At 70.7% G+C, this 57,671-nt stretch carries 48 protein-coding genes and 1 tRNA gene (1 of these 49 only partly in view); 6 read left to right on the plus strand and 43 right to left on the minus strand.

What is annotated here, in order from left to right:
- From AC067N_RS27020 to AC067N_RS27095, 16 genes are all read right to left on the minus strand, one after another.
- Window positions 1-197 carry the start of an aminopeptidase P family protein gene (locus tag AC067N_RS27020; protein WP_478681477.1) on the minus strand. It extends 910 nt beyond the left edge of the window, so the window shows 197 of its 1,107 coding nt (coding positions 1-197); its start codon is at window positions 195-197; the stop codon falls past the left edge of the window.
- Between the two features lie 388 nt (window positions 198-585).
- Complete coding sequence (locus AC067N_RS27025; protein ID WP_478681478.1) at window positions 586-1,560, minus strand: Pro-rich N-terminal domain-containing protein; 975 nt, start codon at window positions 1,558-1,560, stop codon at window positions 586-588.
- Between the two features lie 178 nt (window positions 1,561-1,738).
- Complete coding sequence (gene aroB / locus AC067N_RS27030) at window positions 1,739-2,830, minus strand: 3-dehydroquinate synthase (RefSeq protein ID WP_478681479.1); 1,092 nt, start codon at window positions 2,828-2,830, stop codon at window positions 1,739-1,741.
- Entirely contained in the window at window positions 2,827-3,309 is a 483-nt protein-coding gene (locus AC067N_RS27035) for a shikimate kinase (RefSeq protein ID WP_478681544.1), read from the minus strand. Before AC067N_RS27035 ends, aroB begins: the two co-directional genes overlap by 4 nt.
- A 32-nt stretch (window positions 3,310-3,341) precedes the next feature.
- Window positions 3,342-4,526, minus strand: coding sequence for a chorismate synthase (gene aroC / locus AC067N_RS27040; RefSeq protein WP_478681480.1), 1,185 nt, complete (start codon window positions 4,524-4,526; stop codon window positions 3,342-3,344).
- Between the two features lie 419 nt (window positions 4,527-4,945).
- A complete protein-coding gene (locus tag AC067N_RS27045; RefSeq protein WP_478681481.1) occupies window positions 4,946-5,788 on the minus strand; it encodes a shikimate dehydrogenase in 843 nt (280 codons plus the stop codon).
- Window positions 5,769-7,520 carry an endolytic transglycosylase MltG gene (gene mltG, locus AC067N_RS27050; protein WP_478681482.1) on the minus strand — a complete coding sequence of 584 codons (1,752 nt, stop codon included), beginning with the start codon at window positions 7,518-7,520 and terminating at the stop codon, window positions 5,769-5,771. The genes AC067N_RS27045 and mltG overlap by 20 nt, the downstream gene beginning before the upstream one ends.
- Before the next feature lie 124 nt (window positions 7,521-7,644).
- Complete coding sequence (gene ruvX / locus AC067N_RS27055; RefSeq protein WP_478681545.1) at window positions 7,645-8,109, minus strand: Holliday junction resolvase RuvX; 465 nt, start codon at window positions 8,107-8,109, stop codon at window positions 7,645-7,647.
- A gap of 73 nt (window positions 8,110-8,182) precedes the next feature.
- Window positions 8,183-10,855, minus strand: coding sequence for an alanine--tRNA ligase (alaS, locus tag AC067N_RS27060; RefSeq protein WP_478681483.1), 2,673 nt, complete (start codon window positions 10,853-10,855; stop codon window positions 8,183-8,185).
- A complete protein-coding gene (locus AC067N_RS27065) occupies window positions 10,855-11,229 on the minus strand; it encodes a hypothetical protein (protein ID WP_478681484.1) in 375 nt (124 codons plus the stop codon). The genes alaS and AC067N_RS27065 overlap by 1 nt, the downstream gene beginning before the upstream one ends.
- A gap of 7 nt (window positions 11,230-11,236) precedes the next feature.
- On the minus strand, window positions 11,237-11,683 hold the full coding sequence (locus AC067N_RS27070; protein ID WP_478681485.1) for a DUF948 domain-containing protein: 447 nt from the start codon (window positions 11,681-11,683) through the stop codon (window positions 11,237-11,239).
- Between the two features lie 189 nt (window positions 11,684-11,872).
- Entirely contained in the window at window positions 11,873-12,487 is a 615-nt protein-coding gene (gene rpsD, locus AC067N_RS27075; protein WP_055537226.1) for a 30S ribosomal protein S4, read from the minus strand.
- A 304-nt stretch (window positions 12,488-12,791) separates the two neighbouring features.
- Complete coding sequence (locus AC067N_RS27080; RefSeq protein ID WP_478681486.1) at window positions 12,792-14,147, minus strand: replication-associated recombination protein A; 1,356 nt, start codon at window positions 14,145-14,147, stop codon at window positions 12,792-12,794.
- A 48-nt stretch (window positions 14,148-14,195) separates the two neighbouring features.
- Complete coding sequence (locus tag AC067N_RS27085) at window positions 14,196-14,843, minus strand: vitamin K epoxide reductase family protein (protein ID WP_478681487.1); 648 nt, start codon at window positions 14,841-14,843, stop codon at window positions 14,196-14,198.
- 137 nt (window positions 14,844-14,980) lie between these two features.
- Window positions 14,981-16,243, minus strand: a complete 1,263-nt coding sequence (gene hisS / locus AC067N_RS27090) for a histidine--tRNA ligase (RefSeq protein ID WP_478681488.1) — start codon at window positions 16,241-16,243, stop codon at window positions 14,981-14,983.
- A gap of 11 nt (window positions 16,244-16,254) precedes the next feature.
- On the minus strand, window positions 16,255-16,980 hold the full coding sequence (locus tag AC067N_RS27095; RefSeq protein WP_478681489.1) for an MBL fold metallo-hydrolase: 726 nt from the start codon (window positions 16,978-16,980) through the stop codon (window positions 16,255-16,257).
- Window positions 16,981-17,148: 168 nt separating this feature from the next.
- Here AC067N_RS27095 and AC067N_RS27100 point away from each other — a divergent pair, with 168 nt between their 5' ends.
- On the plus strand, window positions 17,149-17,985 hold the full coding sequence (locus tag AC067N_RS27100; protein WP_478681490.1) for a peptidylprolyl isomerase: 837 nt from the start codon (window positions 17,149-17,151) through the stop codon (window positions 17,983-17,985).
- Between the two features lie 135 nt (window positions 17,986-18,120).
- A complete protein-coding gene (locus AC067N_RS27105) occupies window positions 18,121-19,350 on the plus strand; it encodes a DUF349 domain-containing protein (RefSeq protein WP_478681491.1) in 1,230 nt (409 codons plus the stop codon).
- A gap of 82 nt (window positions 19,351-19,432) precedes the next feature.
- Here the strand turns inward: AC067N_RS27105 and AC067N_RS27110 are convergent, their stop codons facing one another.
- The 16 genes from AC067N_RS27110 to pgsA form a co-directional block, all read right to left on the minus strand.
- Window positions 19,433-22,012, minus strand: coding sequence for a RelA/SpoT family protein (locus tag AC067N_RS27110; RefSeq protein WP_478681492.1), 2,580 nt, complete (start codon window positions 22,010-22,012; stop codon window positions 19,433-19,435).
- A 190-nt stretch (window positions 22,013-22,202) separates the two neighbouring features.
- Window positions 22,203-22,634: a hypothetical protein gene (locus AC067N_RS27115; RefSeq protein WP_478681493.1), complete on the minus strand. Its 432-nt coding sequence runs from the start codon at window positions 22,632-22,634 to the stop codon at window positions 22,203-22,205.
- A gap of 266 nt (window positions 22,635-22,900) precedes the next feature.
- Window positions 22,901-23,440, minus strand: coding sequence for an adenine phosphoribosyltransferase (locus tag AC067N_RS27120; protein ID WP_478681494.1), 540 nt, complete (start codon window positions 23,438-23,440; stop codon window positions 22,901-22,903).
- A complete protein-coding gene (gene secF, locus AC067N_RS27125; protein ID WP_478681495.1) occupies window positions 23,437-24,531 on the minus strand; it encodes a protein translocase subunit SecF in 1,095 nt (364 codons plus the stop codon). The genes AC067N_RS27120 and secF overlap by 4 nt, the downstream gene beginning before the upstream one ends.
- A 1-nt stretch (window position 24,532) precedes the next feature.
- On the minus strand, window positions 24,533-26,317 hold the full coding sequence (gene secD, locus AC067N_RS27130) for a protein translocase subunit SecD (protein WP_478681496.1): 1,785 nt from the start codon (window positions 26,315-26,317) through the stop codon (window positions 24,533-24,535).
- Between the two features lie 134 nt (window positions 26,318-26,451).
- Entirely contained in the window at window positions 26,452-26,946 is a 495-nt protein-coding gene (yajC, locus tag AC067N_RS27135; RefSeq protein ID WP_478681497.1) for a preprotein translocase subunit YajC, read from the minus strand.
- A gap of 174 nt (window positions 26,947-27,120) precedes the next feature.
- Window positions 27,121-28,191 (minus strand): Holliday junction branch migration DNA helicase RuvB, encoded by a 1,071-nt coding sequence (ruvB, locus tag AC067N_RS27140; RefSeq protein ID WP_478681498.1) that lies wholly within the window; start codon window positions 28,189-28,191, stop codon window positions 27,121-27,123.
- 95 nt (window positions 28,192-28,286) lie between these two features.
- Window positions 28,287-28,892 carry a Holliday junction branch migration protein RuvA gene (gene ruvA, locus AC067N_RS27145; RefSeq protein ID WP_478681499.1) on the minus strand — a complete coding sequence of 202 codons (606 nt, stop codon included), beginning with the start codon at window positions 28,890-28,892 and terminating at the stop codon, window positions 28,287-28,289.
- Window positions 28,889-29,437 (minus strand): crossover junction endodeoxyribonuclease RuvC, encoded by a 549-nt coding sequence (gene ruvC / locus AC067N_RS27150; RefSeq protein ID WP_478681500.1) that lies wholly within the window; start codon window positions 29,435-29,437, stop codon window positions 28,889-28,891. The genes ruvA and ruvC overlap by 4 nt, the downstream gene beginning before the upstream one ends.
- 138 nt (window positions 29,438-29,575) lie before the next feature.
- Window positions 29,576-30,328 (minus strand): YebC/PmpR family DNA-binding transcriptional regulator, encoded by a 753-nt coding sequence (locus tag AC067N_RS27155; protein WP_478681501.1) that lies wholly within the window; start codon window positions 30,326-30,328, stop codon window positions 29,576-29,578.
- Between the two features lie 78 nt (window positions 30,329-30,406).
- Window positions 30,407-31,012, minus strand: a complete 606-nt coding sequence (pdxT, locus tag AC067N_RS27160; protein ID WP_478681502.1) for a pyridoxal 5'-phosphate synthase glutaminase subunit PdxT — start codon at window positions 31,010-31,012, stop codon at window positions 30,407-30,409.
- 58 nt (window positions 31,013-31,070) lie between these two features.
- Entirely contained in the window at window positions 31,071-31,988 is a 918-nt protein-coding gene (gene pdxS, locus AC067N_RS27165) for a pyridoxal 5'-phosphate synthase lyase subunit PdxS (protein ID WP_478681503.1), read from the minus strand.
- 182 nt (window positions 31,989-32,170) lie between these two features.
- Window positions 32,171-32,716, minus strand: coding sequence for a LemA family protein (locus tag AC067N_RS27170; RefSeq protein WP_478681504.1), 546 nt, complete (start codon window positions 32,714-32,716; stop codon window positions 32,171-32,173).
- Window positions 32,717-33,474: 758 nt separating this feature from the next.
- Window positions 33,475-34,635, minus strand: a complete 1,161-nt coding sequence (locus AC067N_RS27175) for a glycosyltransferase family 4 protein (protein ID WP_478681505.1) — start codon at window positions 34,633-34,635, stop codon at window positions 33,475-33,477.
- The gene (locus tag AC067N_RS27180; RefSeq protein WP_478681506.1) at window positions 34,632-35,588 is read right to left on the minus strand and encodes a phosphatidylinositol mannoside acyltransferase; all 957 of its coding nucleotides are present in this window, start codon (window positions 35,586-35,588) and stop codon (window positions 34,632-34,634) included. Before AC067N_RS27180 ends, AC067N_RS27175 begins: the two co-directional genes overlap by 4 nt.
- Window positions 35,585-36,373, minus strand: coding sequence for a phosphatidylinositol phosphate synthase (gene pgsA, locus AC067N_RS27185; RefSeq protein ID WP_478681507.1), 789 nt, complete (start codon window positions 36,371-36,373; stop codon window positions 35,585-35,587). Before pgsA ends, AC067N_RS27180 begins: the two co-directional genes overlap by 4 nt.
- Before the next feature lie 273 nt (window positions 36,374-36,646).
- Here pgsA and AC067N_RS27190 point away from each other — a divergent pair, with 273 nt between their 5' ends.
- Together AC067N_RS27190 and AC067N_RS27195 are read left to right on the plus strand one after the other, a co-directional pair.
- The gene (locus tag AC067N_RS27190) at window positions 36,647-38,845 is read left to right on the plus strand and encodes an elongation factor G-like protein EF-G2 (RefSeq protein ID WP_478681508.1); all 2,199 of its coding nucleotides are present in this window, start codon (window positions 36,647-36,649) and stop codon (window positions 38,843-38,845) included.
- Between the two features lie 276 nt (window positions 38,846-39,121).
- Window positions 39,122-40,792, plus strand: coding sequence for a hypothetical protein (locus AC067N_RS27195; protein ID WP_478681509.1), 1,671 nt, complete (start codon window positions 39,122-39,124; stop codon window positions 40,790-40,792).
- 250 nt (window positions 40,793-41,042) lie between these two features.
- On the opposite strand, the gene AC067N_RS27200 is transcribed toward AC067N_RS27195, so the two are convergent.
- From AC067N_RS27200 to AC067N_RS27215, 4 genes are all read right to left on the minus strand, one after another.
- On the minus strand, window positions 41,043-41,603 hold the full coding sequence (locus AC067N_RS27200; protein WP_478681510.1) for an HIT family protein: 561 nt from the start codon (window positions 41,601-41,603) through the stop codon (window positions 41,043-41,045).
- Between the two features lie 102 nt (window positions 41,604-41,705).
- Window positions 41,706-43,682 (minus strand): threonine--tRNA ligase, encoded by a 1,977-nt coding sequence (thrS, locus tag AC067N_RS27205; RefSeq protein ID WP_478681511.1) that lies wholly within the window; start codon window positions 43,680-43,682, stop codon window positions 41,706-41,708.
- A gap of 198 nt (window positions 43,683-43,880) precedes the next feature.
- Window positions 43,881-45,080 (minus strand): hypothetical protein, encoded by a 1,200-nt coding sequence (locus AC067N_RS27210; RefSeq protein ID WP_478681546.1) that lies wholly within the window; start codon window positions 45,078-45,080, stop codon window positions 43,881-43,883.
- Between the two features lie 23 nt (window positions 45,081-45,103).
- Window positions 45,104-45,670: a DUF4365 domain-containing protein gene (locus AC067N_RS27215; RefSeq protein WP_478681512.1), complete on the minus strand. Its 567-nt coding sequence runs from the start codon at window positions 45,668-45,670 to the stop codon at window positions 45,104-45,106.
- 168 nt (window positions 45,671-45,838) lie between these two features.
- Between AC067N_RS27215 and AC067N_RS27220 the strand changes: the two genes are divergently transcribed.
- On the plus strand, window positions 45,839-46,564 hold the full coding sequence (locus tag AC067N_RS27220; protein WP_478681513.1) for an exonuclease domain-containing protein: 726 nt from the start codon (window positions 45,839-45,841) through the stop codon (window positions 46,562-46,564).
- A gap of 76 nt (window positions 46,565-46,640) precedes the next feature.
- Here the strand turns inward: AC067N_RS27220 and AC067N_RS27225 are convergent.
- Together AC067N_RS27225 and AC067N_RS27230 are read right to left on the minus strand one after the other, a co-directional pair.
- Window positions 46,641-46,712: transfer RNA gene (locus AC067N_RS27225), tRNA-Val, on the minus strand.
- 39 nt (window positions 46,713-46,751) lie between these two features.
- Window positions 46,752-47,210 carry an SRPBCC family protein gene (locus tag AC067N_RS27230; RefSeq protein ID WP_478681514.1) on the minus strand — a complete coding sequence of 153 codons (459 nt, stop codon included), beginning with the start codon at window positions 47,208-47,210 and terminating at the stop codon, window positions 46,752-46,754.
- 102 nt (window positions 47,211-47,312) lie between these two features.
- Here AC067N_RS27230 and AC067N_RS27235 point away from each other — a divergent pair, with 102 nt between their 5' ends.
- Window positions 47,313-49,814: an SCO7613 C-terminal domain-containing membrane protein gene (locus tag AC067N_RS27235; protein ID WP_478681515.1), complete on the plus strand. Its 2,502-nt coding sequence runs from the start codon at window positions 47,313-47,315 to the stop codon at window positions 49,812-49,814.
- Window positions 49,815-49,938: 124 nt separating this feature from the next.
- On the opposite strand, the gene AC067N_RS27240 is transcribed toward AC067N_RS27235, so the two are convergent.
- The 5 genes from AC067N_RS27240 to AC067N_RS27260 form a co-directional block, all read right to left on the minus strand.
- Entirely contained in the window at window positions 49,939-52,686 is a 2,748-nt protein-coding gene (locus AC067N_RS27240) for an exo-rhamnogalacturonan lyase family protein (protein WP_478681516.1), read from the minus strand.
- Between the two features lie 107 nt (window positions 52,687-52,793).
- Complete coding sequence (locus AC067N_RS27245; protein WP_478681517.1) at window positions 52,794-53,396, minus strand: hypothetical protein; 603 nt, start codon at window positions 53,394-53,396, stop codon at window positions 52,794-52,796.
- A 12-nt stretch (window positions 53,397-53,408) separates the two neighbouring features.
- Entirely contained in the window at window positions 53,409-54,302 is an 894-nt protein-coding gene (locus tag AC067N_RS27250) for a carbohydrate ABC transporter permease (RefSeq protein WP_478681518.1), read from the minus strand.
- Entirely contained in the window at window positions 54,302-55,300 is a 999-nt protein-coding gene (locus AC067N_RS27255; RefSeq protein WP_478681519.1) for a carbohydrate ABC transporter permease, read from the minus strand. The genes AC067N_RS27250 and AC067N_RS27255 overlap by 1 nt, the downstream gene beginning before the upstream one ends.
- The gene (locus AC067N_RS27260) at window positions 55,300-56,589 is read right to left on the minus strand and encodes an ABC transporter substrate-binding protein (protein ID WP_478681520.1); all 1,290 of its coding nucleotides are present in this window, start codon (window positions 56,587-56,589) and stop codon (window positions 55,300-55,302) included. Before AC067N_RS27260 ends, AC067N_RS27255 begins: the two co-directional genes overlap by 1 nt.
- Between the last annotated feature and the right edge of the window lie 1,082 nt (window positions 56,590-57,671).

Here is a 57,671-nt window from a genome sequence, read left to right on the forward strand (position 1 = left end):
TCGGAGGTGTCACCCCTCGGGGATGCGGCGCAGAGGAGGACGTCCTCGGCTGCGCCGAGCAGGAGGGCCGCGCCGCGGGGGGCCGCGCCCGTGAGGTACCGCACGTTGGCCGGGCGGGTCACGAGCGCGGTGGCGCAGCCGATCGCCTGGCAGCGTTCTCTCAGCCGGGTTCGGCGGGCGGCGTGGGCGTCTGACATGACCCGAGCGTAAGAGCTCCGCTGGTTGGGCGCCGGTTGAGTGCGGCTGAGTGGGGGTGCGGGTGGCTGCGGTGAGGAGGGGTGGGAGAAGGGTTGGGTGGCGAGTGCGGGTGCTTGGGAGTGCGGTGTCGGGGGTGGTGGAGAAGCTTGTGTGCCGGGTGCGGGTGAGGCGGGGCTTGTCGCGCAGTTCCCCGCGCCCCTGGGTTCGCCGGGGCTGGGCGGGGGCCGTGAGTGGCCCTGTGCTCGTGGGTCCGCCGGGGCTGGGCGGGGGCCGTGAGTGGCCCCGTGCTCCTGGGGGCGCCGGGCTGTGCGAGGGGAGTGAGTGCCCCGTGCTCCTGGGTGGGTGCCACCCGTCCTTGGCCTTGGCGTCGGCCTGCCGTCGGCTACGTCACCACTTCGGTGGGCTCGCTATGGACCGGGCCAGGACCTCGTCCAGGACCCGGGCGGTGGCGGGGACGTCGAGTTGGGAGTTGTCGATGATGGGGAGGCCGGAGCCGTACCAGCCGGCCATGCGGCCGTGGATGCGGGCGACCTCTTCGTCGGTGAGGCGGCGGTTTCCCGTGCGCTCCGCGTTGCGTTCGAGGACGATCTCCAGGCCCGGGAGGAGGACGACGGGGAGGAGGCCGGGGCCCACGTGACGCTTCCAGCCGCCGAGACCGACGACGGGACGGTCGGGGAACACCGCGTCGTCGAGGATGCAGGAGATGCCGTTGGCCAGGAAGTTTCGGGCCGCGAAGCCGCAGGTGCGGCGGGCGAGACGGTACTGCGCCTCGGAGTTGTCGTTCCACCCGGACTGCGGGTCGGCGAAGCCGGAGCGGACCCATTCGCGTACGTCGTCGAGGCTGATGTGCGCGGTGGGCACCCGGCGGTGGTCCGCCCAGTACTTGGCGACGCTGGTCTTGCCGGCACCGGCGGGGCCGATGAGGAGGACGGCGAGCGTGGTGGTCGTGACGTCCGGCGCGTCGGTGGCGGGCGGCGGGCTCGGCATGGTGACGGGGCCGCCCGGCGGCAGTTGCACGTGTCCGGTCGCGTCCCTGGGGACGCCGGTGTGCTGCGGGGGCGAGGCGGGCGGGTGCCCGGGGCCTCCCGCGAAGCCCGGTGCCGGCGGGGGCACGGATCCGGGCGGGGCCGACGGCGCGGGGGGCGCCATGGGCGCGGGCGGGCTCACCGGCGCGTGGCCGGGCTGTGGGGCCGGGGGCACGGGGTGGCTCGCGCCGGGGTGTCCCGCAGGGTTGGCGCCCGGCGCTCCCGGGGGCGGTGCGGCAGGGTGTCCCTGGTGGTTCGCGGCGGGCGACCAGGGGGTCGCCGGGTCCTGCCCCGGCCGGTGGGGCGGCGGCAGCGGAGCTCCCACTGCGTGCTGCATCCGGTGCCACTCCGTCTCGTACAGTCACATCGACACTGGCAGGCGAGGGTCTCGGACCCCCGCCCTCACCGAACGGTACCGCCCCCGGCCGCCGTTTGGTGAACGGCCGGGGGCGTCCCGGAGTGCCCAAGTGGCCATGCCCACAAGGCGAATCGGGCAAGAGCTGCCCGAACAGGCGTTACTGGCCCACTTCGCCGTACGCCGCGAGGAGCACCGCGGGGTCGGGCCCTTCCAGGACGGTGGGCTTGGCCAGGCCGTCCAGGACGATGAAGCGCAGCAGGTCGCCGCGGGACTTCTTGTCCACCTTCATGGTTTCCAGCAGCTTGGGCCACTGGTCGTAGCGGTAGTGCAGCGGCAGTCCGACGGACTCCAGCACCGTGCGGTGGCGGTCGGCCGTCGCGTCGTCCAACCGGCCCGCCAGACGGCCCAGTTCGGCGGCGAAGTACATGCCGACCGACACGGCCGCCCCGTGGCGCCACTTGTAGCGCTCGTTCTTCTCGATGGCGTGGGCGAGAGTGTGCCCGTAGTTGAGGATCTCGCGGCGGCCGGACTCCTTGAGGTCGCCGGAGACGACCTCGGCCTTGACCCGGATGGACCGTTCGATCAGCTCCGCGGTGTGCGGCCCGGCGGGCGTGCGGGCGGCCTGCGGGTCGGCCTCGATGAGGTCGAGGATCACCGGGTCGGCGATGAAGCCGGCCTTGATGATCTCGGCGAGCCCGGACACGTAGTCGTTGACCGGCAGCGAGTCCAGCGCGGCGAGGTCGCACAGCACCCCGGCGGGCGGGTGGAAGGAACCGACGAGGTTCTTGCCCTCGGCGGTGTTGATGCCGGTCTTGCCGCCGACCGCCGCGTCCACCATGGCGAGGACGGTGGTGGGGATGGCGATCCAGCGGACACCGCGCAGCCAGGTCGCCGCGACGAACCCGGCGAGGTCCGTGGTCGCGCCGCCGCCGACGCCGACGATGACATCGGTGCGGGTGAACCCGGACTGGCCGAGCGCCTTCCAGCAGTACGCGGCGACCTCGGCGGTCTTCGCCTCCTCCGCGTTGGGCACCTGGATGGCGACGGCCTCGTAGCCCTGCTCGGCCAGATCGGCGCGCAGGGCCTCGGCCGTCTCGTCCAGCGCCTCGGGGTGGATCACCGCGACCCGCCTGGCCCTGCCGCCGACCAACCCGCCCAGTTCACCGAGGAGTTGGCGGCCCACCAGGACCTCGTACGGCTCGGTGCCCGCCGTGCCGCCGACCTGGACGCGGGTCACTGTCTCGCTCATGCTTCCTTCAACTCCAGGGCGTTCAGGGCTGCTTGGGTGACTTCCTCGGGCGTGCGGCCGTCCGTGGGCACGACGGCCGTGGCGATCTCCTCGTACAGGTGGCGGCGGGCCTCCATCAGCTCCCGCCACTGTTTGCGGGGGTTGACGGCCAACAGCGGCCGGGCGGTGTTGAGGCCGGTGCGCTTGACGGCCTCCTCGACGTCCATCGAGAGGTAGACGACCCGCTGTCCGGCGAGCAGGGCTCGGGTGTCCGGGTCGAGGATCGCGCCGCCGCCGAGGGCGAGGACCCCGTCGTGCGAGGTGAGCGCCGAGTGCACGGCCTGCTTCTCGATGGCGCGGAAGGCGGACTCGCCCTCGTCGACGAAGATCTCCGCGATCGTGCGGCCCTGCTCGGCCACGATGTCGTCGTCGGTGTCGCGGTAGGCGACGCCGAGTCGCTCGGCGATCAGCTGTCCGACGGTGGACTTGCCGACCCCCATGGGGCCGACGAGGACGACCAGAGGCACCGGGCTCACCGGATCGCGAGGTTGTCGAGGTACGAGCGGACGTTGCGGCGGGTCTCGGTGACGCTGTCGCCGCCGAACTTCTCGGCGACCGCGTCGGCCAGGACCAGCGCGACCATGGCCTCGGCGACGATGCCGGCGGCCGGCACCGCGCACACGTCGGAGCGCTGGTGGTGGGCCTGGGCGGCCTCACCGGTGGTGACGTCCACGGTCTGCAGGGCGCGCGGGACGGTCGCGATGGGCTTCATGGCGGCGCGCACCCGCAGCAGCTCACCCGTCGAGAGCCCGCCCTCGGTGCCGCCGGAGCGGCCCGTGGCCCGCTTGATGCCCTGGTCGGTGGCGAGGATCTCGTCGTGCGCCTTCGAGCCCGGCACGCGGGCCAGGTCGAAGCCGTCGCCGACCTCGACGCCCTTGATCGCCTGGATGCCCATCAGCGCGGCGGCGAGCCGGGCGTCGAGGCGGCGGTCCCAGTGCACATGCGAGCCGAGGCCCACCGGCACGTCGTAGGCGAGCACCTCGACGACGCCGCCGAGCGTGTCGCCGTCCTTGTGGGCCTGGTCGATCTCGGCGACCATCGCCTTCGAGGCGTCCGCGTCGAGGCAGCGCACCGGGTCGGCGTCCAGCTTCTCGACGTCGGCGGGCGTCGGGTACACGCCGTAGGGGGCCTTCGCTGCGGCCAGCTCGACGACGTGGCTGACGATCTCGATCCCGGCCGTCTCCTTCAGGTACGACCGGGCCACCGCGCCGAGGGCTACGCGGGCGGCGGTCTCCCGGGCGGAGGCGCGCTCCAGGACCGGCCGGGCCTCGTCGAAGCCGTACTTCTGCATGCCGGCCAGGTCGGCGTGGCCGGGGCGGGGGCGGGTCAGCGGGGCATTGCGGGCGAGGCCGGCGAGGACCTCGGGGTCGACCGGGTCGGCCGACATGACCTGCTCCCACTTCGGCCACTCGGTGTTGCCGACCATGATCGCCACCGGCGAGCCCATGGTCAGTCCGTGCCGCACACCGCCGAGGAACGTGATCTCGTCGCGCTCGAACTTCATCCGGGCACCGCGTCCATAACCGAGGCGCCGGCGGGCCAGGTGGTCCGCCACCATCTCCGTGGTGATCGGCACGCCGGCGGGAAGGCCCTCCAGCGTCGCGACAAGTGCGGGACCGTGGGACTCCCCCGCGGTCAGCCAGCGCAACCTGCTCAACGGTGCTCCTCAGTGCTCGCGCCCTGGTACTGCGTCCTGCCTGCGTGTACGCGCGTCCTCGCGTACGGCGACGGCGACCGGGTGCGCGGCCCCGGCCCGCCACCTCCGATCCTCCCACGTCCGGGCCCGTCACCCGGTCGCAGGTCCATCAGGCGGACGCGCCGGGACGGAACGCGGGCGTCCGCCCGTCGCCCACCGCTCCGGACGCGGGGGCTCGCCACGGCGGCGGCGAGGATCAGCAGGTCACCGCGGTCCACAAGATCCACCGGCACGGGCGGCCTCGGAATCGACGCATCGCGCTGCGGGGCCGCCACGCCATGATCGTCCCGGGTTGCCCCCGGCCCAGGGCTCTTCGCAGGATCACCGCTCGCCGGTGAGCGGACCCCCACATCGCCCGCGCCGAGCGGCCGGCGAGGCCGCTATCCCCGCTCGGCCAGGGCCCGCTCGCCCGCCTGCCGCATCGCGCTCACGGGGGCCGGCGTGCAGCCGGTCATCTGCTCGACCTGCAGAACGGCCTGGTGGACCAGCAGATCGAGGCCGCTGACGACGGCGCCGCCGTACGCGGACCAGCGCGCCGCCAGCTCCGTGGGCCAGGGGTGGTACAGCACGTCGAACAGCGTCGCCGGCCGCTCCGGTACGGCCCCGGACAGTGCGTCCGTGGCCCCGGCCGGCGTCGTGGCGATCACCAGCGGAGAGCTCAGCGCATGCTCGGCGTCTGCCCAGTCCGCCGTACGCACCTCGACGTCCAGCCGCTCGCCCCACTGCCGCATCTCGGCGGCTCGGGCGTCGCTGCGCACGTACGCCACGACCTCACCGGTGCAGATCCGCGCGAGCGCGGCCAGCGCGGACGACGCGGTGGCCCCGGCGCCGAGGATCGCGGCGGACTCGACCTGCTCGATACCGCGCTCCCGCAGGGCCGCGACCATGCCGGGGATGTCGGTGTTGTCACCGATCCGCCGTCCGTCCTCGGCGAACACCAGCGTGTTGACCGCCTCCACCGACATCGCCGTCTCGCTGATCTCGTCCAGCAGCGGCATGACGGCCCGCTTCAGCGGCATGGTCAGCGACAGCCCCGCCCACTCCGGCCCGAGCTTCTCCACGAACCCGGGGAGCGCCTCCTCGTCCACCTCGAAACGGTCGTACGTCCAGCCGGTGAGCCCGAGTTCGGCGTAGGCGGCGCGGTGCAGCACGGGAGAGAGCGAGTGAGCGATCGGCGAACCGAGCACGGCGGCGCGGCGGGCGTCAGTTACCCGAGCTTGCATTGAACTTTTCCTTGAGCCGCAGGAATTCCTTGTGCGTCTTGGCGAACTCGGTCTTGTTGACTCCGTCGGTCGCCACGAAGTAGATCCAACCGTCATCGGTCGGCTTCAGGGCCGCGTTCAGCGCCTCGGCCCCGGGGTTGTCGATCGGTCCGGGCGGCAACCCCTTCTGCGTGTAGGTGTTGTACGGGTCCTGATTGCTGTTGATCTCGGACTCGCTGATGTCGATGTTGCTCTCGCCCTTCAGGTAGTTGAAGGTCGAGTCGAACTGCAGCAGCTGATAGGTCTCCGTGTTCGTGGGCTCGAGACGGTTGTAGACCACTTCGGCCATCTTGCGGAAGTCGTCGTTCGTCTTGCCCTCGGCCTGAACAAGGCTGGCCACGGTGAGCAACTGGAGCGGAGTTTCGAGGTCCATGTCCTCGGCCTTGTCCTCCAGGTCCAGCTCCTCGTACTTCGCCTTGGCGAGAGAGACCATCTCCTTCAGGACGTCCCTGGGCTTCATGCCCTCGGAGACCGGATAGGTGGACGGGTAAAGGAAACCTTCCAGCGGATCCTTGATGTCCTTGTCGTCGTTCGCCCAGTCGGGAAGGCCGAGCTTCGACCACTCCTTCTCCGCGACCTGCGCGGTGGTGCCCTTCTTGACCCCGAGTTTCTTGTCGATCAGATCGTAGACCTCGGCGTTCCTGACGCCTTCCCGGATGGTCATGTTGCTCTGACTCTTCGGGTCGAGCATCAAGGCGATGGCGCTCTTGGCGGACATCTCCTTCTTCAGGAGGTAAACGCCTGCCTGAATCTGGCTGTCGGGGTCCTCCGCCAGTGCGGCCGTGAAGGCATCCACACTCGCGACGACCCCCGCCGCCTTCAGCTTCTGCCCGATCACCGAACCGAATTCACCCTTGCCGACGGTGATCGTGACGGTCTCGTTCGTGCCGGATCCCTCGTAATCGGGGGCCTCACCGAAACGGCTCTGATAGAACTGGTAACCGAAATAGCTGACGCTGGCGAAACCGCCGCCGAAGACCATGACGACCACCAGGCAGGCGAGGCCGCTGCGGCGCTTCTTGCCACTCTTGCCCGACTTGCCTCCGCGGCCTTTGCGTTCGCTCCGGCTGCCGCGCTCCTCGGCTTCGTCGTCCTCGTCATCGGCGCCACCCGCGAAGAACGCGTGCTCACCCTGGTCCGGTCCGGGGTCCCAGTCGGTGCGCTCGGCGGCCTGCTGCTCAGGCGTGGGCGTCGGCTCCGGCGTCGGTGAGGGTGCCGGCTCCGCGCCGCGCCGCGACGGCGGCTCCGGCGGCGGATACGCGTCGGGGGTGCCGTAGAAGTCCTGCTGACCGCCGCCGTAAGCCGCCGCCTGCTGCTGCCCGTACGGGTCGGAGGGATCGGGGGTGTACGCACCCTGCGCCTGCTGGTGCGAGCCGTTCGCCCAGCCGCCGTCGGCCTGGCCGTAGTGCTGCTGGTCATGGCCGGCGTACTGCTGCTGTCCCGGGTCGCCGTACTCCTGCTGGTACTGCTGCTGGGCGTAGGCGTCCTGCTGGCCGTTGCCCCAACCACCGTTGGCGTTGCCGTCCGAGTACTGCTGGTACTGCTGCTGCTCCGGGTAGTGCTGCTGCGGCTGGCCGCCATAGGGAGCCTGCTGGCCCACCTGGGCCTGCTGCCCGCCCCATCCGCCGTCCCCGTACAACGGGTCGTCCGGATGCCATGGTTCGGAGCCTTGGCCCCGGCCATACTCAGTCATCGATCCCCTAGAGCCGCGAGGCGGCGGTCACGCGGGGCTTGTGGCTCGGCTTTCGTCCCCGCCTCTTTCTGTGCGGAGGCTGTTCGAAGGCCACCGCATCGCGCGGAACGTTACCGTATCGCGATCAGTGGGCCGCTTCGACGCCTTCGCCGGGAGCTTTACCTGACACACGCTCGGATTCCAACGCTTGTTGCAGGATGATCACCGCCGCTGCCTGGTCAATCACCGACCTGCCCTTCTTCGACTTCACTCCCGAAGCACGGAGGCCTTGGCCGGCTGTGACTGTGGTCATCCTCTCGTCGACGAGTCTCACCGGAACGGGCGCGATCATGCGCGCCAACTCCTGGGCGAACCCTCGCACCTTGACCGCGGCCGGGCCCTCGCCCCCGCTGAGGGAACGAGGGAGACCGACGACGACCTCGATCGGTTCGTATTCATCGACGAGTTGCCTCAACCGACGTTGTGCCGCCGGGACATCACGGCCGGGGACCGTCTCCACCGGGGTGGCGAGGATCCCGTCGGGGTCGCACGAGGCGACCCCGATACGGGCGTCCCCCACGTCGATCGCGAGGCGACGGCCGCGGCGCATGACCGGGCCGTCGTCTTCGCTCCTGTGATCGGGTGTGCTCACCGGCTCGCCCGATCCGTCGGCCCGACCGTGCTCACTTGGCCGTCTCGGCGACGAGGCGCTCGACCGCGTCCACGGCCTCGCCGATGGCGGCCGGGTTCTGGCCGCCGCCCTGGGCGACGTCCGGCTTGCCGCCGCCACCGCCGCCGAGGGTCTTGGCGGCCGTGCGGACCAGGTCGCCGGCCTTCAGGCCCCGCTCGCGGGCGGCCTCGTTGGTGGCGATGACCGTCAGCGGCTTGCCGTTCGCCGTCGTGAACAGGGCGACCACGGCGGCCCGGCCGCCCTGGATGCGTCCGCGCACGTCGAGCACCAGCTTGCGGAGGTCGTCGGCGGTCGTGCCGTCCGGGACCTGACCGGTCACCAGGGCGACGCCGCGAACGTCCTTGGCGGACTCGGCGAGACCGGCGGCGGCCTGCAGCACCTTCTCCGCGCGGAACTTCTCGATCTCCTTCTCGGCGTCCCTCAGCTTGCCGAGCATGGCGGAGACCTTTTCCGGGAGTTCCTCCGGGCGGCCCTTGACCAGCTCCTGGAGCTGGGCGACGACCGTGTGCTCACGGGCGAGGAAGTTGTAGGCGTCGACGCCGACGAGAGCCTCGATACGGCGCACACCGGAGCCGATCGAGGACTCGCCGAGGAGCTTCACCAGACCCAGCTGGGCGGTGTTGTGGACGTGCGTACCGCCGCACAGCTCCTTGGAGAAGTCGCCGATGGTCACGACGCGGACGCGGTCGCCGTACTTCTCGCCGAACTCGGCGATGGCGCCCTGCTTCTTGGCCTCGTCGATGCCCATGATCTCGGCGTGGACGTCGAGGTCGCGGGCGAGCACCTCGTTGATCTGCTGCTCGACGTCGGTCATCACGGCCGTCGGAACGGCGGACGGGGAACCGAAGTCGAAGCGGAAACGGCCGGGCTGGTTCTCGGAACCGGCCTGGGCGGCCGTCGGGCCGAGGGCGTCCCGCAGCGCCTGGTGGGTGAGGTGCGTGGCGGAGTGGGCCCGGGCGATGGCCTTGCGCCGCAGGACGTCGATGGTGGCCTGGGCCTTGGCGCCGACGGTCACCTCGCCGACCTGGACGACGCCCTTGTGGACGTACACGCCAGGCACCGGCTTCTGGCAGTCGCGGATCTCGATGACGGCGCCGGAGTCGGTCCTGATCCGCCCGGTGTCGCCGATCTGGCCGCCGCCCTCGGCGTAGAACGGGGTGCGGTCGAGGACGATCTCGACCTCGTCGCCCTCGGTGGCGGCGGGCGAGGAGGCACCGTCGACGAGGATGCCGACGATCCTCGACTCGCCCTCGGTGCTGTCGTAGCCGATGAAGTCGGTCTCGCCGGAGTTGTCGGCGATCTCGCGGTAGGCGCCGAGGTCGGCGTGGCCGGTCTTCTTGGCCTTGGCGTCGGCCTTGGCGCGCTCCCGCTGCTCCTTCATCAGACGGCGGAAGCCGTCCTCGTCCACGGAGAGGCCCTGCTCGGCGGCCATCTCGAGGGTGAGGTCGATCGGGAAGCCCCAGGTGTCGTGGAGCAGGAACGCCTTGTCACCGGCGAGGACCTTGCCGCCGGCGGCCTTGGTCTCGGTGACGGCGGTGTCGAGGATGTTGGTGCCGGCCTTCAGCGTCTTGAGGAAGGCGGCCTCCTCGGCGAGGGCGACCTTCTCGATGCGCTCGCGGTCGGTGATCAGTTCGGGGTACTGCTGGCCCATCATGCCGATGACGACGTCGATGAGGTCCTGGACGACCGGGCCGGTGGCGCCGAGGAGGCGCATGTTGCGGATGGCGCGGCGCATGATGCGGCGCAGGACGTAGCCACGGCCCTCGTTGCCGGGGGTGACGCCGTCGCCGATGAGCATCACGGCGGTGCGGATGTGGTCGGTGACCACACGCAGGGAGACGTCGGAGTCCTTGGCGTCGCCGTAGCGGACGCCGGTCAGCTCGGTGGCCTTGTCGATGACGGCCATGGAGGTGTCGATCTCGTACATGTTCTGCACGCCCTGCAGAATCATGGCGAGGCGCTCCAGGCCGAGGCCCGTGTCGATGTTCTTGCTGGGCAGCTCGCCGAGGATCTCGAAGTCCTCCTTCGAGGTGCCCTCGCCGCGCTCGTACTGCATGAAGACCAGGTTCCAGATCTCCACGTACCGCTCGTCGTTGACGGCCGGGCCGCCCTCGACGCCGAACTCGGGGCCGCGGTCGTAGTTGATCTCGGAGCACGGGCCGCACGGGCCGGGGACGCCCATGGACCAGTAGTTGTCCTTCATGCCGAGGCGCTGGATGCGCTCCTTGGGCACGCCGATCTGCTCGTGCCAGATGCGCTCGGCCTCGTCGTCGTCCTTGTAGACGGTGATCCAGAGCTTCTCCGGCTCCAGGCCGTAACCACCCTTGTCCTGGGGGCTGGTGAGCAGCTCCCAGGCGTGCTTGATGGCGCCTTCCTTGAAGTAGTCGCCGAAGGAGAAGTTGCCGCACATCTGGAAGAACGTGCCGTGCCGGGTGGTCTTGCCGACCTCTTCGATGTCCGGCGTGCGGACGCACTTCTGCACGCTGGTGGCGCGGGTGAAGGAGGGCTTGACCTCACCGAGGAAGTACGGCTTGAAGGGGACCATGCCCGCGTTGACCAGGAGCAGAGTCGGGTCGTCCGCGATGAGCGACGCCGAAGGGACAACGGTGTGACCGCGCTCCTCGAAGAAGCTCAACCAGCGGCGACGAATCTCGGCCGACTCCATCAGTGGTCCTCATTCCGGTTGTACGGGTACGACGAGCTGTCGACGTACCTCGGATTCCTGCTGTACTTCGGGGTGTTGCTGTTCTCGATGGCGACGACGCGCCGGGGGGCCGGAAGCTCCGGGAGGTGGTCGGGGTTGGCCTCGATGCCGAGCGCCTCGCCCAGTTCGGCCTCCCGCTGGGCCATGTTGTCGCGGACGTCGAGCGCGAAGCCGACCGCCCGGTCCTTGAGCTTGTGGCCCGCCTCGATCGCCTTGTTCGCCGCCTGGGTGGCGAGGTGCTCGGGGGTGAGCTGCTTCAGCTTGCGGTTGACCTTGGTGGTCGCCCACACTCCGGCGGCGACACCTGTGGTGAACCAGAACGTACGGCGGAACATCGCTCGGTCAGTCCTTCTTTCCACGGGCTGTGCGCTTGCTCCGGCGCGCTCCCGGTACCGTGCGGCCCACGATCACCGTGCGCCGCGGGTCTCCGGGCGCCTCACCCTCGCGGCGGCCACCGATGGCCCGGCGTACGCCGTAGCCGAAGGCGGCGACCTTGACGAGGGGGCCGCCGAAGGTGGAGGCGACGGTCGTGGAGAGCGCCGAGGCGTTCGACGTGACCTCCTGGACGTCGGACGCGATGGCGTCGACCCGGTCGATCTGGGTCTGCGCGGAGCGGACGGCGGTGGAGGCATCGGCGAGGAGGGGGACGGCCTGGTCGGTCACGTCCGCGACGAGTTTGGTGGTCGCCTTGAGCGTCTGGGCCAGCCTCGCCAGCGCGACGGCGAGGAAGGAGACCAGGATCGCCCAGAAGACGGCCACCAGGATCCCGGCCACCTCTCCACCGGACACTGTGTGCCACCCGCTCCCTGGGACATGCCTGAACATCGAGAATTCGTGTCCCGAGCCTATCGCGCCGGGGCGGCCACTCCGAACCGCATTAACGCCCACCGCAGAAGGCGAGAGCCCGCCGTCCCGCCCGCCGGAAGAGGCGGGGGGACGACGGGCTGACGCGTGGTGCGTACTACGTCCGTCGAAGGATCAACGGGCGTAGTACTCGACGACGAGCTGCTCGTCGCAGATGACCGGGACTTCCTTGCGGTTGGGCTCGCGGTCCAGGCGGAACGCCAGGGCCTTGAGGTTCACCTGGAGGTAGCGCGGGGTCTCACCGTCCGCGGCGAAGCCACCCTCGCGGGCGATCTCGAACAGCGGCTTCTGACGGCTGCGCTCACGGACCATGACGACGTCGTCCGGCTTGACGCGGAACGACGGCTTGTCGACCTTCTGGCCGTTGACCTCGATGTGGCCGTGGACGACCATCTGGCGGGCCTGGTAGATCGTGCGGGCGATGCCCGAACGCAGGACCAGCGCGTCGAGACGGCGCTCGAGCTCGATGATCAGGGCCTCACCGGTCTTGCCCTGGACCTTGGAGGCACGCTCGTAGGCGCGGACGAGCTGGCGCTCGGACACGTCGTACTGCGCGCGCAGACGCTGCTTCTCCAGCAGACGGACCTTGTAGTCCGAGTTCTGCTTGCGGCCGCGGCCGTGCTCGCCCGGCGGGTAGGGACGGGCCTCGAAGTACTTGACGGCCTTCGGGGTCAGCGCGATGCCGAGGGCACGCGACTTCTTGACCTTGGGGCGGGACTGGTTCGCCACTGTTTTTCCTTTTCCTGTATTCGGCTGCCTCAGGGTTACGGGAGGTCGCATCCGCAGCCGGGGAATCCCGCCAGATCCCGTGAGGGACGTGCCGGGCAGCCGCTCCCCTGGTCTGGGCACTTACATGCAGCACACGAACGGCCCACCGACCGGTCCCGGGACTAACGGGTGGTGGTGGGCTGCCCGCGACACCTACGACGGTGCGCGACGCTCCTGGATCCGAGGATCCGGCTGGTCGTCCCGCCTGAGGCGCCGACCGGAGCCGGACACGGGACGCAGCACTGAGGAGAAGTCTACAGGGACCTCAGGGCTGCTTCCGCCCCAGGTGCTTCCTGGTCCACTCCACGGCGTCCGCGTACCGGGCCTCGGCCCCGTGGCGGGTCGGGGTGTAGTAGGCGCGGTCCTTCAGGGCGTCCGGCGCGTACTGCTGGGCGGCGATCCCCTCGGGCAGGTCGTGCGGGTACACATAGCCCTGGGCGTGGCCGAGCTTGGCCGCGCCCTTGTAGTGGCCGTCGCGCAGGTGCGGCGGCACCGGTCCGGCCAGCCCCTTGCGTACGTCCTCCATGGCGGCGCCGATCGCGGTGGTCGCCGCGTTGGACTTGGGGGCGAGGGCCAGGGCGATGGTGGCGTGGCTGAGGGTGAGCGCCGCCTCCGGGAAGCCGATCATGGCGACGGCCTGGGCCGCGGCGACGGCTATGGGCAGCGCGTTCGGGTCGGCGAGGCCGATGTCCTCGCTGGCGGAGATCATCAGTCGGCGGGCGATGAACCGGGGGTCCTCGCCGGCCTCGATCATCCGGGCCAGGTAGTGCAGGGCGGCGTCGACGTCGGAGCCGCGGATGGACTTGATGAGGGCGCTGGCCACGTCGTAGTGCTGGTCGCCGTCGCGGTCGTACTTGACGGCGGCCCGGTCGACGACCTCCTCCAGGGTGGTCAGGCCGATCTCCCGCTCCCCCTTGTCGAGGGCGGCGCCGGCCGCGGCCTCCAGGGCGGTCAGTGCGCGCCGGGCGTCGCCGCCGGCGATCCGCAGGAGGTGGGCCTCGGTGTCCTCGGGGAGGGTGACGGCGCCCTTGAGGCCGCGCTCGTCGGTGAGGGCGCGCTGGAGGAGGCCGCGCACGTCGTCGTCGGTGAGCGGTTCCAGGGTGAGGAGCAGGGAGCGGGAGAGCAGGGGGGAGATCACCGAGAAGTACGGGTTCTCCGTGGTCGCCGCGATCAGGGTGACCCAACGGTTCTCGACGGCCGGGAGCAGGGAGTCCTGCTGGGCCTTGCTGAAGCGGTGGATCTCGTCGAGGAAGAGGACGGTCTCCTTGCCGAAGCCGCCGGTGGCACGGCGGGCGCCGTCGATGACCGCGCGGACCTCCTTGACGCCGGCGGTGATCGCGGAGAGCTCCACGAAGCGCTTGTTGGTGGCTTTGGAGACGACGTAGGCGAGGGTCGTCTTGCCCGTGCCGGGCGGTCCCCAGAGGATCACCGAGGAGGGGCCGGCGGGGCCGCCGGCGGACTCGCCGACCAGTCTGCGCAGCGGTGACCCGGGCTTCAGCAGATGCTGCTGGCCCACGACCTCGTCGAGGGTGCGCGGACGCATCCGCACGGCCAGGGGGCTGGCGGCCGGGTCCTTCTCCTGGCGTTCTTCGGCGGCGGCGGTGAACAGATCGGGCTCCACACTTCCGGAGCCTACGTCAGAGGTCCGACACTCCCGGTCGCGACGGGGTCAGGCCCAGAGGTTGGCGCCCCAGCGGGTCAGGATCAGCATGCCGATGACGCCGACGTGGGTGACCGGCAGAACCCAGGTGAACTCGGCGAGGAACCGCTTCAGCCAGCCGGGAGCGGCCAGGAAGTCGTTGCGGACGTTGAACGAGGTCACGTACCAGAACATGATGATCGTCGCGACCCAGGCCAGCGAGCACCACAGGCACAGCGCGTTGATCCGGTACAGGGACTGGAACTGCAGCCAGGTGCAGAAGACGACGCCGAACAGGGTGCCGGCGTTGAAGGTCAGCCAGTACCAGCGGGGGAAGCGGGCACGGGCGAGCAGGCTCATGCCGACGCAGATGACGATGCCGTAGGCGACGAGACCGAGCATCGGGTTGGGGAAGCCGAACACGGAGGCCTGCTTGCTCTCCATGACGCTGCCGCAGGAGACGATCGGGTTCAGGCTGCACCCGGGGGTGAAGGTCTCGCCGGCGACCTTGGCTTCCAGGATCTTGAACTTGTCGATCGTGATGACCCAGGCGGCGAGCAGTCCGGCCGCGCCGGTGAGCAGCAGAAGGACCGCGAAGGCACGACTGGCGCCCACCGTGCGCGGGGGGTCGTCGTGTTCCGGTTCCATGGAGACGTCCCTGACTGTCGTCTTGCTCATCGCGTCGTATCCGTAGCTTCCGAAGGGCCTTTGGGGCACGGTCATTGTGTCGTACACCCTCGCGCGTCCACCGTTCGCTGGACGTAAATGTCGCCCCCGTCTCCCTGATCGGGCGACGGGGGCGGCATCGGCTTGACTCAGCCCAGTCGGGCTTCCAGCTCGGCCACGATCTCGTTCACACCGATCGCGACCTGCTCGCCGGACTCCATGTCCTTGAGCTGCACGACGCCTTCGGCGAGGTCCCGCTCCCCCGCGACGATCGCGTAACGGGCGCCGCTGCGGTTGGCGTTCTTCATCGCGCCCTTGAGCCCCTTCCCGCCGTACGAGAAGTCGGCCGCGATGCCCACCTTGCGCAACTCGGTGACCTTGGCGAACAGGACCCGGCGGGCCTCCTCGCCGAGCGGGACGGCGAACACGCTGGTGGAGGCGGGGAGTTCGAGTTCGACGCCCTCCGCCTCCAGGGCGAGGACCGTGCGGTCGACCCCGAGGGCCCAGCCCACGGACGGCAGCGCGGGGCCGCCGATCATCTCGGACAGGCCGTCGTAGCGGCCGCCGCCGCCCACCGCTGACTGGGAGCCCAGTCCGTCGTGGACGAACTCGAAGGTCGTGCGCGTGTAGTAGTCCAGGCCGCGGACCAGTTTGGGGTCGTCCTCGAAGGAGACGCCCGCCGCCGTGATCAGCTCGCGCACCTCCTCGTGGTACGCCTTGCAGGCGTCGCACAGGTAGTCACGCAACAGCGGGGCGTCACCGAGCTGCTTCTGTACCGACTCGCGCTTGTCGTCGAGGACACGGAGCGGGTTGATCTCCGCGCGCCGGAGCGTGTCCTCGTCCAGGTCCAGCCCGCGCAGGAACTCCTGGAGCGCGGCCCGGTAGACGGGACGGCACTCCTTGTCGCCCAGACTGTTCAGCAGGATGCGGAAGTTCCGCAGGCCCAGCGAGCGGTACGCCTGGTCGGCCAGGATGATCAACTCGGCGTCCAGGGCCGGGTCCTCGGCCCCGATGGCCTCGGCACCGACCTGGGAGAAGTGGCGGTAGCGGCCTGCCTGCGGCTGCTCGTAGCGGTAGTACGAACCCGAGTACCAGAGCTTGACGGGAAGGTTGCCCTGGCGGTGGAGGTTCGCCTCCAGGGTGGCGCGCAGGACGGAGGCGGTGCCCTCGGGGCGCAGGGCGAGCCGGTCGCCGCCCTTCGTCTCGAAGGCGTACATCTCCTTGGTCACGATGTCGGTCGACTCTCCGACGCCGCGGGCGAACAGCTCCACGTTCTCGAAGCCGGGCGTCTCGACGTAGCCGTACCCGGAGTTGCGCAGCGGGCCGGCGATCGCCTCACGGACCGCGAGGAACTGGGCGGAGCGGGGCGGCAGCAGGTCGTACGTGCCCTTGGGGGCCTGGAAGGTACTCACGGAAGCTCTCGTCACATTCCTCGTCGGGGAGGGGTCGTCGGACCCGCACCGCGTTCTTGGCGGCCTGCGGCCACCAACTGCCGCAGATACGGGTTGGCGGCGCGCTCCTGGCCGATGGTCGTCTGGGGGCCGTGGCCGGACAGCACCACGGTCGAGTCGTCGAGCGGCAGGCACACGCGGGCCAGCGAGTCGAGCATCTCGGCCATGTCACCGCCGGGCAGGTCGGTGCGTCCGATGGAGCCGGCGAAGAGCAGATCCCCGGAGAAGAACACGGAGGGGATCTCCGTGGTCTCGGGCATCCGGAAGGTCACCGACCCCTTGGTATGGCCGGGCGCGTGCGCGACGGACAGTTCCAGACCGGCCAGCTCCAGCTTCGAGCCGTCGGTCAGCTCCTTGACGTCGCCGGGCTCGCCGACGGTCAGCTCGCCCATGAGCGGCATGCCGATGGAGCGGCCGAGCGCCTTCTCGGGGTCGCTCATCATGTACCGGTCCTCGGGGTGGATCCACGCCGGTACGTCGTGCGCGCCGCACACCGGGACGACCGAGGCCACGTGGTCGAGGTGGCCGTGGGTGAGGACGACGGCGACGGGCTTGAGCCGATGCTTCTTCAGCGTCTCCTCGACTCCCTGGGTGGCCTGGTGGCCCGGGTCGATGATCACGCACTCCTCACCGGCGGCGGGGGCGACCAGGTAACAGTTGGTCCCCCAGGCCCCGGCGGGGAACCCGGCAATGAGCACGATCGTCCTTCTTGTGTCGTACGAGGGGTGGGTTGCTGTGGATCAGAGCCTACCGGCGCTGCCGTTTCCTCAGCGAACCCATATACGGTACGGGTCACACACGAACAGTCGACTCACGAGACGCGCGGCGCACCCGTCGACGTACGAGACGCATGAGGAGAGAACCCGGTGGTCAGCCAGGAGCAGCGGCGGCGTCAGCTCGCCCGGGAGAAGTTCTTGCGGCAGCAGCAGCGACGCACCCAGGCACGGCGCAAGGCACATGTCCGCAACGCCGTGATCGCCTCGGTCCTCGGCGTGATCCTGGTGGGCAGCGTGGCGCTGTACACGACCGACGTCCTCAAGGGCGACGACAAGAAGGACAACGCGAGCGCGGAGGTGTCGCCGAGCGCGTCGCCCAGCAAGGCGCCGGATCCGTGCGAGAAGCCGGCCGCGGGCAAGGTGAAGGAACTCACCTTCAAGAAGGAGCCCGCGCTCACCGTCGACAAGACCGCGAAGTACACGATGGACCTGCAGACGACCTGCGGGGACATCGGCATAGCGTTGGACGCGGCGAAGGCCCCGCACACCGTCAACTCGTTCGACTTCCTGGTGAACAAGGGCTACCTGGACCACACCAAGTGCCACCGTCTCACCACGCAGGGCATCTACGTGCTCCAGTGCGGTGACCCGAAGGGCACCGGCATGGGCGGTCCCGGCTACACGATCCCGGACGAGAACCTGAAGGACTCGCGTCTGAAGGGCGATGTGTACCCGGCGGGCACGGTCGCCATGGCGAACCAGTTCAACGCGCAGACGGGTGAGGGCAAGAACAGCGGCGGCAGCCAGTTCTTCCTGGTCTACCAGGACAGCCCGCTGCCGGCGAACTACACACCGTTCGGCACGGTCTCCAAGGACGGCATGAAGGTCCTGAAGAAGATCGCCGACGCGGGTGAGAACACCGGTATGGGTGACGGGACGCCCAACGCGACCGTGGTGATCAACAAGGCGACTGTCAAGAAGTCCTGACCGCCAACAGCGAAATTTCGGTCGCGCGGGATGCGGACAGGCAACCCGCTGGTCGCCTATGTTGGCGGTGACGAAACTGTGGACGATGCCCGGGGGAGCTGAGGCCCCCCGCAGGCATCATGTGGAGGAGGCGCTGTGAGCAGCGACCCGTGGGGCCGCGTCGACGAGACGGGGACCGTGTACGTGCGTACGGCCGACGGCGAGCAGGTCGTCGGTTCCTGGCAGGCCGGCTCCCCCGAGGAGGCGCTGGCCTACTTCGAGCGCAAGTACGAGGGCCTGGTCGTCGAAATCGGCCTCCTCGAGAAGCGGGTGAAGACCACCGACCTGTCGGCGAAGGACGCCCAGGCCGCGATCGACCACATTCGCGAGCAGGTGGACGCGCATCACGCGGTCGGTGACCTGGACGCGCTCAAGGTGCGGCTGGACAAGCTCGTCGAGACCGTCGAGGCGCGCCGTGAGGAGCGCAAGCAGCAGCGGGCGAAGCAGTCCGACGAGGCCCGGCACGCCAAGGAGGCGCTGGTCGCCGAGGCGGAGGAGCTGGCGCAGTCGGACCAGTGGCGGGCTGCCGGTGAGCGGCTGCGCGCCCTGGTGGACACCTGGAAGGGCCTGCCGCGGCTGGACCGGAAGTCCGACGACGAGCTCTGGCACCGCTTCTCGCACGCCCGCTCGGCGTTCTCCAAGCGCCGCAAGGCCCACTTCGCGCAGCTCGACGCGCAGCGCGAGGAGGCCCGCAAGACGAAGGAGAGGCTGGTCGCCGAGGCCGAGGCCCTGTCGAACTCGACGGACTGGGGCCCTACGGCCGCGCGCTACCGCGAGCTGATGGCCGACTGGAAGGCCGCGGGCCGCGCCCAGCGCGAGCACGAGGACGACCTGTGGAACCGCTTCCGCGGCGCCCAGGACGTGTTCTTCGCCGCCCGCAGCTCGGTGTTCGCCGAGCGTGACGCCGAGCAGTCGGAGAACCTCAAGCTCAAGGAGGAGCTGGCCGGCGAGGCGGAGAAGATCCTTCCGGTGACGGACCTGAAGGCGGCGCGTGCGGCCTTCCGCTCCCTCAACGAGCGGTGGGAGGCCATCGGCCATGTGCCGCGCGACGCCCGGCCGAAGGTCGAGGGCCGGATGCAGGCGGTCGAGCGGGCCATCCAGGAGGCCGAGGAAGCCGAGTGGCGCCGGACGAACCCGGAGGCCCGTGCCCGTGCCGCCGGTCTCACGGGCCAGCTCCAGGCGGCCGTGGACAAGCTGAAGGGCCAGATCGAGCAGGCCCGCGCCCAGGGCAACAACGCCAAGGCCGACAAGCTCCAGCGTGAGCTGGAGGGCCGCCAGGCGCTGCTGGACCAGGCGCTGAAGGGTCTCCAGGAGTTCGGCGGCTGACGACGCCGCGTGCTCAACGACGAGTGAGGGGCTCCCGTACGGACCGTACGGGAGCCCCTCACTCGTTTCCGGTCTGCTCGGGTCAGCCGGGCCTGCGCGCCGACGTCACCCGGTACACGTCGTAGACGCCCTCCACTCCCCTTACGGCCTTCAGGACGTGGCCCAGGTGCTTCGGGTCGCCCATCTCGAAGGTGAAGCGGGAGGTGGCGACGCGGTCGCGGGAGGTCTGCACGGCGGCCGAGAGGATGTTGACGTGCTGGTCGGACAGGACGCGGGTGACGTCCGACAGCAGCCGGGAGCGGTCCAGTGCCTCGACCTGTATGGCGACGAGGAAGACCGAGGACTGGGTGGGCGCCCATTCGACCTCGAGGATGCGCTCGGGTTCACGGGACAGCGACTCGACGTTGACGCAGTCGTTGCGGTGGACCGATACGCCGCTGCCCCGGGTGACGAAGCCGATGATGGGGTCGCCGGGGACTGGCGTGCAGCAGCGGGCCAGTTTGACCCAGACGTCGTCGACGCCCTTGACGACGACACCGGGGTCGTTGCTGCCGCGCCGCTTGCGGCGGCTGCGGGTGGGCGGTACCGACTCGTCGATCTCCTCGGTGGCCGCCTCCTCGCCGCCGAGGGCCTGGACGAGCTTCTGCACGACGCTCTGCGCGGAGACATGGCCCTCGCCTATGGCGGCGTACAGCGCGGAGATGTCCGGGTAGCGCATCTCGTGCGCGAGGGTGACCAGGGAGTCGCCGGTGAGGATGCGCTGGATCGGCAGGTTCTGTTTGCGCATGGCGCGGACGATGGCGTCCTTGCCCTGCTCGATGGCCTCGTCGCGCCGCTCCTTGGAGAACCAGGCGCGGATCTTGTTGCGGGCGCGCGGCGACTTCACGAAGCCGAGCCAGTCGCGGGAGGGGCCCGCACCGGCGGCCTTGGAGGTGAAGACCTCCACCAGGTCGCCGTTGTCGAGGGTGGACTCCAGGGGAACCAGGCGTCCGTTGACCCTGGCGCCTATGGTGCGGTGGCCGACCTCGGTGTGCACCGCGTACGCGAAGTCGACGGGGGTGGCGCTGGCCGGCAGCGCTATGACGTCGCCCTTCGGGGTGAAGACGAAGACCTCGTTGCGGGACAGGTCGAAGCGCAGGGACTCCAGGAACTCGCCGGGGTCCTCGGTCTCCTTCTGCCAGTCCAGCAGCTGGCGCAGCCACGCCATGTCGTTGAGGTGGTCGTCCTTGCCGGAGGTCCGGGGCGCGTCCGTGCGCACCTTGGAGGCGCCGGCGACGGCCTCCTGCTTGTACTTCCAGTGCGCGGCGATGCCGTACTCGGCGCGGCGGTGCATGTCGAACGTGCGGATCTGGAGTTCGACGGGCTTGCCGTTGGGTCCGATGACCGTCGTGTGCAGCGACTGGTACATGTTGAACTTGGGCATCGCGATGTAGTCCTTGAACCGCCCCGGAACCGGGTTCCAGCGGGCGTGGACGGTGCCCAGGGCCGCGTAGCAGTCGCGGACGGTGTCCACCAGGACGCGGATGCCGACCAGGTCGTAGATCTCCGCGAAGTCACGGCCACGGACGATCATCTTCTGGTAGACGCTGTAGTAGTGCTTCGGGCGGCCGGTGACGGTCGCCTTGATGCGGGCCGCGCGCAGGTCCTGTTGCACCTCGTCGGTCACTATGGCGAGGTACTCGTCGCGCTTGGGGGCACGCTCGGCGACGAGGCGGACGATCTCGTCGTACATCTTGGGGTAGAGGATCGCGAAGGCGAGGTCCTCCAGCTCCCACTTGATGGTGTTCATGCCCAGGCGGTGGGCGAGCGGCGCGTAGATCTCCAGGGTCTCGCGCGCCTTCTTCTCCTGCTTCTCGCGCTTGAGATAGCGCATGGTGCGCATGTTGTGCAGGCGGTCGGCGAGCTTGATGACCAGGACACGGGGGTCCTTGGCCATGGCGACGACCATCTTGCGCACGGTCTCGGCCTGCGCGGCCTCGCCGAACTTGACCTTGTCCAGCTTGGTGACGCCGTCGACGAGGAGGGCGACGGAGTCACCGAAGTCGCGGCGGAGCTGGTCGAGGCCGTACTCGGTGTCCTCGACCGTGTCGTGCAGCAGACCCGCCATCAAGGTGGCCGGATCCATGCCGAGCTCGGCGAGGATCGTGGTCACGGCGAGGGGGTGGGTGATGTACGGATCGCCGCTCTTGCGCTTCTGGCCCCGGTGCCAGCGCTCGGCGACCTGGTAGGCCTTCTCGATCTGGCGGAGCGTCGACGTCTCGATCTTCGGGTCGTTGCTGCGCACGATCCGCAGCAGCGGCTCCAGGACCGGGTTGTAGGGGTTGGAGCGCTGCACGCCGAGCCTGGCGAGCCGGGCGCGGACGCGGTTGGAGGAGCCGGAGCGGGCGGGCTGGCCGGGGGGCGCGGAGCGGGCCGGGGGCGCCGCCGGGGCGGGCGCGGGGCGCTCGGGCGCCGGGTCTCCCCCGGTGCGGCCGGAGTCGGCGGCGGGGGCGGGCTTGGGGCGCGACGGCTCGGCGGCCCTGTCGGCGGGTGCGGCCTGGGCGTGCTCGACCGAGCCCTGCGCGGGGTTCATCGCCTTGGAGTCGTCCTGCGCGGGCTTGCCCGCGGGGCCCGAGGCTGACTCGGGCTTGGCGGCGGTCAGGTGCTGGGCCTCGTCTGCCAAGAGAGCTCCTCGTGCGCGATCCGGGTCCCCCGGTCAGGCTCCGGAGCACCCATGGTAGCGATCCCGCGCCCCCGGATCGCCTTCAGGCCACTGTGAGGGCCGTCTACCGGTGAAACACGAGAGGCGGGCGCCGGATTCCTCCGGGCCCGCCTCGGGGTGCGTGTAGTGGTCAGTTACCGCACGTCAGGCGTCAGCGCCACTTGAGCAGCGAGGCACCCTTGATCTGGATCTCACGGTCCGCCGCGACATTGCCCCAGGGGACGTTCTTGATGATGCCGGACTTGCCGCAACCGGCGTTGTACCACTTGGTCTTGAAGCCCTTCGGGCCGCCCTTGACGAAGCCCTTCACCTTGATGCAGGGCCTCCCCCGCTCGGCGGCCCAGCGGTAGGTGACCTTCAGACCGGGACGGCCCAGGATGGCGCAGCCGTACTTGGACTTGCTCCACCTGCCCGGGATGCCGACGGCGTTCTTCCAGCTGTTGCAGGGGTTCGCCTTGAGGGTCACGGTGGTGGCGGTGTCGGCGACCTTGGGTGCGGCGCCGGCCGGGGCGGCAGCGGCGGACATGGCCGCGACGGACGCCACGGCGATGGCGCCGGACGCGAACTTGCGCGTGATGGTCATACTTTTCCTCCCGTTTCCTCCCCTTACGGGGAGTTCAGCATCGATCTTGGCAGGAGCGATCATGCAAAGCCAACCTCATTGAGCAAGATCTGAGCTTTCGCCACGATGTGCCGCGTTGCAGAGTTCCGTATGGCGAACGGCCGAACGGCCGAACACCCGGACGCCCGAGCGCCCGAGCGCCCGATCAGCAAACACGCGGACACGCGGAACGGGCGCCCCGGGGACGAATCCCCCGGGCGCCCGTTCATGTGATCGCGCGAACCGTCTCAGACGGTGATCAGCGCCTCCAGGGGCGCTCCGCCGAGCGCCGACTCCAGGCGCTGCCGTCCGGCCAGGAAGGCCAGCTCCATCAGCACCACGACACCCGCCACGTCGGCGCCGGCACGGCGTATCAGCTGAAGGGACGCCTCGGCGGTGCCGCCGGTGGCGAGGACGTCGTCGATGACCATGACGCGGTCGCCCGCGACGAGGTCCTCGGCGTGCACCTCGATCTCGGCGGAGCCGTACTCCAGGTCGTACGCCTGGCTGAGCGTGGCTCCGGGGAGCTTGCCCGCCTTGCGTACGGGGATGAAGCCGACGCCTGCCCGGACGGCGGCGGGGGCGCCCAGGATGAAGCCGCGGGCCTCCAGACCGACGATCTTGGTGGCGCCGTGCCGCACGGTCAGCTCCGCCAGCGCGTCCGTCAGCGCGGTGAACGCCGCCGGGTCGGCCAGCAGCGGGGTGATGTCCTTGAACATCACACCCGGCTCCGGGTAGTCGGCGACGTCCCGGATGCGGCTGAGCAGCAGCTCCTTGATGTCCGTCACCGCCGCTTACCGCCCCGGCCCCGACTGCGTGTCCCGGGCTGCGAGCGGGGGCCCACCACGGCGGGGGTCGCGTCCTCGTGCTCGTCCTGGTGGGCACCGTCGGTGGTGGTCTCCCGCGCCTGCTCCGCCTGGGCGCGCTTGGCGAGGACACGCTTCTTCAGCGCCTTCATCTGCGGCTCGCGCTCCTTGAGGTCGGCGACGAGCGGCGTGGCGATGAAGATCGAGGAGTACGCGCCGGCCGCGAGACCGACGAACAGCGACAGGGAGATGTCGTTGAGCATGCCCGCGCCGAGGACACCGCCACCGATGAAGAGCAGACCGGCGACCGGCAGCAGCGCGACCACCGTGGTGTTGATGGACCGCACCAGGGTGCTGTTGATCGAGCGGTTGGCGATGTCGCTGTACGTCCAGCGGGTCTGCTTGCCGATGTCCTTCGTCTGCTCCTTGAGGCTGTCGAAGACGACGACCGTGTCGTAGAGCGAGTAACCGAGGATGGTCAGCAGACCGATCACCGTACCCGGCGTCACCTCGAAGCCGACGAGGGCGTAGATGCCGACGGTGATGGTGATGTCGTGGATCAGGGCGACGAACGCGGCGACGGCCATACGCCACTCGAACGCGATCGCCAGGTAGATCACCACGAGGACCAGGAAGATCGCGAGACCCTGCCAGGCCTTGTCGGCGATCTGGTCGCCCCAGCTGGGGCCGACCAGCTCCGCGCTGATCTTGTCCGGATTGAGCTTGAGGTCCTCGGCGATGTCCTGCTTGATGCGGTCCGCCTGGCCGGTGTCCACACCGGAGACCTGGATGCGCAGTGCGCCGGTGCCGAGTCCCTGCACGATCGCGTCGTGGCCGGACGCCTTCTCAGCGGCCTCCTCCGCCTGGGAGGAGGAGACGCTGGTCTTCGGGGTGGTGAAGACGGCGCCGCCCTGGAACTCGATGCCCATGTTCAGACCACGTACCGCCAGGCCGACGATGGCCGTGATGGTGATCAGGATGGAGACCGCGTACCAGATCTTGCGGTTGCCGACGAAGTCGTAGCCGACCTCGCCGCGGTGGAGTCGTGCTCCGAGGTCACCGAGCTTCGACATCTCAGGCCTCCTTCGGGTCGGCGGGGGCGGGACGGCGCGTACGGCGCAGCGGCGGCTGCACACCCAGACTCTTCGGGTCGAGGCCCGACCAGCGATGGCCGCCTGCGAAGAACTTCCTGCGGGCCATCAGCGTCAGCAGCGGCTTGGTGAAGAAGAAGACCACGACGACGTCGAGCAGGGTGGTCAGACCGAGCGTGAACGCGAAGCCCTGGACCTTGCCGACGGTGACCACGAAGAGCACCGCGGCGGCGAGGAACGACACGAAGTCGGAGACCAGGATGGTGCGTCGGGCACGCGGCCAGGCGCGCTCGACGGCGGGGCGGAGTGAACGGCCCTCGCGAATCTCGTCCCGGACGCGTTCGAAGTACACGATGAACGAGTCCGCGGTGATACCGATAGCGACGATGGCACCGCAGACGGCCGGCAGGTTCAGCGCGAAGCCGATGGCCGGGCCGAGCAACGACATGATCACGTAGGTGAGCGCGGCGGAGACCAGCAGCGAGAGGATCGCGATGAACGACAGGCCGCGGTAGTACATGAGCAGGTAGATCACGACCAGGGCGAGCCCGATGGCGCCGGCGATCAGACCCGCCTGCAGCTGCTCACCGCCGAGCGCGGCGTCCACCGTGGTGACGCTGGACTCCTTGAAGGTCAGGGGGAGCGCGCCGTACGACAGCATGTTGGCGAGGTTCTGGGCCTCGTCCTGGGTGAAGTTGCCGGAGATCTCGGCCTTGCCGCCGGTGATCGGATTTTTCACCTCGGGGTGCGAGACCACCTCGTCGTCCAGGACGATCGCGAACTGGTTCTGCGGGGAGGGCTGGCTTGCGAGCTTGGTGGTGACATCGAGGAACTTCTTGCCGCCCTTGGAGTCGAAGTCCATGACGACCTTCCACCCGCCGGCGTTCTGGGTGTCGAGGATCGCCTCGGCCTTGGTGATCTCCGTACCGTCGACGCCCACCGGGCCGAGCAGCAACTTGCTCCAGACCTTGGGGGCTTCCTCACCACAGGCCACGATGGACTCGTTGTTCTTGCCCTTGCCGGCGGCGGCCCGCTGCTTGGGGTCGCTGCAGTCGAGCTTCGCGAAGGCCGCCTCGAGCGCCTGGGTGCTCTGGTCGGCGCTCGGGGTGGGGGTCGGCGAGGCCTTGTCGGAGGCCTTCGGGGAGCCGGAGCCGCTCGGGGTCGGCGTCGGGTCGGCCTTCAGCGCGTCGGTGACGGCGCGGCCCTGCGAGGTCGCGGAGCCCGTCGGGCTGGGGGACTCGGGAGACGTCGCCTTGTCGGTGCCCTTGTCCGCGTTCTTGTCGCCGGACTTCGACGGGCTCGGCGAGGCGCTGCCGCCGGCGTCACCGCTCGGCGGGGTGGTCGGGAGGGCCGCGGCTCCGCTGCCCTCGACCTTCACGACGGGGCGGAAGTAGAGCTTCGCGGTGGTGCCGACCTGGTCCCGGGCTTCCTCGGAGTCCGTGCCCTTGGGGATGTTGACAATGATGTTCTCATTGCCCTGTGTCTGCACCTCCGCCTCGGAGACGCCCAGACCGTTGACACGGCGGTTCATGATCTCGACCGCGGTGTCCATGTTGGTCTTGTTGATCGCGTTGGGCTGGCCGGGCTCGTTGATCGCCGTCAGCGTGATGCTCGTACCACCGGCGAGGTCGATGCCGAGACGCGGCTTGGTGTGTCCGGAGGCGAACATTCCCCCAGTGAGCGCCACGATGGCGATCAGGATGAGGGCCAGCGCGCGCCCAGGCTTGCTCTGGGTGCTGGCGCTCCGGCCCTTCTTCGGTGCTGCCACCTTCTCGTACTCCCTCTCGGGCCGCCGTGCGCGGGGTCAGCGCGGAGGCGGCCATGACTGGTGTCGGGAATCCGGGCGAGAACGGCACGTGCCCGGGGCGCGGGCGGTTCTCCGCCCGTGCTCCCGGGACGTGACTACTTCGCGTCGGACTCGCCGTCTGTCTTCTTCGGCTCTGCTTCGTCGGCCTTCGCCTCGACGGTCTTGTCGGTCGCGTCGTCGGACACGTCCTTCTTGCCGAGGTCGATGGGCTTGTCGTCGGAAGCGGCGGAAGCGTCGTCGGAGGGCTCGTCGGTCTCGGTGAGGGAGGAGGCGTCGTCCGGGACGACGTCGGACTTCAGGTCGTGCTCGATGCCGTGGACGATGCGGTTGTACTCGTCGTCGGACAGCACGGCGCCGATGGCGTTCTTCGCGAACAGCAGCTCGACGCCCGGCCCGGCGTCGAGGAGGACCGTGTCCTCGTTGACCTCCTTGACCGTCGCGTACATGCCCCCGATCGTGCGGACGCCGGAACCGGGCTGCATCTGGTTCCGCATGTCGACGGCCTGCTGCTGCTTCTTCTTGGCCGATCGGGTCATCAGGATCATGGCCCCGATGAGCACGATGAACGGGAGGAGGGTCACGAGACTCACGGGTCGGAACTTCCTTCACACGACCGCGATGGCGAGCGGCCTGATGGTTGGGGGTATGTGTGCCGCCGACAGGGGCGGCATCGGCGGAGTCTAAGCGAGTCCACCGTGATGGAACAACGCACAGCATGTCACCGTGGTTCCTTGCCGGGCGAGTACCGCGCCGTCACGAGACGGTCACGCCCCGAACAGGTCCTGTTGTCCGTTTCCGCCGGTCGCGCCGCGTGGCGGGGTGAGGCCGAGGTGGGTCCAGGCGGCCGGGGTGGCGACGCGTCCGCGGGGTGTGCGGGCGAGCAGGCCCTCGCGGACGAGGAAGGGCTCGGCGACCTCTTCGACGGTCTCGCGCTCCTCCCCCACGGCGACGGCGAGGGTGGACAGACCGACGGGTCCGCCGCCGAAGAGCTTGAGCAGGGCTTCGAGGACTCCGCGGTCGAGGCGGTCGAGGCCGCGGGCGTCCACCTCGTAGACGGCGAGGGCCGCGGCGGCGATGTCGCGCGTGATGATCCCGTCCGCCTTGACCTGCGCGTAGTCACGGACACGGCGCAGCAGGCGGTTGGCGATGCGCGGGGTGCCCCGGGAACGGCCGGCGATCTCGGCGGCACCGTCCGGGTTGATCTCCACGTCGAGCAGGTTCGCCGAGCGGTGGATGACGCGTTCCAGCTCGGCGGGCTCGTAGAACTCCATGTGCGCGGTGAAGCCGAAGCGGTCGCGCAGCGGCGGCGGCAGCAGCCCGGCGCGGGTGGTGGCGCCGACCAGGGTGAAGGGGGGCAGTTCCAGCGGGATGGCGGTGGCGCCGGGGCCCTTGCCGACGATGACGTCGACCCGGAAGTCCTCCATCGCCATGTAGAGCATCTCCTCGGCGGGGCGGGACATGCGGTGGATCTCGTCGAGGAAGAGGACCTCGCCCTCCTGGAGGGAGGAGAGGATCGCGGCCAGGTCGCCGGCGTGCTGGATGGCGGGGCCGGAGGTGATGCGGATGGGGGCGTCCATCTCCGCCGCGATGATCATGGAGAGGGTGGTCTTGCCGAGGCCGGGGGCACCGGAGAGCAGGACGTGGTCGGCCGTCGCGCCGCGCGCGCGAGCGGCCCGCAGGACGAGGTCGAGTTGTTCGCGGACCTTCTCCTGCCCGATGAACTCGTCCAGGTCCTTGGGGCGCAGGGCCGCCTCGACGGCCTGGTCCTCACGGTCGGCGACAGAACCCACCAGCCGCTCGGGGGCTGTCGCGTCGGTCGTGTCGTCCCAGTTCATCTGCTGTGCCTCGCGGGTCGCGGTCGGGTGGAGGGCGGTGGTGAAGGAGCCGTCGGGGCCGGTCCCGTGTACGGTGCACGGCCTCAACGGGGCGGTCAGCGGGCTCTGTTGAGAGTCTGGAGGGCGGCCTTCAGCAACTGGCCCACCTGGGGCGTGCCTTGGGTGGCCTCGGCCTGGGGGGCCACGGCCGACACGGCCTCGTCGGCCTCACGGGTCGCGTAGCCGAGGCCGATCAGGGCCGCGTGCAGCTGGTCGCGCCAGCCCTGGGTGACCGGGGCGCCGACCGCGGGGGCGCCGATGGGCTCGCCCAGGCGGTCCTTCAGCTCAAGCAGCAGTTTCTGGGCGCCCTTCTTGCCGATGCCGGGGACGGCGATCAGCGCCTTCTCGTCACCGGTCGACACGGCTCGGCGCAGGGCGTCGGGGGTGTGCACGGCCAGCATCGCCTGGGCGAGGCGGGGGCCGACGCCGCTCGCGGTCTGGAGGAGCTCGAAGACCTGGCGCTCGTCGTCGTCCACGAAGCCGTACAGCGTGAGGGAGTCCTCGCGGACGACGAGGGAGGTGGCGAGTTTGGCCGGCTGGCCGAGGCGGAGGGTGGAGAGGGTGTTGGGCGTGCACTGGACGGCCATGCCCACCCCGCCGACCTCGACCACGGCGGTGTCGGGAGCGAGTGCGGCGACCGTGCCGCTGACGAAGGCGATCATGCCGTACGGCCTTTCCGTGCGTGCGGTGCGTGGGCTGCGTGCCGGGCGACGGCCTGCTGGAGGCGGTTCTGGGCGGGGGCCCGCCAGATGTGGCAGATGGCGAGGGCGAGGGCGTCGGCGGCGTCCGCCGGCTTCGGGGGTGCGTCGAGCCGCAGCAGGCGGGTGACCATGGCGCCGACCTGGGCCTTGTCGGCGCGGCCGCTGCCGGTGACGGCGGCCTTGACCTCGCTGGGGGTGTGCAGGGCGACCGGGACGCCGCGGCGGGCGGCGCAGAGCATGGCGACGGCGCTGGCCTGGGCGGTTCCCATGACCGTGCGGACGTTGTGCTGACTGAAGACCCGTTCCACGGCGACGACTTCGGGGCGGTGCTCGTCGAGCCACTGCTCGATGCCCTGCTCCACGGCGACGAGACGGTGGCCGAGGTCGGCGTCCGCGGGTGTGCGGACCACACCGACGCCGAGCATGGTCAGCGGTCGTCCGGCGACGCCTTCCACGACCCCGACACCGCAGCGGGTCAGCCCCGGGTCCACCCCCAGTACGCGCACGCGCCCCTCCCATCGATCACCTGTTTGTGCAGGCTATCGGGTGCCACTGACAACGGCCGACAACGCGACGGGCCGACGGGGTGTCCCGTCGGCCCGTGGGAGTCCGCTCGGACGAGGAGTCCGTCCGGCTCGCGGCGGTTACGCGTCGACCTTGGCCATCACGTCGTCGCTGACGTCGAAGTTGGCGAAGACGTTCTGGACGTCGTCGCTGTCCTCGAGGGCATCGATCAGCTTGAAGATCTTCTTGGCGCCCTCCTCGTCCAGCTCGACCTGCATGGTCGGGACGAAGTTGGCCTCGGCGGAGTCGTAGTCGATCCCGGCGTCCTGGAGGGCGGTGCGGACCGCGACCAGGTCGGTGGCCTCGCTGAGCACCTCGAAGGACTCACCGAGGTCGTTGACCTCCTCGGCACCCGCGTCGAGCACGGCACCGAGGACGTCGTCCTCGGTCAGCTCGCCCTTGGGGACGATGACGACGCCCTTGCGGTTGAAGAGGTACGACACGGAACCCGGGTCGGCCATGGAGCCGCCGTTGCGGGTCATGGCGACGCGGACGTCGGAGGCGGCGCGGTTGCGGTTGTCGGTGAGGCACTCGATGAGCACCGCGACACCGTTCGGGCCGTAACCCTCGTACATGATCGTCTCGTAGTCGGCGCCACCGGCCTCCAGGCCGGCGCCGCGCTTGACCGCGGAGTCGATGTTCTTGTTCGGGACCGACGACTTCTTCGCCTTCTGGATGGCGTCGTACAGCGTCGGGTTGCCGTCCGGATCGGCGCCGCCCATGCGGGCCGCGACCTCGATGTTCTTGATCAGCTTCGCGAAGAGCTTGCCGCGCTTGGCGTCGATCACGGCCTTCTTGTGCTTCGTCGTGGCCCATTTAGAGTGGCCGGACATCTGCCTGTCTCCTTCGCGTAACCCATCCTGTACGAACGCCCCCAGGGTTTGACGGCTGGGGGACCCCCGGAGATCCTACTAGGACTCCGCCGCCCGGCTCGCGTGCACCATGTCGACGAACAGCGCGTGCAGCCGGTGGTCGCCGGTCAGCTCCGGGTGGAACGACGTGGCCAGGGCGTTGCCCTGGCGTACGGCGACGATGTGACCGTCGTGCTCGGCGAGCACCTCGGTCTCGGCGCCGACGGACTCGACCCAGGGGGCGCGGATGAACACTCCCTCGACGGGGGCGCCCTCGACGCCCTTGACGTCGACCGCCGCCTCGAAGGACTCGTTCTGCCGTCCGAAGGCGTTGCGGCGCACGATCATGTCGATGCCGCCGACGGTCTCCTGGCCCGAGCGCGGGTCGAGGATCTTGTCGGCGAGCATGATCAGTCCGGCGCAGGTGCCGTACACGGGCAGTCCGGCGCGGACACGCGCGCGCAGGGGCTCCATGAGCCCGAAGAGGACGGCCAGTTTGGAGATGGTGGTGGACTCGCCGCCGGGGATGACGAGGCCGTCCACCTCGGCGAGTTCCTCGGGGCGCCGCACCGGCCTGGCCACGGCGTCCGCCGCGGCCAGGGCGATGAGGTGCTCCCGTACGTCGCCCTGGAGGGCCAGGACGCCGATGACAGGTGCGTCGGTCATGTGAGTGGGGTCCCTAGGAAGGTGACTTGTCCGGTCCGGGGGGACGGAGGGGGACGACTTACCAGCCGCGGTTGGCGTAGCGCTCGGCCTCGGGGAGGGTGTCGCAGTTGATGCCGACCATGGCCTCGCCCAGGTTGCGGGAGGCGTCCGCGATGATCTTCGGGTCGTCGTAGAAGGTGGTGGCCTTCACGATGGCGGCGGCGCGCTTGGCCGGGTCGCCCGACTTGAAGATGCCGGAGCCGACGAAGACGCCCTCGGCGCCCAGCTGGCGCATCAGCGCGGCGTCGGCGGGGGTCGCGACACCGCCGGCGGAGAAGAGGACCACCGGGAGCTTGCCCAGCTCGGCGACCTCCTTGACCAGCTCGTACGGGGCGCGCAGCTCCTTGGCGGCGGCGTACAGCTCGTTGTTGTCGAAGCCGCGCAGCTTGGCGATCTCGTTCTTGATCTGGCGCAGGTGGCGGACGGCCTCGACGACGTTGCCGGTGCCGGCCTCGCCCTTCGAGCGGATCATGGCCGCGCCCTCGGCGATGCGGCGCAGGGCCTCACCGAGGTTGGTGGCGCCACAGACGAAGGGGGTGGTGAAGGCCCACTTGTCGGAGTGGTTGACCTCGTCGGCCGGGGTGAGGACCTCGGACTCGTCGATGTAGTCGACGCCGAGGGACTGCAGGACCTGGGCCTCGACGAAGTGGCCGATACGGGACTTGGCCATGACCGGGATGGAGACGGCGTCGATGATGCCCTCGATCATGTCCGGGTCGGACATACGGGCGACACCGCCGTCCTTGCGGATGTCGGCCGGGACCCGCTCCAGGGCCATGACCGCGACCGCACCCGCGTCCTCGGCGATCTTCGCCTGTTCCGGGGTGACGACGTCCATGATCACGCCGCCCTTGAGCTGCTCGGCCATGCCGCGCTTCACTCGGGCGGTGCCGGTCTCGGGGGTCTGGGCGGCGGAGTTGGGCAGCGTGCTGGACAAGGGTTCGACCTCGCTCGGTGGAAGAGGGTTTCTGCAATCACCGAGGAAACGGGAGGGGCGCAGGCCACTGCAAGGGCCAATGGGGAGGCGGTGGATCGTTTTTGTCTCGGGGCCCCGCCGTGGGGCTGGTGGCGGGCGGATCGTGCCCGCCGGAGGGGACCCGGTCGCCCTGCGGAACGCCGTCAGGTCGTCGGTCTGTCGGCCAGGGCCGCCGGGGGCTCGTCGTCCATCTCGAAGGCCAGGGGGAAGGGCGCGTGGCCGGCGAGGCGGAACCAGCGGACCGTGCGGTGGCGGCGCAGGGCACGGGCGGCCCGCACGGCGTCGTTGTGGAAGCGCCGGGCCATGGGGACGCGGCGCACGGCCTGGGCCAGCTCGTTCGCGGCCTCCTCGCCGCCGGGGGCCTCCCGCACCGCCTCCACCTGCTGCACCTCGCCGAACACGGCGCGCAGCGCCTGGCTCAGCTCGCTCTCGGCGACCTCGCGCTGCTCCTCCTCGGCCTGCCGTGCCGCGTGCGCCGCCTCGTAGAGGACGATGGAGGCGGCCGGGTCCAGCACGCCGGAGGTGGCCAGTTCCTGGGCGACCGAGGCTCGGCGCAGCAGTTGCGCGTCGAGCGCGGCACGGGCGGCGTCGATCCGCGCGTGCAGGCGGTCGAGACGCCCCGCCGTCCAGCTCAGGTAGAGGCCGATCGCGAAGAGGACGACCGCGATCCAGATGAGTGTCGAAGTCACGGGCCGCAAGGCTACCGGTGCCCGGCACGGCCGCCGGACCCGCCGCCGCGCCCGCGTTCCGGGCCAGGGGCCTGCCGCACGCGCTGGAGGGCGGGACGCGGTGCAGGGCGGGACGCCGGGGCGTGGGGGACATCGCCGGGGGCGGCCGGAGGTACCGGGGCGCGGGACCCGCCCCGGGAAACGGGTCGCGGTGAGCGGGCGCAGCCCGGTGAGGAGCGGGACGCTGGTGGGCCCGGGGAGACAGCGCCGGGCGGCCGGAGGTGCCGGGGGGCGCGGACCCGCCGGGGGCGGGACGTGGAGGACGGGACGCCGGTGGGCTCAACGGCCGCCGGAGGGGGCGGGAGACAACCGGGAGAAGCGGGACCGCCGGAGGGGGCGGGACACGGTAGCCGCTCGCGCATCGCCGGGCAGGCGCCGGAAGGCTCCGGACGCACGGGCCCCATGGGAAGACCGGGCCGCTGACCGGCCCGGCGGCCGGCGGCTGAACGGCGGGAGCAACCGGCGACGCGGGACCCACCGAAAGGGACGGGACGCCGTGCGGGTGCGGCACGCCGCCGGCGCTGGCGGGACCCGGTGCGCTGGGCCTGCCACCCGACGCTCGCCGGCACCTCCACGCCCCGGCGCCTTCCGGGCCGCCTCGGCAGCCATCCGCCTCCGCGTCGGGGCCCCAGGGCTGCCCGGGACGCTCACCTCGGTCGGCAGGGCTGCCCGGGACGCTCACCTCGGCCGCCAGGGCGCCCCGCCCACCACCTCAGGTCTCAGTCCCTCGCCAGCCCCAGCCGCGCGCGCAAGCCGATCCGCTCGTCCGCCGCCACCGAGGCCGCGCCCTCGGTGACCGTCTCGTAGACGCCGAGGATGTCCGCGCCGACCGTCGACCAGTCGAAGCGGCGGACGTGGGCGCTGCCGCGTTCGCGGAGCTCGGCGCGCCGGGCGGGATCGGCGAGGAGCCGCACGGCGGCGGTGGCGAGCGCGTCGGCGTCCTCGTTGGCGAAGAGCTCGCCGGCGGCACCCTGGTCGAGGACCTGGGCGAAGGCGTCGAGGTCGGAGGCGAGGACCGGGGCGCCCGCCGACATGGCCTCGACGAGGATGATGCCGAAGCTCTCGCCGCCGGTGTTGGGGGCGACGTACACGTCGACGCTGCGCAGGAAGCGCGCCTTGTCCTCGTCGCTGATCATGCCGAGGAACTCCACACGGGGGCGCAGTTCCTCGGGCAGGGATGCCACGGCCTCCTCCTCGTCCCCTCGCCCGGCGACCAGCAGCCGGGTCCGCGGGCGCTCGGCGAGGATCTTCGGCAGGGCCCGCATCAGGACGGGCAGACCCTTGCGGGGCTCGTCGATGCGGCCGATGAAGCCGAGCGTGTCGCCCTGCCAGTCGGGCTCGGGCTTGGCGCGGGCGAAGAAGTCGACGTCGACGCCGTTCGGGATGACGACCGCGTCGCCGCCCAGGTGCTCGACGAGGGTGCGGCGGGCGTACTCGCTCACGGCGATGCGCGCGCTGATCTTCTCCAGGGCGGGCTGGAGGATCGGGTACGCGGCGATCATCGCCCGCGAGCGCGGGTTGGAGGTGTGGAACGTGGCGACGATCGGCCCCTGCGCCGCCCAGCACGCGAGCAGGCCGAGCGACGGGGAGGCCGGCTCGTGGATGTGGATGACGTCGAACGTGCCCTCGTGCAGCCAGCGGCGCACCCGGGCCGCCGACAGGAAACCGAAGTTCAGGCGGGCCACCGAGCCGTTGTAGGGCACCGGGACGGCGCGGCCCGCGGAGACCACGTACGGCGGCAGGGGCGTGTCGTCGTCGGCGGGGGCCAGGACGGACACCTCGTGGCCGAGGCGGATGAGGTGGTCGGCCAGATCGCGGATGTGGAACTGGACTCCCCCGGGCACGTCCCAGGAGTACGGGCAGACGATGCCGATCCTCACGGGCGTCCCTTCCCGGAATCCAGGGAGGACCCCTGCGGGGATCTCCCAGGATCCTTCGCGGGATCGAGATCCGCGAGCCACAACCGCTGGAGCATGTGCCAGTCCTCCGGATGTTCGGCGATGCCGGTGGCGAAGGCATCGGCCAGCGCCTGTGTCATGACAGACGTCTTCTCCGCCCGGGTACCTGACTGGGGTACCTCGATCGGGGGATGCACCCGCCCCCGCATGACGGGCGAGTCGTCGTACCAGAGCGTGACCGGCAGCAGCAGGGCGCCGGTCTGCTGCGCGAGGAGCGCCGGTCCGGCGGGCATCCGGGTCGGCTCGCCGAAGAAGTCGACCTCGACTCCGGAGGCGGACAGATCGCGGTCGGCGACCAGACAGACCAGGCCGCCGTCGCGCAGCCGCCGGGCCAGGGTGCCGAAGGCGTGGCCGCCGTTGTGCGGCAGGACCTCCATCCCGAGTCCCTCGCGGTAGGCGACGAAGCGGTCGTACAGGCTTTCGGGCTTGAGGCGTTCGGCGACCGTCGTGAACGGGGTCTTCAGCTCGGTGGTGACCCAGGCGCCGGCGAGGTCCCAGTTGGCGAGGTGGGGCAGGGCGAGGACGACGCCCCTGCCCGCGGCGAGCCCCTCGGTCAGGTGGTCGACGTCCTCGACGGTGACGCCGGTCCTTATCCGCTCCTCGCTCCAGGCGGGCAGCCGGAAGGACTCCATCCAGTAGCGCAGGTACGACCGCATGCCCGCGCGGGACAGCTCCGCGAGCCGCTGGGGGCTCGCGCCGGGCACCACGCGCGCGTAGTTCGCCTCCAGGCGGCGTACGAGGGGGCCGCGCCGCCTCCAGGTGGTGTCGGCGATGGCGGTGCCGAGGCGGACGGCGACGGGTTCCGGCAGCTTCTTCACGGTGCTCCAGCCGAGGCCGTAAAGCCCGTCGGCGAGGCGCTCCTGGAGACCGCTCACGACGCCGCCCCGCTGTTCTGCGCGGGGTCCCCCGGCGCGGTGTCCCCCGGCGCGGTGTCCCCCGGCGCGGTGTCCCCCGGCGCCGCGGCGGCGGCCTCGGCCTCGGCCTCCGCGGACTCGCGGCGCACGGTGACCACGCGCTGGATCAGCGTGACGAGGCTGCCGACGGCGACGATCCACAGGGCGATCGGCAGCAGGACGTCGATGCCGGGCACGCCGAACGCGTGCAGCCCCGAGAGCCCGGCGGCGACCAGCGAGATCACCAGGCGCTCGGCGCGCTCCACCAGGCCGTTGACCGCCACCGGCAGGCCGATCGACTCGCCGCGGGCCTTGGTGTACGACACCACCTGGCCGCTCGCCAGACAGAAGATCGACACCGCGCACAGGACGTTGTCGTCGCCGCCGCCCGCGTACCACAGGGCGAAGCCGCCGAAGATCGCGCCGTCGGCGACGCGGTCGAGGGTGGAGTCCAGGAAGGCGCCCCAGCGGCTGGAACGGCCCATCTGGCGGGCCATGTTGCCGTCGACGAGGTCCGAGAACACGAACAGCGTGATGACGACGGTGCCCCAGAAGAACTCGCCCCGGGGGTAGAAGACCAGCGCGCCCGCGATCACTCCGGCGGTACCGAGGAGCGTGACCGTGTCGGGGCTGACGCCCCTGCGGATCAGAAACGCGGCGAACGGTGTGAGGACACGCGTGAAGAATGCACGCGCGTACTTGTTCAGCATGGCCTTCCCGAGGGTCGGTGTCGCCGGGCGGCCCCTGCTGGCCGTCGGCTGGCCCATCGTAGCCACGGGCGTGTGCGGGCGACCGTCGGGCGTCGGCCTGCCGTGTCCTGTCCGGAACGCGCCGGTGGCGCGGTGGGGGCGCGGCGGGGGGCACGGCCGGCCGCCACCGCGCCCCACCTGCGCGGGAGGAGCGATCACGTCCGTCGTATGGACGCGCCGTGAAGGGAGTGGAAAGCTCGAAGGACCGCGGGCGTCGCCGGAGCCGCCACCGCACGCGGCCCTCGCGTGTCCGCGCCCACAGTGACCTCACCGTGCACGGGAGGCAGGATCATGGGCGACAAGGCGAACGCACACCCCGGGGCCGCCGGCAGGGCTACGGCGGCCGACCACCCCGCGTCCGTACGGAATGTGGTGCTGGTCGGCCACTCCGGTTCGGGCAAGACGACTCTGGTGGAGGCTCTCGCGCTGACCGCGGGAGCCGTCAACCGGGCGGGCCGCGTGGAGGACGGCGGCACCGTCTCCGACTACGACGAGATCGAGCACCGGCAGCAACGCTCGGTGCAGCTCTCCCTGGTACCCGTGGAATGGGGCGGGTACAAGGTCAATCTTCTGGACACCCCCGGATACGCCGACTTCGTCGGGGAACTCAGGGCCGGTCTGCGAGCGGCGGACGCGGCCCTCTTCGTCGTCTCGGCCTCCGACGGCGTCGACGGCTCGACCCGCATGGTGTGGGAGGAGTGCGCGGCGGTCGGCATGCCGCGGGCGATCGTGATCACGCATCTGGAGGCCGCGCGGGCGGACTTCGAGGAGATGACGCGGATCTGCGCGGAGACGTTCGGCGGGGAGGACCCCGATGCCGTGCTGCCGCTCTACCTGCCGCTGCACGGTCCGCAGGGCCCTGACGGACACGCGCCCGTGACCGGTCTGATCGGCCTGCTGTCGCAGAAGCTGTTCGACTACGCGTCCGGGGAGCGCAAGGAGTCCGAGCCGGGCCCCGAGCAGCTGCCGGGGATCGAGGAGGCACGCAACCGGCTCATCGAGGGGATCATCTCGGAGAGCGAGGACGAGACCCTCATGGACCGCTACCTCGGCGGCGAGGACATCGACGTCAAGACGCTCATCGACGATCTGGAGCGGGCCGTCGCCCGGGGTGTCTTCCACCCCGTGCTGGCCGCCGCGCCCGCCGCCGAGGGCGCCCGCCAGGGCATCGGCACCGTCGAACTGCTGGAACTGATCACCGGCGGGTTCCCGACCCCGCTGGAGCGCGAGGCCCCGTCGGTCACGACGCCGGACGGCAGGCCCCGTGAGATCGAGGCGGTCTGCGATCCGGACGGACCCCTGGTCGCCGAGGTCGTGAAGACCGCCAGCGACCCCTATGTGGGCCGTATCTCGCTGGTGCGGGTCTTCTCCGGGACGCTGCACCCCGACGAGACGGTGCACGTCTCCGGGCACGGGCTCGCCGACCGAGGACACGAGGACCACGACGTCGACGAGCGGATCGGCGCCCTGTCCGCACCGTTCGGCAAACAGCAGCGGGCGCTCACGCACTGCATAGCGGGAGATCTGGCGTGTGTGGCGAAGCTGAGCCGCGCGGAGACCGGCGACACCCTGTCGTCGAAGGACGACCCGCTGCTCATGGAGCCGTGGGAGATGCCCGACCCGCTGCTGCCGCTCGCCATCCAGGCGCACAGCAAGGCCGACGAGGACAAGCTCTCCCAGGGCCTGGCCCGGCTGGTCGCCGAGGACCCGACGATGCGGCTCGAACAGAACCAGGACACCCACCAGGTGGTGCTCTGGTGCCTGGGCGAGGCGCACGCCGACGTGGCGCTGGAGCGGCTACGCAACCGCTACGGCGTCCAGGTGGACGTCGTACCGCACAAGGTCTCCCTGCGGGAGACGTTCGCGGGCAGGTCGGCCGGGCGCGGCCGCCATGTGAAGCAGTCCGGCGGGCACGGGCAGTACGCGATCTGCGAGATCGACGTGGAGCCGCTGCCCGGCGGTTCGGGCATCGAGTTCGTGGACAAGGTCGTCGGCGGGGCCGTGCCCCGGCAGTTCATCCCGTCGGTCGAGAAGGGCGTGAGGGCGCAGGCAGCCAAGGGGGTCGCGGCCGGCTACCCGCTCATCGACGTACGGGTCACGCTGCGGGACGGCAAGGCACACTCGGTGGACTCCTCCGACGCGGCGTTCCAGACGGCGGGCGCGCTGGCGCTGCGCGAGGCGGCCGCCGACGCGAAGATCCATCTGCTGGAGCCGGTGGCCGAGGTGTCGGTCCTGGTCGGCGACGAGTACGTGGGCCCGGTCATGAGCGATCTGTCCGGACGGCGCGGCCGGGTCGTCGGCACGGAGCAGGCGGGCGGCGGACGCACCCTGGTGCGCGCCGAGGTCCCCGAGATCGAGATCGACCGGTACGCCGTCGATCTGCGCTCGCTCTCCCACGGCACCGCGCGTTTCGGCCGCCGCTACGCCCGGCACGAGCCGATGCCGCCGCAGGTGGCGGAGAGGCTTCGCGAACGGGCCGACGCGAACTGACGGTTCGGGATCGACGGAAGGGACTCCCCGCGCGTCGGCGGGCGGCTGCGGCCGTCCGCCGACGGGTGCCGACTGCCGCGGCCGCGCACGCGGGAGGGGAAGGCGGTGGGTTCCGTGAATGTCCGTTCTTCGCGCCGCGGGATGCCGGTCGCTGCGGATACGCTGATCACCTGATCGACAAGTGGGGCTCGATCAGGCCCGGATCGGGTGATGACCTGATCAACAGGTGTGCGGAGCACGGAAGTCGGGAAGAGCCGCAGGAGCGAGTGTGCGGCGATGGGGGCGGCGGTGGCGGACGAATTCGATTTCACTCCGGGGGCGCAGGTGCCGCTGACGGGCACCGCGGGACAGACGGCGGCGACGTACGCCCTCGCGTCCGCGGCCTACCGGGACAACGAGGTCGACGAGATCCTCAAGGCCAACAACGAGTGGCACAAGTCCACGGTGAAACCGGGCCGCAAGTGGGCGACCATCTTCCGGCCCAACCTCGGGGAGGCGTTCTCCCTCGCGGTGCGGGACAGGATGGTCGGCGCGGGCCGCAGCCCACTGATCCAGTCCTTCGGCATGGAGCCCCAGGTCGTGGTCGAGCACTGCCTGGCGGCGACCAACATCCGCCGCGAACGCGACAACTGGCTGTCGGCCGTGATGGTCCTGTGCGGGCTGCTCTTCCTGCCCGGCCTGCTGCTGTGGCTGCTGGTCTTCCAGATCCGCACGACGATCTCCAAGCGGGAGGACAAGCGGGCCGGTGCCCTCGGTACCACCCTGCTGGTCGCCGTGGGCGCCCTGGCCGTGATCTTCCTGCTCAGGATGCCGTTCGACGGTTTCTGGGCCTGGTACGCGCGGGCGTGCGTCGTACTGCCCGTGGTCGGCTGGTTCTGGGCCAAGCAGATCTGCGAGCGCACCGCCCAGGACCTGCGGGACCGCTGGTCCGGTCTGCTGTCCGGCGGCGGCATCGGCGCCAAGGTCCCCGAGGCCGTGCCCGGCAGCCCCGGTGAGACCAAGGCCGAGCAGCTGCGCAAGGAACTGGCCCGGCTCAGCGCCGAGCAGCGCTCCAACCTCGTCTTCTACGCCGGCCCCAAGGGCATCCTCGGCATGGGCACCCGGTGGGGCAGCTGGCAGCTCGCCGAGGACCTGGTGCCCGCCGACGCCGGCAAGGAGATCCACCCGTTCCGCAGCTGGGACGTCATACGCGCCATCCACGACCAGCTGCGCATGCTGGAGCGCACTCCGCTCAACACCGGTGGTTTCACGGCCCCGTCCATCAAGCACTGGATCGTCAGCCCGATCGGTGAGGGCGCCGGCGCCGTGGCACGGCCCGACGGCACCGACGTGGAGGCGTACCAGTACAAGACCCACGCCATACAGGAGATCTGCAACAAGCAGCACTTCGGCAGCGGCAACCGGCACTACCTGGGTGTCCAGTGGACTCTCTGGGACGGGCAGTTGATCATCACCATGCTGGTCACGGTCACGGTGCTGCACCACACGCTCCGCATCGAGGTGACCGGGCACGCCCTGGGGCCGGTGCACGGCCTGTTCACGACCGGACCGGCGGCCAAGGAGAAGGAAGTCCAGAAGTCCGTCAGGTTCTGGGAGACCCGCAAGGTCAAGCTCCCGCTCGTCGACGCCGACGAGGTCGTACGGCTCGCCGCGCGCGCCCCGCTGACCTGGTACCCGCCGCTGCTCAACTGGCTCGGCGGCTCCATCGGCCTGCCGGAGCCGTTCGGCCTGCGGCACGCGTGGGCCGACCAGCCGTGGCGGCACCGGTTCATGGCCGACGACGCGCTGCGCGCCGCGACGCCGGTGCTGCGCGTGGTGCACAACGCCGCGATCAAGGTGCTCCAGGAGAACGGCGTCGACACCGAGAAGTTCGGTTCGCGCGCCGGATTCCTCAGCGGTGCGGTGCAGGATCCCACGCCTCGGAAGGCGGACGTCTACGACGCGTGAGCGCTGCGCTGGCTTGGGCGGGCGCCTCATAGCTCGGGGGTGCGGGTTCGTCGGCGGGTGCGGGTCGTGTGTGGTTTCTCGCGCAGTTCCCCGCGCCCCTGAAAAGCGGCCGGGGCTGCGCCCCGTGCCTTTCCGGAAGGGCGGGCCGCAGGCCCGTTCCCTTCAGGGGCGCGGGGAACTGCGCGAACAACCCCCACCCGCCCGCAGACGCGCACGCGCCCTCACCGGGCAGATGAACAGGCGCCCCCACTCACACGCTGGGCCACGCCTCCGCCAGCATCTTCCTCGTGTCGGCCAGGAGCTGCGGCAGCACCTTCGTGTGGCCGACCACCGGCATGAAGTTCGTGTCGCCGCCCCAGCGGGGCACGACGTGCTGGTGGAGGTGGGCCGCGATGCCCGCACCGGCCACCGTGCCCTGGTTCATGCCGATGTTGAAGCCGTGCGCGCCGGAGGCGGTGCGCAGGGCGGTCATGGACTGCTTGGTGAGCTCGGCAAGCTCGGCGGTCTCCGGGACGGTGAGGTCCGTGTAGTCGGCGACGTGACGGTACGGCACGACCATGAGATGGCCGCCGTTGTACGGGTAGAGGTTGAGCACCGCGTACACGTGCTCCCCGCGCCTGATGATCAGGCCGTCCTCGTCGGATTTGGCCGGGATGGAGCAGAACGGGCAGCCGTCGTCGGCCCCCGGGCCGGTCGGCTTGTTCTCGCCCTGGATGTAGGCCATCCGGTGGGGCGTCCACAGGCGCTGGAACGCGTCCTGCGTTCCCACTCCGATCTGCTGTTCCGGCTCACTCGTCATGCAGTGCAGCATATGGCTTCGCCCGTTCGCGGCGTGTCGCCGGGTACGCGAGCGGAGGCCCCGGGGAGCCGATCCCCGGGGCCTCCTTCTCACACGCTCACGCGGTGGGGCGGATCACACCTGGACGCGGCGCTCCACCACGTCGGCGAGCTTCGCGAGCGCCTCCTCGCGCGGAATGCCGTTCTCCTGCGAGCCGTCCCGGTAGCGGAAGGACACCGTGCCCGCGTTCATGTCCTCGTCCCCCACGATGATCATGAACGGCACCTTCTGCTTCTGCGCGTTCCTGATCTTCTTCTGCATCCGGTCGGACGAGGAGTCGACCTCGACGCGCAGCCCCTGCCTCTTCGCCTCGGCGGCGAAGCTCTGCAGGTACTCGACGTGCGCGTCGCCGATCGGGATGCCGACCGCCTGGACGGGGGCCAGCCATGCCGGGAACGCTCCCGCGTAGTGCTCGAGGAGCACCGCGAAGAAGCGCTCGATGGAACCGAACAGCGCGCGGTGGATCATGACCGGGCGCTGCTTGGAGCCGTCCGGGCCGGTGTACTCCAGGTCGAAGCGCTCGGGCAGGTTGAAGTCGAGCTGCACCGTCGACATCTGCCAGGTACGGCCGATGGCGTCACGTGCCTGGACGGAGATCTTCGGACCGTAGAAGGCCGCGCCGCCCGGGTCCGGCACCAGCGGGAGGCCCTGCTTCTCGGCCACCTGCCGCAGCGTCTCGGTGGCCTCCTCCCACGCCTCGTCGGAGCCGACGAACTTCTCCGGGTCCTTGGTGGACAGCTCCAGGTAGAAGTCGGTGAGGCCGTAGTCCCGCAGGAGGTTCAGGACGAAGGTGAGCGTCTTGTCGAGCTCCTCCGCCATCTGCTCGCGGGTGCAGTAGATGTGGGCGTCGTCCTGGGTGAAGCCGCGGGCACGGGTCAGTCCGTGCACGACCCCGGACTTCTCGTACCGGTACACGGTGCCGAACTCGAAGAGACGCAGCGGCAGTTCGCGGTAGGAGCGGCCGCGCGCGTCGAAGATCAGGTTGTGCATCGGGCAGTTCATGGGCTTGAGGTAGTAGTCCACGCCCTCGTCGAGCTGCATGGGCGGGTACATGCCGTCGGCGTACCAGTCCAGGTGGCCCGAGACCTCGAAGAGCTTCCCCTTCGTGGCGTGCGGGGTGTAGACGAACTCGTAGCCCTCCTCCTCGTGGCGGCGCCGCGAGTAGTCCTCCATGACCCGGCGGATGATGCCGCCCTTGGGGTGGAAGACGGCGAGGCCGGAGCCGATCTCGTCCGGGATGGAGAACAGGTCCAGCTCGTTGCCCAGCTTGCGGTGGTCGCGCTTCTCGGCCTCGGCGAGGAAGTCGAGGTGCGCCTTCAGCTCCTCCTTGGAGGGCCAGGCGGTGCCGTAGATGCGCTGGAGCATCGGGTTCTTCTCGCTGCCGCGCCAGTACGCGGCGGCGTTGCGCATCAGCTTGAACGCCGGGATGTTCCGGGTGGTCGGCAGGTGCGGACCACGGCAGAGGTCCTTCCAGCACAGGTCACCGGTCTTGGCGTCCAGGTTGTCGTAGATCGTCAGCTCGCCGGCGCCGACCTCGACGTCCGCGCCGTCGTCCGAGGACGCCGAGCCCTTGAGGCCGATCAGCTCCAGCTTGTACGGCTCGTCCGCGAGTTCCTCGCGGGCGGCCTCGTCGGTCACGACGCGGCGGGAGAAGCGCTGACCGCGCTTCTGGATCTCCTGCATCTTCTTCTCGATGGCCTTGAGATCCTCGGGCGTGAACGGCTTCTCGACGTCGAAGTCGTAGTAGAACCCGTCCCTGACCGGCGGCCCGATGCCCAGCTTGGCCTCAGGGAACAGCTCCTGGACGGCCTGGGCCATGACGTGCGCGGTGGAGTGGCGCAGGATGCCCAGGCCGTCCTCGGAGGAGATGTCGACCCCCTCGACGGTCTCGCCGTCCTTCACCTCGTACGCGAGGTCCTTGAGCTCGCCGGCCACGCGGGCCGCGACGATGGCGCGCTCGCCGGCGAAGAGGTCGGCGGCCGTAGTGCCCGTCGTCACCACGCGCTCTTCCCGCTCGGAATCGCGTTGGATGATCACACGGACGTCTGACACCGGACTCTCCTGCCTGATGGATGAGCGCGCACGCGTCCGCGTACGCAGACAGGAATCGTACCGAGCCGGGGGTGCCCTCTGCGAAACGGTTATGTCCTCGGCGGTCCCCGGGCGTCCTCTGGGGCCGCCGACGGTCGCGGGCATTCCCGCCGCCCGCCGGTGGCGGGCCTCTCACTCGTCACCCGCCGCCACCGGCCCTCACTCGCCTCCGCACGCCTCCTCGAAGAACGCCGTGATCTCCGCCGTCTCCTGGAGCGATTTCATCAACCGGTCCCGTTCCGCCTCGTCGACCTCCACGGGGGCGACGCCACCCGCTCCGGTGAGCCGCCGGAAGCCGCCCCTGCTCTCCAGCCGTCCGTGGACCCGCACCGGCAGTCCCACGAGGTGGGCGTGCCCCGCGATCCGGTACGCCTCCTCGTCGAGGGTCATACGGACGTGCGGGACCTCGGCCCCGGCGAGGACGCGCAGCCGTACGGTCCCCTCGCCGCGCGCGGCCGATCGGCGCATCCGCACCACGGCCCCGGTGAGGCGGACCGGGATCGAGGGTTCCGCACGCAGATAGCGGGCCCCGGCCTCGCGCAGGACGGGCAGGTCGCCGGGCGAGAACTCGACGGGTTCGGGCGGAGCCGCCCCGCCCTCGGGGACCCCGGCGGCGGGAGCCCACTCGACGGCGACCCGGGCGCCCTCGGTGCCGCGGACGAGGGCGACGAGGGCCTCGGTGAGTTCATGGCTCACCCCGGCCTCCACAGCGCCGTCGAAGGCGTCCATGCCGCCGGTGGCGCGCTGGTAGTCGATGGCTTCCCGGGCGGCGTACAGGGCCTGTTGCAGGCGTACGGCGAGGGGACGGCCGGTGGCGACGGGCACGAAGGCGGTGAGGCTGCGGCCCCCGGGCGCGGCGCCGACGAGGACCCCGTCGAGCAGGGCGGCGGCGGGCAGGCGGTGGCGGGCGCCGTGGTAGCCGGCACGTGCGCGGGTGGCGAGCGCCGCCGCGAGGAGCATCTGGCGTGCGGCCGAGCGGAGTTGGTCCTCGACGACCCAGGAGGCGGTGCCCGCGGGCCCGGTCGGCACATCCCGCCACCAGCGGATCTCGTCGCTGGGCACGGCGAGGCCGAGCAGGACGTCGCGCGCGGCCGGCGATCCGCTGCGGTGGAGGGCCGTCAGGGCCTCGCCGAGCAGGTCGTCGCTGTCGGGGAAGGCCCGGTTCTCGGGGACGAGCAGGCTCATGCCGCTGCCGCCCGGACCCGGTGGGGTCCAGCGCCCGTACCGCCCTGCCGCTCCGCCGCGGCGCTGCCAGCCGTGCCTGAGCAGCAGGGCGCCGAGTACGGCGGGGTCGACCCGGGCGGGGTCGGGCGGCTGGGTCCGGACGGGTTCTGCGGGGTGCGCCCGTACGGGGCGCATGGGCTGGTCGATGGGCCCGTGGGTCACGGTCTGCCTCCCGTTCCGACCCGCGTCATGATCTCGCAGAGCGCTCGGTCGTCGAAGATGCGCGAGGTCGGTATGCGCACGGTCGTGCGCTGCCGGCCGGTGATCGGGTGTCCGGCGAGGTTGATCCAGTAGCAGCAGTGCCGCAGGTCGAGGCGGTCGTGGCCGGCCCGCAGCCACTGTTCCCGCGACCTCGGGACGATCATCACGACCAGGATCTTGTGCACCGTGACGGGGGTGCGGGCGAGCTTCGCCAGGTGGTCGTTGTCGAGCGTGAAGGAGAACGTGCGGCCGGAAGGGTTCGGGGCGACCTGGTACGTGGCTTTGAGCTGCACCTTGATGGTGACCTCGTCGTCGACCGTGTGGCCGGGTGAGCCGTGGCTGACGTGCCAGTCGATGCCGTTGTCCGGAAAGGGCTGCGACAGCGAGCAGCCGGCCGCGGCGGCCACCGCGTGCAGATAGCCCACCTGCAGTGTCTCCATGCAGGCGGTGGTGGCGAGGGAGCCGCGGTGTGACGCCGCGTGCTCGGGCAGCAGCCCGCCCCGCTCGGGCTGCGCTATGGCCATGACCAACAGCCTTCCCCTACAGGTCCTTCCCCGTGCCGAGCCCCTGAACTGCGCAGACCCGTACTTCTGTTGTCTCCTCCCGGCGTACGGCGCAAACAGCCCGGGTATCACCAAACGGGCAGAAGACGGGGCGTCAGCTGCTCTGGGTGAACGAGGAGTTGAGTGCGCATGACCTGTTGGTACGAGGGACCCTTGGCGGCGTTCGACACGGAGACCACGGGCGTGGACGTCGAGACCGACCGGATCGTGTCGGCCGCCGTCGTCGTCCAGGACGCGCCCGGCAGCCGCCCCCGGGTGACCCGGTGGCTGGTGAATCCGGGTGTACCGGTGCCGGCCGGGGCGACGGCGGTGCACGGCCTCACGGACGAACGGTTGCAGCGCGAGGGGCGCTGGCCGTCACCGGTGATGGAGGAGATAGCCAGGACGCTGGCCGAGCAGGCGACGCGCGGTCGCCCGCTGGTGGTGATGAACGCGCCGTTCGATCTGACTCTGCTGGACCGGGAGTTGAGGCGTCACCGCGCCTCGTCGCTCGACCGGTGGTTCGAGACGACGCCGTTGCGTGTGCTCGACCCCAGGGTGCTGGACAAGCACCTGGACCGCTACCGCAAGGGCCGGCGCACCCTGACCGATCTGTGCGCGCACTACGAGGTCGTACTGGACGGCGCGCATGACGCGGCGGCCGACGCACAGGCGGCGATGGACGTCGTACGGGCGGTGGGGCGGCGTTTCGCCACCAGGCTGGACCGCCTCTCCCCCGCCGAGCTGCACACCCTGCAGGCGGTGTGGCACGCGGCGCAGGCGCGTGGCCTGCAGGCGTGGTTCGCGCGCAGCGGCTCGAAGGAGGCGGTGGACCCGGCGTGGCCCCTGCGTCCGGGGCTGGCCGCGGCGGCGTGAGCGGGGCACCGCGGAGCCTGCGTGAGCGGGGAAACGAAGAACCGGCCCGACGCTGTCGGACCGGTTCTCCTCCGGGTGGGCGATACTGGGTTCGAACCAGTGACCTCTTCGGTGTGAACGAAGCGCTCTCCCACTGAGCTAATCGCCCGGGAACGCACTGAACAATACAGGTCCCGGCGGCTCTGGTTCAAACCGCTTGTCCGTGGGTCTCGAGGTAGGCGACGAGACCACGGCGTCCCGCCCGCATCATCAGCGCGTGGTTGGCGCGGAACAGGGGCCGGCCCGGCACGGCGAGCCATCGCATCAGGGGCTTGGTGACGTCGACCTCCTGGTCGTAGCGGGCGAGGGTGCCCGCCCCGTCGGCGGTGAGCGTCCAGCGGGCCCAGCCGTCCAGGTCCCCGCTCATCTCGGTCTCCAGGAGCCCGGCGGCCGGGTCGCTCCGTGTCTCGCGTGCCGTGAGGACGAGGTCGTAGGGCAGGACCGAGCGGATCCGGAGCGTGCCGGCGGTGCCGTCGAGCCGCGTCACCTCGCGCACCTGGGGCCACCAGCGCGGATAGTCCTCGGCCCGCTCAAGCACGTCGTACACGGTGGTGGGCGGCGCGGGCAGGGCCCAGAGGCTGTGGAAGCGGTAGTGGTACCAGTCCATGCTCGGATTGTGCCCGTACGGGGGCCGGAGTGGCTGGAACTGAGTACCGCGCTGAGTATGCGCACTCATGCCGTGCGGCGTGACCCGGACCACACTCCGAGCATGACGCATTTTCCGTCCCCGGCCGAGGAGTTGCGCTTCCTCGACACCGAGTTGCGGCAGCTCGACGCCCGCCGCGCCTTCCTGCTGACGCGCCGCGCCTGGCTGGTCAACGCGCTGTACGCCCAGGCTCCCGTGCCGCCCCGCCCGTCCGCGCGAGCGTCGGCCAGGGGTCCCGAGGCGACGGCGCCCGGTGTCCAGAATGTGCTGCTGCTCCTCGGCGGCGTCCTGCTGACCGTCGCGGCGGTCGCGTTCACCCTGGTCAGCTGGGGACACATGGGGATCGCCGGCCGGTCGCTGGTCCTCGGCGGGGTGACCTTCGCCGCCCTCGCCACGCCGGTGGCGCTGCTGCGGCGGGGGCTGCGCTCGACCGCGGAGGCGGTGGCCGGCCTCGGCCTGGCCTTGAGCGTGCTGGACGCCTACGCCCTGCACGAGGTCGTCTTCACGGGGACGGACGGCACGGGATTCGCGGCGGCCGCGTCGGCGGTCCTGGCCGCGACATGGGCGGTGTACGGCCTGGGTGTGAGCGCGGCGGCCCCTCCGGTTGCGCCGCCCGTCGCCGACGGTTCGCAGGAGCGTTCGCCCGCGCGTGACGCGCAGGGCCGCGTCTCGGCGGAGACGGGGCTGAAGCCTGCGCGCAGGGCGCTCGACCTGCCGCTCCCGCTTGCCCTGGTCGCCGCACAACTCCCCCTTTTGCTGTGGGTGTTGGCGCTGGGCGCGGGTGTGGAGACGGTCACGGCCGCGGTGCTGGTGACCGCCGCGGCCGACAGCGCGGTCGCGCTCCGGGCACGTGTGACGCCGGTCCGGATCGTCGGCCTGGTGGGCGCGCTCGGCTGGGGTGCCTGGGGTGTTCTGGCAGCCGGGTGGCTCTCGTGGGACGCCGCGGGCCCGAGCGCCGCCGTCCGTGCGGCGGCGCTCCTCGGCCTCGCCGCCGCGACCGCCCTGGCCGCCGCCCGGCTGTCCCCGAAGTCGGGCCCGGCCGTCGGCGCCGCCCTGACCGGCGGCCTGCTCGCGGTCGCGGCGCTCGGCGGCGTCCTGCGGGCCGCGCTGCCGGACGAGTGGACGGTCCCCGGCTATCTGCTGTGCGGTGTCCTCCTGCCGGCGGCCGTACGTACCCGCGTGCCGGAGCCCGTGCGGCGCGGTCTCGTCCTGGCCTCCGCCGCCGTCCAGGCCCTCACTACGGTCACCGCCCTCCCGGCCGTCGCCGTCGCCCTGCTGGGCCCGGTCGGCCGGATCGAGCGGATCTGGTCCGGAGCGCCCGCCGACGCTCGTGCGGCGGTGACGGCGGGCGCGCCGTGGCCGCCGGTCACCGCGACGGTCCCGCTCGTCCTGGCCGTGGTCGCCGGGGTGCTCGCCCTGTCCTGGCGTACGACGTCATGGCGCACCCCCGCCGTGGTCGGCGCGCTCGTCCTCGGCTGGGCGGCGGCCCTGGTGCTCCCGCCGGTGCTGGAACTCCCCTACGCGGCCGGGCTGGTGGTCCAGGGCGCTCTTGCGGTGGCCGCGCTGGTGGTGGCGGCGCGGGTACGGCCGACGGACGGCGCGGGCCTCCGGGCTCCGCTCCCCCTCACGGCCGCCCTGCTGGCCCTCGTCACCTCGGTGAACCTGGCGCTGACGGCGCTCGCCACCGAGCCGGCGACGCTGGCCGTGCTCGCCGCCTCGACCGTCCTGTTCGCCCTCGCCGCGTGGCGCACGGACCTCGGTCCGCTCACCGCGCCCGCCGCGCTCGTCCACGGCACCGCGCTGGTCTGCGCCGTCGGCGCGTCCGTCGGCTGGGAGCCGCGGCACACCGCCCTGCTGGTCGTCGCGGTGCCGGCCGCCGCGGCCCTGCTCGCGGCGCGCCTCGGCGCCTCCCCCATGACCGTCCCGGTCGAGGCCACCGGCGCCGCGGCGGGCCTTCTGGCCGTCGTCCTCTCCGTCACCGACGCACCCATGCTGGCCCTGACCCTCGCGCTCTGCGGGATCATCGCTGCGGGCACGGCCGTACGCCCGGACCGGCGGAACGCCGGCCACGCGGCGGCCGCGCTCCTGGTGATGGCCGGTTGGGTGCGCCTGGCGGCCTGGGAGGTCGAGGCCCCGGAGGCGTACACGCTCCCGGTGACCATCCCGGCGCTGGCCGTCGGCCTCCTCCGGCGCCGTCGTGACCCGGCGGCCTCGTCCTGGACGGCGTACGGTCCGGGCCTCGCGGCCACGCTCCTGCCGAGCCTCGCGGCGGCCTGGGGCGACGCGCACTGGTTGCGCCCGCTGCTGCTCGGCACGGCGGCGCTGGCCCTCACGTTCGCCGGAGCCCGCCACCGCCTCCAGGCGCCTCTCCTGCTGGGCGGAGCCGCCCTCACCCTGGTCACCCTGCACGAACTGGCCCCGTACATCGCCCAGGTGGTGGACGCCCTCCCCCGCTGGGTGCCTCCCGCCCTGGCCGGCCTGGTCCTGCTCGCGTCGGGTGCCACGTACGAGCAGCGCCTGCGCGACGCACGACGCGTGCGGGACGTCTTCGGGAGGATGACCTGACGACCCGAGGCTCCTCAGGTGGCAGCGCCCCCTGAGGCGCGCGGGGAACTGCGGGTCCGCCGCTGCGGACCCGCAGTTCCCCACCCCCGGGGCGCCCCCGCCCCCCGGGGCTCTCGGCGAAGCGTCACGGCATCTTGTCGCCCACCAGCGCCAGGTTCTGAATGGCCGCCAGCCCGTACAGCGCCGTCGCGTTGGTGGACACCCACGCGGCCTCGCTGCCCGGGACCAGACCGGTCGGGCCCTCCACCTTCTTCGTGGACCAGTCGGTCGACTCCTTGTAGTCCCAGGTGTCGGCGCTGTTGTAGAACTGCCGCCACGCACGGGCCGCGAGCCTGTCGTCCTGCAACTGCACGGCGGCGTAGGCGTCCTGCCGCGAGTGCCCCTGGAAGAGCAGCAGGTTGCCGAAGTTGGAGCCGTAGCGGGCGGCCTGCTCGGCCTTGGTCGCGTTGAAGTAGCGGCAGTAGTCCAGCCACGCCTCCTTGAACGCGGGCATGTCGATCTGGTCGATGAGTTCCGCGCACATCTCGACCAGGCCGAACATCGCCGAGAGGTGGGAGACCCCGACGACGGGCCGGTCCGCGACGGCGAACTTCCCGGTGTCCAGGTCGTACAGCCCGGTGCCCTGGACGAAGCCGTTGGGCTGGGCGGCGATGGTCTCCATGGTCGACAGGACGCGCGCCCTGGCCTTCTCCCACTTCGGCCCGCGCCGCTCCCATTCGGTCAGCCACGCGGATACCAGGCCCGACCAGTCCGTGCCGAAGCCGATCGACAGGGCGTTGCGGTCGGGTGTGTACGGCTCGGTGCGGATCTTGCGGATGGGGTCGAGGACGAGGAACGTCTCGTCGGAGTCGACGTTGGCGTGCATGAGGTCGCCGACGCGTTCGTCGGCGGTGAGGAAGTAGTAGTAGCGGCGGTAGGTGGTGTTGGCGATGCGCTGCTGCTTGGCGCTGTCCGCGTAGTGCTGGACGCCGTGGCGGGTGCCGAGGCCGGCCCACTTGCCGAGGTGGTAGACGTCGACCTCGCCGGTGTGGCGGGTCATGGCCTCGGCGAAGCGGAAGATGTCGGCGCGGCCGGAGCGCATGTAGGCGAACCAGAGCCACAGGTCGGGCGAGAGCTCGGAGTTGTCCCAGGCGTAGCCGCCGACGTCGTAGCACCACTGGTGGCGGCTCGGATCGTAGCTGTGCATGATGTCGCCGTAGTCCCAGAAGCCGTACCAACGGCGCATCTCCACCTGGTCCTTGTAGTAGGTGAAGAGGAAGTCGAGGTGGTCCTCGATCTTCGCCTTGGCGGCGGTGGAGCGGTCCGGCCGGGAGAACAGCTTGCCGAAGACACCGGCCTTGATCAGCTGCTTGGGCGGCGCGGCCAGCTGCGGGGGCGTGCGGAGGGCCTCGACCTGCTTGGCCAGGTCGTCGGCGGCGGGCGTCGACTCGTGGGCCCAGAAGAGGAGTTCGCTGGTGCGGGCGATGCCGTAGGGGGTGCCGAAGCCGGGCTCGTAGTCCTCGTAGGTGATGTTGAGGCCTTCGAGCTGCTCGGGGTAGGTGTCCTGGCCCATGCCGTCGTGGTAGAAGCGCAGGTCCATGGGCTGGGCCTCGGGAGACCAGAGCCACATGGTGACCTCTGCCTCGTCGGTGTGGGCGTCCCGGATGTCGAGCTGCGCGGGGAACTTCTCCCAGAAGTCCCTGAGGCCGACGGCGAATCCGCCGCTCGCCCCGCCGACGTACCCGAAGCCGCTCGCCCGCCGGCCGCCGCCCGCGGGGATCCAGCCGTGGCCCTTCTTCGTCCGCTTGCGGACCGAGAAGCCGTCGGCGGAGAGCTGGGAGAGGGTGTAGTCGCCCCATTCGGGGATGTACTGCAGGCGGGTGGTGACCCGCTGGTCCCAGGTCGACGGGTCGGGCAGCTTCTTGCCCTCGAACTGGGCGGTGCGTACGGCCGAGCCGGGGTCGCGGCGCAGTCCGGTGACGCCCTTGACGGCCTCGCGGAGCAGACCGGTGCCCTCGCCTCCGATGCGGATGTGCCGGTCGTACGCGGCGTCGCGCATCGGGACCTTGAAACGGACGCCGATACCGCGGATGAAGTCGCCGCTCGCCTTCCCGGGTTCCTGGGTGCCGTCGAAGGTGATGGTGTGGATCATGCGGAACGATTCGGCGCCCGCGTAGAAGTAGAGCCGGATCGAGAAGGGAAGCCAGCTGCGGCTGCCCTTGCGGTGCTTGCCGTCGATGCGCACCACGGCGCGGACGGGCCCCTCCTGCTCGACCACGGCCTCGTCGATGACGCTCTCGAAGCGCTCGTACTTGACCGTGCCCTGGTCGCCGTCCTCGATCTCGGGCTGGCGCAGCAGGACGAGTCGGCCGGTGCGGGCGACCTCGGTGGAGCCGCGCAGCACCGACTTGACGAGGGTGGAGCCGCTCTTGCCGATCCTGGCGGTGATGACGCCGGTCGACACGTCGATGGTGCCGCCGCGCTTGTCGACGGTGACCTTCTTCGCCGGGGCGGCGGGGGTGCCCGCGGTCAGGGTGAGCTTGCCGGAGCCCGCGCCGGCGCCGACCGCGTGGGCGGTCCACTTCAGGGAGCCGTCGGGCCAGTAGCCGATCGGCCAGGACTGGACGGGGACCTCCTTGCCGTCCTCGTCCTTCAGGGAGAACGACTGTTCCTTCTCGTACGCGCCCTTCGGCCAGGGCACACCCACGGTGGAGCCGGGCGCGGCGCCGAGGCCGCCCTCCTCCAGCCAGTCCAGGGTGACCGGGTCCGCCTCCGCGGCCTCGGCTCGGGGTGCCGCCTGGGCTGCCGTACTCCCTAGCGCCCAGCTGAACTGCGTGGCGGCTCCGGCGACGGCGGCCGCCTTGAGCAGGGACCTGCGGTCGATGGGGGACATGGCCTTTCCTTTCCGAACGGGAGGTCTTGCGTGCGGGGTGGTCAGGGGCATGACAGAGCAACGTGCGGCGCCCGGAGCGCCGACCTTGTGCGAGGAACCGCGTCCGGTCAGCGGCGGCGCCGGTACCGCTCCTCCACGGCGAGGGCCGCCGCCGCGACGGCCCCGAGGACCGGGACCGCCAGCGGGGCGACGAACCAGGCGGAGCAGGCCACCACGGCCAGTCCGCCGACGACGAGGAAGGACCCGGCGGGGTCGAGCACCGTCCGGCGACCGGCAGCCCCGAGCAGGGTCCGCCAGGCGGCACCGGGCTCCCAGACCGCCGCCGCGCGCAGCATCGTGACGGCGGCGCCGATCAGCGCGAGCACGCCGACGGCGCCGACCAGCGGCCCGCCCGGGATGCCGGCGCGTACGGCCTGGACGTCGACCCACACCGCCGCGCACGCCGCCCAGCCGGCGAGCCCGACGAGCCACCCGCCGCACAGGGCCGCCCGGAAGTCGGCCACGAACTCGCGCAGACCGCCGCCCACGTGGGCGGTGCGGCGGCGCAGGTGCCGGGAACCGGCGGCGAACGCCGCGGGATACGTCACCAGCGGCAGCGCGGCCGCCGCGATCCACACCCCGGTGAGCAGGCACTCGGCGAACAACGCGAACCGTTCGGCGAGCGGGGACTCCTCGCGGGGCTTGGCGGCTTTCGCCCGGACCTGGGCCATGATCGGTTCACCTCAGCCCTTCAGCCCGGACGTGGCCATGCCGTCGATCAGATAGCGCTGGAAGGCGAGGAAGAAGGCGAGCACCGGCAGCAGGGCCACCAGCGACATCGCGATCATGCCGCCGTAGTTGGCCACGGCATCCTGGTCCACGAACATCTTCAGACCGAGCGAGACCGTGTACTTCTCGGGATCGCTCAGATAGATCAGCGGGCCCATGAAGTCGTTCCAGGCGTTGATGAAGGTGAAGATCGCACTGGTGATGAGCGCGGGCCGGGACAGCGGCAGCACGATCGACCAGTAGATCCGGAAGTGCCCGCAGCCGTCGAGGCGGGCGGCCTCGTCGAGTTCCCTGGGCAGGTTCCGCATGAACTGCACCATCAGAAAGACGAAGAACGCCTCCGTGGCCAGGTACTTCGGCAGCAGCAGCGGAGTGTTGGTGTCGATCATGTCCATGTTGCGGAACAGCACGTACTGCGGGATCAGCAGCACGTGGTACGGCAACAGGAGCGTGCCGATCATCAGCGTGAACAGCAGGTTCCGGCCCGCGAACTTGATCTTCGCGAATGCGTACGCCGTGAGTGAGCAGGACACCAGGATGCCGATCACCGAACCCACGGCGATGGTGAGCGAGTTGACGAAGAACGTGGAGATCGGGATGTCGGCGATGCCGTCGGAGAGCCGGGTGTAGTTGGAGACGATCGGGTCGCTCGGGAACAGGTCGAGGCTGCCGACGATGTCGTCGCTGTTCTTGAACGAGCCCCCGACGACCCAGATCACGGGATAGAGGATCACCGCGAGGATCAACACGGAGCCGATGTGCCAGGCGAGGGAGCCGGGCAGCCTGCGCCGGAGGGCGCCCCCCTTCGCGGACGGGGCCGGGGTGACCTCGGTGGCCTGTGCGCTCATCAGGCACCCTCCTCGTAGTGCACCCAGCGCTTCTGGGACCAGAACAGCACGGCCGTCACCAGGGCGACCGCGACCAGCAGCACCCAGGCCATGGCGGAGGCCAGCCCCATCCGGCTGTTCTCGAAGCCCTGGACGTACAGATAACAGGTGTAGACCATCGAGCCGTCGGCCGGACCGCAGGCGTTGCTTCCGGCGCCGCCGCCGACGATGTACGCCGAGCTGAAGATCTGGAAGGAGTGGATCGTCTCCAGCAGGACGTTGAAGAACAGGACCGGGGAGATCATCGGCAGGGTGATGTTCCAGAACCGCCGGAACGTACCCGCCCCGTCGACCTCGGCGGCCTCGTACAGCTCGCGCGGAACCTGCTTGAGACCGGCGAGGAAGATCACCATCGGGGCACCGAACTGCCAGACGGTGAGCGCCACCAGGCTGTAGATGATCAGGTCCGGGTCACCGGCCCAGCCGCCGGCGTCGATCCCGAAGAGCTTCTGCGTACGGTCGACGATGGCGTCGTCCGAGAAGATCGCCTTCCATACGATCGCGATGGAGACGCTCGCCCCGATCAGTGACGGCGCGTAGAAGGCGGCCCGGTAGAAGGCCTGTCCGCGCCGCTTCTGGGCCAGCAGCAGCGCCACGCCGAGGGCGGCGATCAGCTTGATCGGCGTACCGACGGCGACATACCAGAGCGTCACCTTCACCGAGTTCTGCCAGCGCGGATCGGCGAACATCTCGGAGAAGTTGTCGAGGCCGATCCACCGGGGCGCGTCGAACAGGTTGTAGTCGGTGAAGGCGAAGTAGAGCGAGGCGGCCATCGGGCCCGCTGTCAGCAGCAGGAACCCGGCGATCCACGGGGACATGAAGAGATAGCCGGCCAGGGTCTCCCGGCGGCCCCGCCGCTTGAGTGCGGCGGGGCGCGGAGACCGGTCCGGACGGTGCCGCGGCTCGGAGTCCTCGGTCAGGTCCTCCATCGCAGGGGCGTGGGTCACGGCGGTTCCCATCAGCTGCCGAGAGCCGTCTTCGACTCGGTGAAGAACTGCTTGACGGCGTCGTCGACCGACCGCTTGCCCAGGGCGAGTTCCTCGGCGATGCGCATGAAGCCGGACTCGCAGATGTCAGCACCGTTCGGATGCGGGGTGATGGGCTCCAGGACGCCTGCCTCGACGAGGGACTCCTCGTACTCGGCGATGGCCTTGTTCACCGGGTCGGTCGGCTTGAACGCGTCGTACTGGGCCTGCGTCGCGGGAACACCGCGGTCGTAACCCATGATCTCGGCGACCCCGGGCTCGTGCACCATGAAGTTGATGAACTGCGCGACTTCCTTGGGGTGCCGGGTGCGCCTGGACGCGCTGAGCATGAGGGAGCCCAGGTACTGGCCGGTCTTCCTGCCGTCGGTGGTCGGGATGGGGGCCAGCCCGTACTCGCTCTTGCCCTCGGAGGTGTAGCGGACGGTGAAGTTGTCCCAGGTGAACTCACCGGCGGCGAGTTCGGCGGCGACGGCCGACTTGGGCTTTGTCTGGGCGACCTTCTTGGGGTCCGCGTAGATGCCCTCCTCGAGGCCCTTCGCCGCCTTCGTCCACCACTCCTTCAGGTCCGCCTCCGTGAAGCCGAGCCCGTCCTCGGTGAAGAACGCCTTGCCGTTCTGGCGGAGGTAGAGGTCGTAGAGGTACATGACGCCGTACATGCCGCTGTCGCCGGCGCGTCCCGCCTTGTCGCGGATCTTCTTCATCGCCGCGTCGAAGTCGTCCCACGTCCAGCCCTGTTCGGGCTTCACACCCGACTTGGTGTAGACGGGCTTGTCGATCACCAGGGCCATCGAGTTGGAACCGACCGGGATCCCGAGCAGCTTTCCGTCGACCTCGCCGAACTTCTCCAGACCCGCCCGGAAACCGTCCAGAGAGAGATTGCCCGCCTCGACCTGTGCGCTGAGATCGAGCAGCACGTTCTTCGCATCGTATTTCCGCAGAAAGCCGATGGCATTCTGGAAGACATCCGGCGGATTTCCACCGGAGGCCTGGGTGTTGAACTTCTTCCAGAAGTCGGGATAGGTCTGGAAGTCGGTCTTCACCTTGATCTTCGGGTACTTCTTCTCGAAAAGCGCGATGGTCTTCTTGATGCGCTCCGCCCGGTCCTCGGCACCCCACCAGGCGTAACGGATCGTCACCGTCCCGTCCCCCGACCCGCTGCCGCCGCCGCAGGCCGTGGCCGTCGCCCCGAGCCCCGCGACGGCCAGTGAGGCTCCGGCCGCCTTGAGGATAGTCCGCCTCTCAACATTCTTGTCCTGGTGCATGGTTGAGCCTCCCCGCGACGTTGCGTTCGCCTCATGAATCGTTTCAAGTAAGCGCTTGCTGGCACAAGGTACGGAGAGCCTCAGGAGACGTCAATGATTCGGACAGGAATTGATGGAAAGCGGAGGGCCCACCGGGCCGGGCCCACAGACAGCCCTGGTGACCGATCGTCAAGTGAACGCGCAGGTGGGAGAGTTGTGATCGGCCGGTCGCACGTGAGACGAGCGGTCGGCCGGAGTCAGAGTGAGCCCGAAAGGGGTCAGGGGGTGCCGCGCCGGGACGAGCCGATCGCGGCTGCCGGCTTCACGATCTGACCGAGGGTGAGCGGACGGACGAGCAGCGGCGGGGGGCGGTCGGGATGTGTGGGGGGGTCGGAAACGGCCAGTCGCCGGAGAGCGGAAGAGGGCTTGGGCTGGGTGGAGTGAGAGCTTCCGGCCGCCGAACGAGGGCGTCGCCGGTTGGCTCTCAGAGCTCCGAACAAGAGTGGAGTCCGATCGGCTCGCGGCGTCTGGTGCGTGCGATCGCAAGGCGCCGGAAGCTCCTTGTAGCGGGGCCACCAGGGGCTTCGGCAACGCGGCGAGCGTGCATGCCAGGCGTCGCGAGCCGGGCTCCACTCTTGTTCGGAGCTCCCAGCGGGTCAGGGTGGCGGTCGGGGCGGGAGTGACGGGGGTGTTCACGGGCGTACCGGCGACCAGGGCGGCGCCTGGACGCCAAGCCGCCCACCAGCGCCTTGAACAGCGGTTTTCTCCGACCTCGAAAACGCAGGCACCGGCCCCGCGGCGGGATGGGAGGCGCCCGCGGGGTGGACCCCGGAGAGGGCACTCGACGGCTGAGGCCGACCCCGTGGGATGCACCGGGGCGTCGTACAGGCCGACGAGAAGGTCACCGAGGGCGCCGGACCCCCGACGGATCCCGCTGGGCGGCCATGCCCGGCCTTCGACGCCCGACCGCCGGGAGACCGTGCTCGGCGCTCGGGAGGAGATGTCCGGGCCACGGGCACCACGCCCCCCTGACCATCCCGGTGAAGGGATCGAGCCGGCCCACGCCGCCCGCACACGCGGGACGACCCGGTCCACGGAATCCG

This window comes from Streptomyces sp. NPDC042364 (assembly GCF_056437585.1).

Bases quoted from the DNA above. Each gene is read 5' to 3' on its own strand.
- AC067N_RS27255 (WP_478681519.1), bottom strand. From the start codon at position 55,300: ATGGGAACCGCCGTGACCCACGCCCCTGCGATGGAGGACCTGACCGAG.
- ruvX (WP_478681545.1), bottom strand. From the start codon at position 8,109: ATGCGCCGCGGCCGTCGCCTCGCGATCGACGTGGGGGACGCCCGTATC.
- pgsA (WP_478681507.1), bottom strand. From the start codon at position 36,373: ATGGGCCAGCCGACGGCCAGCAGGGGCCGCCCGGCGACACCGACCCTC.
- AC067N_RS27035 (WP_478681544.1), bottom strand. From the start codon at position 3,309: ATGGGGGTCGGCAAGTCCACCGTCGGACAGCTGATCGCCGAGCGACTC.
- AC067N_RS27245 (WP_478681517.1), bottom strand. From the start codon at position 53,396: ATGGCCCAGGTCCGGGCGAAAGCCGCCAAGCCCCGCGAGGAGTCCCCG.
- AC067N_RS27190 (WP_478681508.1), top strand. From the start codon at position 36,647: ATGGGCGACAAGGCGAACGCACACCCCGGGGCCGCCGGCAGGGCTACG.
- AC067N_RS27200 (WP_478681510.1), bottom strand. From the start codon at position 41,603: ATGCTGCACTGCATGACGAGTGAGCCGGAACAGCAGATCGGAGTGGGA.
- AC067N_RS27220 (WP_478681513.1), top strand. From the start codon at position 45,839: ATGACCTGTTGGTACGAGGGACCCTTGGCGGCGTTCGACACGGAGACC.
- AC067N_RS27230 (WP_478681514.1), bottom strand. From the start codon at position 47,210: ATGGACTGGTACCACTACCGCTTCCACAGCCTCTGGGCCCTGCCCGCG.
- AC067N_RS27025 (WP_478681478.1), bottom strand. From the start codon at position 1,560: ATGCAGCACGCAGTGGGAGCTCCGCTGCCGCCGCCCCACCGGCCGGGG.
- AC067N_RS27260 (WP_478681520.1), bottom strand. From the start codon at position 56,589: ATGCACCAGGACAAGAATGTTGAGAGGCGGACTATCCTCAAGGCGGCC.
- secF (WP_478681495.1), bottom strand. From the start codon at position 24,531: ATGTCGAAGCTCGGTGACCTCGGAGCACGACTCCACCGCGGCGAGGTC.
- ruvA (WP_478681499.1), bottom strand. From the start codon at position 28,892: ATGATCGCCTTCGTCAGCGGCACGGTCGCCGCACTCGCTCCCGACACC.
- AC067N_RS27215 (WP_478681512.1), bottom strand. From the start codon at position 45,670: ATGGCCATAGCGCAGCCCGAGCGGGGCGGGCTGCTGCCCGAGCACGCG.
- aroB (WP_478681479.1), bottom strand. From the start codon at position 2,830: ATGAGCGAGACAGTGACCCGCGTCCAGGTCGGCGGCACGGCGGGCACC.
- alaS (WP_478681483.1), bottom strand. From the start codon at position 10,855: ATGGAGTCGGCCGAGATTCGTCGCCGCTGGTTGAGCTTCTTCGAGGAG.
- AC067N_RS27155 (WP_478681501.1), bottom strand. From the start codon at position 30,328: ATGTCCGGCCACTCTAAATGGGCCACGACGAAGCACAAGAAGGCCGTG.
- ruvB (WP_478681498.1), bottom strand. From the start codon at position 28,191: ATGAACTGGGACGACACGACCGACGCGACAGCCCCCGAGCGGCTGGTG.
- AC067N_RS27240 (WP_478681516.1), bottom strand. From the start codon at position 52,686: ATGTCCCCCATCGACCGCAGGTCCCTGCTCAAGGCGGCCGCCGTCGCC.
- pdxT (WP_478681502.1), bottom strand. From the start codon at position 31,012: ATGACCGACGCACCTGTCATCGGCGTCCTGGCCCTCCAGGGCGACGTA.
- AC067N_RS27210 (WP_478681546.1), bottom strand. From the start codon at position 45,080: ATGCGCCCCGTACGGGCGCACCCCGCAGAACCCGTCCGGACCCAGCCG.
- mltG (WP_478681482.1), bottom strand. From the start codon at position 7,520: ATGACTGAGTATGGCCGGGGCCAAGGCTCCGAACCATGGCATCCGGAC.
- AC067N_RS27195 (WP_478681509.1), top strand. From the start codon at position 39,122: ATGGGGGCGGCGGTGGCGGACGAATTCGATTTCACTCCGGGGGCGCAG.
- AC067N_RS27235 (WP_478681515.1), top strand. From the start codon at position 47,313: ATGACGCATTTTCCGTCCCCGGCCGAGGAGTTGCGCTTCCTCGACACC.
- AC067N_RS27250 (WP_478681518.1), bottom strand. From the start codon at position 54,302: ATGAGCGCACAGGCCACCGAGGTCACCCCGGCCCCGTCCGCGAAGGGG.
- AC067N_RS27065 (WP_478681484.1), bottom strand. From the start codon at position 11,229: ATGTTCCGCCGTACGTTCTGGTTCACCACAGGTGTCGCCGCCGGAGTG.
- AC067N_RS27115 (WP_478681493.1), bottom strand. From the start codon at position 22,634: ATGACCATCACGCGCAAGTTCGCGTCCGGCGCCATCGCCGTGGCGTCC.
- AC067N_RS27045 (WP_478681481.1), bottom strand. From the start codon at position 5,788: ATGCAAGCTCGGGTAACTGACGCCCGCCGCGCCGCCGTGCTCGGTTCG.
- AC067N_RS27085 (WP_478681487.1), bottom strand. From the start codon at position 14,843: ATGAGCAAGACGACAGTCAGGGACGTCTCCATGGAACCGGAACACGAC.